Source organism: Massilia yuzhufengensis (genome assembly GCF_900112225.1).
In the GTDB taxonomy this organism is placed as follows: Bacteria; Pseudomonadota; Gammaproteobacteria; order Burkholderiales; family Burkholderiaceae_D; genus Telluria; species Telluria yuzhufengensis.
Genome location: NZ_FOLD01000005.1, coordinates 1 through 56,151, shown reverse-complemented (window position 1 = coordinate 56,151; position 56,151 = coordinate 1). Strand labels below are relative to the sequence as shown.

The following is a 56,151-nucleotide window of genomic DNA, read 5'->3' as shown; positions in this document are numbered from 1 at the left end:
CAGCGGTGCGGATGAGTTGTACTGCGACAGGCTGGGAAGGGTTCGCATCCGGTTTCATTGGCAAGAGAGCGGGAATGCGACCTGCTGGGTACGCGTTGCACAGCGCTCGGCGGGTGGTGGGATGGGACAGCAGTTCCTGCCGCGTATTGGCCAGGAGGTGCTGGTGCAATTCCTGGAGAACGATATCGACCGGCCAGTTGTGGTTGGCGCGTTCTACAACGGCCAGGGGGAGGGCGGTGTCGTTGCGACGCCCGGCGGGCGGCGCGATAGCGATGCGGATCTTTCGTGCTTTGAAGCAGCGCACGATCATTCGGCTTCAGGGCAGGGAAATCTGAGCGGGGGGAATAGTCCGGTGTGGCATGGCGCGTCGGCGGATAGTGCCGGGCATCGGAATCCGACGGTGCAGTGGGGGATTCGGAGCAAGGAGTTTGGTGGGTATGGGTATTCGCAGCTGGTATTTGATGATACGGATGGGCAGGGGAGGGTGCAGCTCAGGAGTACGCATGCGGGGAGCGAGCTGAATTTCGGACATTTGGTTCACTCGTCGGACAACTATCGGGGCAGCTTCCGCGGCCTTGGAGCGGAGGTCCGTACAGATGCTTCCGGCGTTCTACGTGCTGCAGCGGGACTGCTCGTATCGAGCTCCAAGGTCGATCACAGCGCCTTGAAGCGCGACCCGCTTGGGGAAAGTAGGCTGGCTATTGAATTGCTGACAAAGCTGAATGCGCTGGGCGATGCATTTAGCTCAGCCGCAAAAACGCATGAGACGGTAGTCTTGGCTGCGCATGTCGGCGCAGCGAAACCAGACGAGAGCAAGCTGGACAGTACAGCGGCTCCACTAAAGGCGATGCTAACCGGGATGTCCGGACAAGGAAACTCACACGATTTTCAGCGAGCGCTTGCGGAGGCCGCCGCAAAAAGCACTAAAGCTGATGATAAAGGGATCCCGTATCTGACGGACCCCATTATTGAGCTCGCCGGACAGGTAGTATTCGGTTTAATTGCGGCACAGAGTGTGCAGTTGTCTTCCGGTGAAGTAGTGATTCTGACAAGTGGACAGGACACTCAGGTGGCCACGGCTAAGCAGATACGGGTCCAGTCAAAACAGGCTTTGGGAGTCTTAGGCGGGGCCAAAAAGCCGCCGGCCGCCGAAATGGGATTGCAACTTATCGCTAGTAAAGATGGTGTCGATATCCAGTCGCAGGGCGATGATTTGAAAGCGAACGCTAGAGACGAGCTTGTAATTGTCAGCGTCGTTTCCTACGTTGACTTCGCGGCTTCAAAGAAAATCAGTTTGACAACAGCTGGTGGGGCAAACGTTACAATCGATGGCGGAAATATATCATTGAGTTGCCCTCGGAAGCTCATTATCCAGGCAGGAAAGAAAAGCTTTACACAGCCGGAAAAATTATCCTATCCACTTCCAGTCTTACCCTCCAATGTATGCGTCGAATGTTTGATGAAAGCGCGCAACGCAGGATCGCCTTTCGTTGTGAGATTCACATGAGCAATCCCATGAATTTTCGCGAAATTAAAAAAGAATATTTTATGAGTGACGCAAATGAGAACACTTACTTGCTACTAGATCACGGTGGGTTGCCAGGGTTGATTAACCAACTGTCGAGATGTAATGCGCAATGGACGAGTCTGCTTCATTCCACGGCGGAGCAGAGCGCGCTAACTGCTGCGCCGATTCTTGTTTTGGCATCTGAAGAAGGGCGTTCTTTAGTGACCCAACGCTTCGTGGATTGGTTGGTGCTAAACGGTGCCTACACGTCGACTGTCATCATTTTATCCTCACCGCTCGAACTAGGCTGTATGAGAGAGAGCTTGGTAGCGCGCCTTGATGCGAAGCTCTCTGAAGACGTGGATGCAATGCTTCGATTTTTTGATCCAAGAATTCTAGAAAATTTAACGAAAGTCTTGACCGTCGAACAAGCAGACTACTTCTTTTGCCCGGCTGCACGCTGGCGATACGTTAATAGAGATGGAGAAATACGGGAGATAAGAAGTAATTTTAGTTCTCAGGAACGAATTGCCCTGCCATTGATACTTAATCAAGCACAAGAGATAGCTTTGCTTGAGGCTTCTGAGGTAGACCAAATTTTGGATTTGCTTCGGTCAAATTATCCACGAATTACGGCGACCTTATCGCTGCCTATGCAGCATGATTTGGTGAAGCAGAAAATATCCATGGCAAGACAGGATGGTTTGAATTCGGTTTTGAAAATCGCGATATACATTGCGATTCCTTTGATTGAAGGAGAAAAATTCACCGAAGGTTCTAATTGGCACTGCTTCCTCGAAAAATTAAGACAGGAAAATTTTGATTCCTCAGAACTCTTTACGCTTGATGAAGAGGAGTAGAAATAAGGTGAAAAGGATGACTAGCTCATTGAGAAATGGGTTCGGCTATCGAATCATAAAGACTGCATTATTTGTATGCGTGTCTCTAGGGGGGGCTGCTATCAGTTTTGCTCAGCAGTTCCAAGGCGATTCCTTATCTACTCTCGGGTTGGTAGGGTTTAACTACACGGACCGCCATATTTCCGATTACAGTGTAAATAATGCAAGTGGCGGCCATATCAATTTAAGTTCACCCTCTAGCGGGGGAAGCGGGATCGCTTGTTGTTTTAGGGTAGCAAAACACGCCCTTTATCCAATTCAACTGAGAATTCGCTGGCAGGTTGATGGTTGTAAAATTTTGGAAACTAGCATGCAAACTGGTGCGACGGTCGAAACGAAAAGATTCGCCTACAAAGAAATTGAATTAGAAGTAAAACGTGTTCCTGGGCTGAATCCTAACTTTATCGAAACGCACTTTTATCCGGACGGGACGGTGCAGGTCGATTTAACGGAGCGAATATCCGATCCGCGTTTGAGTTTGCAAGCCAGGCGGCCCGATAAATCCAATTTTTCAGATTGCAAAAATGGGAAAAGACTTCACTAGCAAAGGCCTTGGCGATGCAAAATCCCCGGCATTGCAGCCGAGTGCGTCGGCGCTTCGTTTAGGGCCAGATCAAGCTAAATATATTTTGGCAAATCAAGCGCCGTGCGTGCAGAAGCCTTCTTCGATTGGTCATTGCATCGCTGCTTTAAAAAGCTCAAATGCTCAAAGAGGATCTGTGACTACGTGTAAGCAATTCCTTTGGCTATCATTCTTTTTTGATGGAACTGGTAATAATCGAGAATTTGATCTGGAGTTGTTCAAGCATAGCAATGTCGCGCGGCTTTACCGGGCTCACAAGCCTACTAGTCAGATTGATGGAATACTTTCCGTTTACATTCCGGGTGTCGGTACTTATTTCCCCGAGGTCGGTGACAATGGTGGGAGTGCGTTAGGACTCGGTTGCGGGTCAATGGGAGAAGAGCGCCTAAACTTCGCGCTCAAGCAGCTTGATGAATTTTTGAAAGCTCCGATTGCAAAAGCAAGGGTGCCCGCTAATGCAATCCAAGAGATCAATGTTGCCATTTTTGGATTTAGTCGCGGTGCGGCTTTGGCGCGTGCATTTCTTAATATGATTATGGAAGAAAGATGCGAGAAGCGCGGCCAAAAGTGGTACTTGAAGAATAGTTCATGGCTAGTGCGCTTCCGTTTTCTGGGCTTGTTCGATACTGTTGCTTCAGTAGGTTTGCCAATGAGCGCGAACATTACCGGGCTATACGAATCGTACAATCATGACATAGCTGGAAACATTGACAACCGCTTGAGGAACTACAGACTTTCGCGCCCCGAAAGATTAGCTTTCGCCGCTGACGGAAGGCCCGGCGCTGACCCGGCGCCTGGCCCTGCAGATGGGCACAAGGATTGGGGAGGACGGCTGCGGGTGGATGAAACAGTAGAGGAGGTAAGACACTTTGTCGCCGCTCACGAGGTAAGAAATTCCTTCCCAGTGGACAGCGTAAGTACGCTCGCCAACGGCAGGGTTTCGACACCCACGCACTTCTATGAATCAGTCTTTCCGGGAGCGCATTCCGACGTCGGTGGGGGCTATGCGCCTGGCGAAGGGGCCAAAAGTCTGGTATCGGTTGATAGCTTGAGTTTGATGCCGTTACGCCTCATGTATGAACATTCCATACGGAGTGGGGTGCCTATGTTGGCAGAGTGGACCGCAGATAATCAGGCAGATTTCAGGTTCAATGAAAAGTTACGTGAAATATATAATTATTACATAAAAAAGGTTGGAGCCGCCTCCACCTTGGGGGATGGTATTAATAGGCATATGGCACTCTATTATGGCTGGCGGTTTAGATCAATAAGGAAAAAAGCTGAAGGAGACAAAACGGAAGCTGCCATCGTGGCGTCTCAGGATGCTAAATTTTCGGAAAAAGACTTAGCGTTTGATAGAGAGGTTCGAACACTTGAATTAAAGGAATCAATAGCAAAAATTTCTCTGGATGGCCTGACTGTAGCGCGGGACATGCAAGCTAATACAACTGGAAGTGGTGACGCACGCGATGCAATTACGGCAAACAATGTGAACGTCGAGAGGGCGCGCCAGAAGTACGAGCTTGCTCGGAGCGACCGTTTGCTTACCAAGGCGCGAAAAGACTCACTTCCTAACATGAGGAAGTTTCACGCTATGCTTACGTTGTATGACCAGCAACTACTTTCTGACGTGCGCGCTATTCGCATTGCAATTAACAACGGAGCGAGTGATGGATTGGTTAAAAAAAATCGCAGGAATCTCCGGCCGCATTATAAATCGCTGTTAGATGCCTACGAGAACGAGTTCGAGAAGAATAGCGGATTGAAGGATGAGAAAATTATTGCATTTTTTGATAACTATGTGCACGATTCTTTGGCCGGGTTCGCTAAAGATGCAACGCTCCCTTCCGACCCGCGCGTTGTATATTTAGGTGGCGACGAGAAATATGAATATGCAAGTTTGGAAGGCGATAGTCAGTTTTCCGCTGATCAAGAAAAACGAATGACCTGACTGTTCAGTGTGATCGACAGAGTTACAGGCTAGTTTTGTCGATGACATCGCCTTAGATTCGAGAATGTGACGTTTTCTGAACCAAATACAAAAAGGGCGCTACGATTTCTCGTAACGCCCTTCTTACTACAACAAATTCGTGGTAGGCCGTGCGGGATTCGAACCTGCGACCAACGGATTAAAAGTCCGCTGCTCTACCAGCTGAGCTAACGACCCGAAAGAGGCAGCATTATAGCCGGCTGTTCCGGTTTGCGCCAGTGTTAATTGTGCAACGCCGCAATCACACCAGCGCCGCCGTCACCTTCAGCACCTCATCCGCCGTGGTCACGCCCTCGACCACCTTCATCGCCCCGGCAATCCGCAAGGGCTTCATCCCATCCGCGATGCTTTGCTGGCGCAGGCGCTGGATGTCGCCCGATTCGCGCACGATATGCGCGAAGCCTTCGCTCACGGTCAGCAGTTCATAGATGCCGGTCCGCCCCCGATACCCGGTCTGGCGGCACTCTGGACAACCAATCGGCCGATACACGGTCGCCGGCTTCGGGATGTTCCAGGCCCCGCCGATACCTTGCCACACTTCGTCGCTCAGTTCTCCCCCCGGCGCCTTGCATTCAGAGCACAGCGTACGCACCAGCCGCTGCGCCATCACGCCGATCAGCGTCGCTTCCAGCAGATAATCGGGCACGCCCAGCTCCAGCAAACGCACCACCGCCGCCGGCGCGTCGTTCGTGTGCAAGGTCGAGAACACCAGGTGCCCGGTCAGCGCCGCCTGGATTGCCATCTCGGCCGTCTGCAAATCGCGGATCTCGCCGACCATGATGATGTCCGGATCCTGCCGCATCAGCGCGCGCACGCCGTCGGCGAAGGACAGGTCGATCCCTGGCTGCACCTGCATCTGGTTGAAGGCCGCCTCCACCATCTCGATCGGGTCTTCCACCGTGCAGACGTTGACTTCGCTGGTCGCCAGCGCCTTGAGCGTGGTGTACAAGGTGGTCGTCTTGCCCGACCCGGTCGGCCCGGTGACCAGGATAATCCCGTGCGGCCGATTGGTCAGCGCATCCCAGCGCTGCGCATCGTCCGGCGGGAAGCCCAGTTCCGGCAGCGTCTTGACCACCACTTCCGGGTCAAAGATACGCATCACCAGTTTTTCGCCGAACGCAGTGGGCAGCGTCGAGAGCCGCAATTCAACTTCCTGCCCGCCCGCGGTACGTGTCTTGATGCGTCCATCCTGCGGCCGCCGCTTTTCGATCACGTCCATCCGCCCCAGCAGCTTGATGCGCGCGGTCATGGCGATCATCACCACCGCCGGCACCTGGTAGACCTGATGCAGCACGCCGTCGATGCGAAAGCGCACCACCGCGTATTCGCGCTTCGGCTCCAGGTGAATATCGGACGCGCGCTGCTCGAACGCATAACTCCACAGCCAGTCGACGATATTCACGATGTGCTGGTCGTTCGCATCGAACTGTTTGTTCGATTTGCCGAGTTCAACCAGCTGCTCGAAGTTGTTCCGCATCGCCAGGTCTTGCCCGGTGTTGCGGTTGGCGTCGCGGATCGATTTGGCCAGGCTGAAGAACTGTGAAATGTATTGGCCGATGTCGAGCGGATTGGCCAGCACCAGTTCGATCTTGCGGCGCGAGACCTTGGCGATCTCCGCTTCCCATTCAGTATTCGCCGGATCCGCCGTCGCCACCACCAAGGTGGAAGCCGTCATTTCCACCGGCAGAATATTGAAGCGCGCCGCATAGCTGGCCGACATCACGTCCGCCACCTTGGTGAAATCGATCTTCAGCGGGTCGATGCGGATAAAGGGCAGGCCGACCTTGGTCGCGCACCATTCGGTGAGCACGTCGAGCGTGAGCAGCCGGTGCGGCGGCAGGCTGGAGACCAGTTTGCACTGGGCCACGGCGGTCAGCGGATGCATCGATCCGGCCGCATTCTTCAGGATGCCCTGGGACTGGGCGAAGTGGGCCTTGACGTGGTCCTTGGTGACGATGCCGTCGGCCAGCAGCCACGAAAAAATGGATTGCAGGTCGAGTGCGCGCAGGCGGGGCGGCTTGGCTGCGGAGGGGAAGGCATTCGTATTCACGTTCGGCTCCCGTAAGGGTGAATCAGTCGGTGCTGAAGATGCCCTTGACCCAGGACTTGGCCGGCAGCTTGGTCGATGCCACGATCTGCGCGGCGCGCGCGGCCAGCGCTTCTTTGTCCAGCTGCGGCCGGTCGCGGAAGCACAGCGCCACGACATTGCCGTCGTGGACTTCCGGCAGGCAGATCACATCGGCAAATGCGAGTTTCATGGCCTTGAGGTTCTTGGCGAAGCTCGGGTGGTCGCCGAACAGGTTCACTGTCATGATGCCACCCTCGGCCAGGCAGTCGTTGCAGGCCTGGTAGAACTCGGGCGTGTCCAGCACGGGGCCGCGCGCGGTCGCGTCGTACAGGTCGCACTGCAGCACGTCGAAGGCGCCGTGGTGGGCGCGGTCGGTGACGAAGTCCATCGCGTCCATCACGAGCACGTCCATGCGTTCGTCGTTGGGCGGCAGCTTGAACATCGAGGCGCAGATGCCGACCACGGACTCATTGAGCTCGACGGCAGTAATGCGCGCCTGCGGGAACTGGCGATAGCAGAATTTGCTCAAGGTGCCAGCGCCGAGCCCCAGCTGGGCAATGGCCTGCGGGGCATCGATGAACAGCATCCACGCCATCATCTGCTGGGCGTACTCCAGTTCTGGCCAGTCCGGCTTGCGGATGCGCATGGCGCCCTGCACCCATTCGGTGCCGAAGTGCAGGTAGCGGATACCGTCCTGCTCGGACAGGGTGACGGGCGCGAACTTGGGCTTGCGCGTGGGGCGGCGCGAGGATTCGGCCTGTTCGATGGATTTACGTTTGATGAGCATAGGGCAGCCTGGTTGAATCGCCCTATTATCAGTGGAGGCGTTCCCGTAGCGCAAGCACGCGCCACGGGAAGCTGAGGCAAACGCCGGCGGCAGGCGCCGGCGCGTCAATCAATACGCGTCGAGCGGCTGCACCGACACGCGCAGGCGCACGCGGTTGCCCGGGTCACGGCTCATCGTGGAAGTATAGGTCTGGCCGCGGTATTCGTAGGTCACGTCGTAGCCGTTGGTGCGCGATTCGAACGCATCGACGGTGCGGCACTGGCGCACGGCCTGTTCCTGCACGCCGCCTTGCGGGCGGTTGGCGTTTTCGGCACGGTCGCCGACCATGGCGCCGGCGATGGCGCCGGCGGCGGTGGCTGCAACGCGGCCGCTACCGCTGCCGACCTGGTTGCCGAGCAGGCCGCCCACGATACCGCCGACGATGCCGCCGCCTGCGCCGCGTTCTTGCTGGACCGGCACCTGCACGTATTCGGTGCGGCATTCCTGGCGCGGCATGCGGATCTGTTCGACGCGGGGCTGCACGCGCACCACGCGGCCGAAGTCTTCGAAATCGTTCGCCTGGGCCAGCGGCAGTGCGGCAAGGCCCATGGCGGCGATGATCAGTTTGGCTTGAATGTTCATGTTCTACCTCGTAGTGGGAGCGTTCGTTTAGTCCAGGTAAATCGGCCGGACTTTCATGCCTTGTATGGTAATCCTTGCCACCGGCCTCGACAGATCCCCATGGCAACAAAATGTAACAGGAGAATGAGCATCGGGCGGTCGCGCCCAGAATGACAGGGTGGGAATTGGGGGCGCGGGGCGTGCATATGTGGCATACCAATTTTTACAAATGAGATTCCTGAGATCACATTTGGGTTGCTTCCAATACCACAAAACGTTACCCTTACACAAATAAGGGTCTTATTGGCGCGTGGAAACGACAGCGAGGGAGGGCATGCACACACAGCAATTGCCGCGACACGTGGCGCTTCAGGCCTTGACACCGTACCAAGCTGGTCAACTTGAGGAAAAAATGAGTTTGTTGATGAGAGTGCCGCCTAATCTTGTCCAGTCGATCCGCGCGTTCCGCGTCGCCGAACTGCAACAGGAAGCTGCGCGCCTGGGTCAGCACTTCCTGTATGCGCATTGTGCCAACACCTTGACCAAGCAACAGGTGTGCGCCCGCATCGGCGAAAACTTTTATTTCCCCAAACCTTGCAGCAAAAACTTCGACGCACTGCGCAAATGCCTGACTGAAACTGTTAATGAAGCCGGCCCACAGCCGGGCTTCCTGGTCGTGCTCGAGCAACTGCCGAGCGCGCAGAAATTCGACAAGGAAGCGCGCGAGAACCTGCTCGACGTGTTCCGCGATGCGGCCGAATTCTGGGCCGAAAAGAAAGTCCCGTTCCGCGTATTCTACTCCTTCGCGATTCCTGCATAAGCAGGCAAGACGCGCCTGGCATGGCCTCGGCCGCTGCGGTTGCCCGCTGGCGATACGGTACAATGCGGGGTATGAAAAATATCGTGATCCTCATTTCCGGCCGTGGCAGCAACATGGAAGCCGTCGTGCGCGCCGCCGAAATGGATGCCTGGCCGGCACGTATTGCAGCTGTCATCAGCAATAAACCGGAAGCAAAAGGCCTGGAGTTCGCCCAGGCCCGCGGCATCCCGACGGCGGTGGTGGCCAACAAGCAGTATGCCACCCGCGCCGAGTTTGATGCTGCACTGCAGGAAACGATCGACCGTTTTGCCCCCGACCTGGTCGTGCTCGCCGGCTTCATGCGCATCCTCACTGCGCCGTTCGTCGAGCATTACGCAGGGCGCATGCTGAACATCCACCCTTCGCTGCTGCCGCTGTTCCCGGGACTGGGTACGCACCAGGGGGCGCTGGATGCCGGCGCAACCGAACATGGCGCGACCGTGCATTTTGTCACGGCCGAACTGGACCACGGCCCGATCGTGGCGCAGGCCCGCGTGCCGGTGCTGCCGGGCGATACCGAAGACACGCTGTCGGCCCGCGTCCTCGTCGAAGAACACAAGCTGTATCCGCATGCTGTGCGCCTCTTCATCGAAGACCGGCTCAGTATTGAACATGGCGAAGTGCGCATCCTTCACGGTGCGCCCGCCGAAACCACAAGCATTTAACCAAGGAATTTCATGAGATTGCCACCAGCAATCCTCGGCAATACGGAAGAGGTATTGCGCGAGGTACTGCGCTTTATGTCGCCGGCCGACGTTACCCTGTCGCGCTACTTCAAGGACCACCCGCGTTTCGGTGGCCGCGAGCGCGGCGTCATCGCCGAAGCCGTGTACGCCGTCTTGCGCAACAAATCCTTCTACACCGATTTCGCCGGCGCCGGTAATACGCCATCGATGCGCAAGCTGGCCCTGCTGGGACTTTCCGAAACCGCCGGCATCGACGCCCTTGGCGGCCTGAGCGAAGACGAGACCCACTTCCTTACCCGCATCAAGGAAGTCGACCGTACCCTGCTGCCGCCGCAAATGCAGGCCAACCTGCCGGCCTGGCTGTACGAAAAGCTGGTGGGACAGTTCGGCCAGGAAGAAGCCCTTGAGCTGGCGGCGGTGCTGAACACCCCGGCGCCGCTCGACCTGCGCGTGAACTCCATCAAGGCCAACCGCGACGACGTCATGGCCGAGCTGGCCAAGGCGCCGATTGCCGCCGAGCCGATGCCCTACGCCCCGCTGGGCCTGCGCGTGCTGAAGAAGCCTGCGCTGCAGAACCTGCCGCTGTTCAAGGATGGCGCCATCGAAGTGCAGGACGAGGGCAGCCAGGTGCTGGCCCAGATCGTTGGCGCGCGCCGTGGCGAGATGGTGGTCGACTTCTGCGCCGGCGCCGGCGGCAAGACGCTGGCCCTGGGCGCGACCATGCGCAATACCGGCCGCCTGTACGCCTTCGATGTGTCCGAGAAACGCCTGGCCAAGCTCAAGCCGCGCATGGCCCGCAGCGGCCTGTCGAACGTGCATCCGGTGCTGATCGCGCATGAGCGCGACGCCAAGATCAAGCGCCTGGCCGGCAAGATCGACCGCGTGCTGGTCGACGCGCCGTGCAGCGGCCTGGGCACCCTGCGCCGCAACCCGGACGTCAAGTGGCGCCAGAAGCCGGAAGCCATCGGCGAGATGCAGGAAAAGCAGGCCGCGATCCTGGCCGGCGCGGCGCGCCTGGTCAAGGGCGGCGGCCGCCTGGTGTACGCCACCTGCAGCCTGCTGAACGAAGAGAACGACTTCATCGTCGAACAGTTCCTTGCCGGCCATCCGGACTTTACCCTGGTGCCCATGAGCGCGGTGCTGGCCGAGCAGAAGATTCCGCTCGAGATGGGCGACTACCTCAAGATGCTGCCGCACAAGCACCAGACCGACGGCTTCTTTGCCGCAGTGCTCGAGCGCAAGGCGAAGGCCAAGGCCGAGCCGGCGGACAAGCCGGCGCGCGAGGCTGCCGACGAGGCTGCTGAAGGCAACGAGGAATAACACCGGGACATGCCGCTCCAGCAACTGCTGGCCGACCTGCTCGGCGACATCCACAAGCCTGCCATCCTGTGGCAGGCACTTGCCATTGTCCTGTGCGTCGCCGTCGGCTGGGGCCTGGCGCGGTTGATGCACCGGTCCTGGCTCGACAACCACCAGCATACCGGCCTGATCGGCCTGGGCATGGGCAGCTTCGCCCGGGTGCTGCCGCCGCTGCTCATCCTCGGGCTGCTGGCGGTCACGCGCGTGGCGATGGCCAATTACCAGAGCGTGCACCTGCTCGACATCGCGGTGCCGCTGGCCTCGTCGATGGCGGTGATCCGCACCTTCTTCTACCTGCTGCGGCGCGTGTTCGCACGGCGCGGGCAGCTGGGCGAAGCGCTCCAGACCTTCGAGAAAATCTTCGCGCTGGTCGTATGGCTGGGCGTGGCGCTGCACATCACGGGCGTGCTGCCCGATGTGATGCGCTTCTTCGACCGTACCTTCCTGCCTGTCGGCAAGCACAAGATCACCCTGTCCGACCTGGTCGAGGGCATCGTGTCGATCGTGGTGCTGATGATGCTGGCCTTGTGGGCCGGGGCGGCGCTGGAAGAGCGCCTGATGCGGGTCGAGCGCATGCACAGCTCGCTCAAGGTGGTACTGGCCCGCATGAGCCGGGCGCTGCTGATCCTGGTGGCGGTGCTGTTCAGCTTGTCGCTGGCCGGTCTCGACCTGACCGTGCTGTCCGTGTTCGGTGGTGCGCTGGGCGTCGGCCTTGGCCTGGGCATGCAGCGGATCGCCAGCAATTACGTGTCCGGCTTCATCATCTTGCTCGAACGCAGCCTGACCATCGGCGACCCGATTACCATCGACAAGTATTCAGGCAAGGTGGCGCGCATCAATACGCGCTATACGGTGCTGCGCAGCACTGACGGCACCCAAACCCTGTTGCCAAACGAAATGCTGATCACCGGCGTGGTGCTGAACCAGTCCGCGAGCAACCGCAACGTGCGCGCGGTGACCAAGCTGGTCGTGTCCTACGACAGCGACCTGTCCACCGTCATGCCGCTGCTCGAAGCGCAGCCGCGCGGCGTCGCCCGGGTACTGGAAGCGCCGGCCCCGAACGTGCTGCTCAACGCCTTCGCGGCCGACGGCTATGAACTGGAAGTGGGTTTTTGGCTGGCCGATCCGGAAAACGGGCAGGGTGGGCCGATTTCGGATGTGAACAAGAAAATCTATGCGCTGGTTCAGTCTGGCGCGATAAAACTTGGCCATCCGTCTATTGATACGCGCTTACTCGATGCACACATAACATCGGTTGTGGCCCGAACCCCCACCGAAACGTAAATAAGTGCATGAAATTAGACACTTAGGCGTGCCGTGCGTCACTAGAACCGCGTAAAATGTTTGGTTGCTAGTCGCCGCGCATGAATTGGTGCGCTGATGCAATACACATTGGAGACTGAATGGAATTCTTTAGTAGCGATGCCGTGCAAGCCGTGCTGCAGTTCTTGTCCACCGGACTGCTCGATTTCACCGGCTGGGAAGTGTTCTTCGCCACGCTGGGGCTCACGCATATCACGATCGCCGCCGTGACGATCTACCTGCACCGTCACCAGGCGCACCGCGCGCTGGACCTGCACGCGATCCCGAGCCATTTCTTCCGCTTCTGGCTGTGGCTGACCACCGGCCAGGTCACCAAGGAATGGGCTTCGATCCACCGCAAGCACCACGCCAAGTGCGATACCGAAGAAGATCCGCACAGCCCGCAGACCCGCGGCATCCGCAAGGTGCTGTTCGAAGGCGCCGAGCTGTACCGCGCCGAGAGCAAGGTCAAGGAAACCATGGAGAAGTATGGCCACGGTACGCCGGACGACTGGATCGAACGCAATGTGTACACCAAGCACAGCGCCATGGGCGTCGTGCTGATGCTGTTCATTAACGTCGCACTGTTCGGCATCGTCGGTATCTCGGTGTGGGCCGTGCAGATGATGTGGATCCCGATCACCGCTGCCGGCATCATCAACGGCATCGGCCACTACTGGGGCTACCGCAACTATGACTGCAGCGATGCGGCGACCAACATCATCCCGTTCGGCATCCTGATCGGTGGCGAAGAACTGCACAACAACCACCACACCTTTGCCACTTCGGCCAAGCTGTCGAGCAAGTGGTACGAGTTCGACCTGGGCTGGGGCTATATCCGTATCCTGGAAACCCTGCGCCTGGCCAAGGTGAAGAAGGTGGCGCCGGAGCCGAAGTTCGCCAAGGACAAGCTGGTGGCCGACCTCGACACCCTGCAGTCTGTCATCGCCAACCGCTACGACGTGATGGCGAAGTACGCCAAGTCGGTGCGGGTCGCCTTCCACGAAGAATTCGAACACCTGAAGCACAAGGCCGAGCTGGAAGCGCGCTTCCTGAAGAGCTCGCGCAAGCTGATGCAGCGCGAGCCGGGCAAGCTGGAATCGTCGCAGAAGCAGCAGCTGGTCGAACTGTTCGAACACAGCAAGGCGCTGGAAACCATGCACCAGATGCGCGTGGAACTGGGCGCGATCTGGGAACGTTCGCATTCGACCCGCGACCAGCTGCTGCAGCAGCTGCAGGACTGGTGCGCACGGGCCGAAGCCTCGAAGATCAAGGCGCTGCAGGACTTTTCGCTGCGCCTGCGCAGCTACGCATAAGCAGCCTGGCTGCACAAGAGAACGGCTCCCTCGGGAGCCGTTTTTTATTCAGATCAGCAACACCTGCGCGTCTTCCGGCAGCACCAGCCGCGCGCGCGGATCGAAGTCTTCGTTGCCGGTGAAGCGGTGGCAGAACACCGGTGCATTCGCGTGGTTGCGCGCCGGTTCGCTGGTGGGATAGCGCGCCAATACGCGCTCGCCGTCCACCACGTCGACCTGCGCGCCAGGGGACAGGCTGCACACCGACACGCCGAGCCGGCGAGTGAACGCCCACATCAGGAAACGGTGGTGCCAGGGCACCAGCGGATCGAGCGTCGCATGCACGTCGTGCAGCAGGCGCCGCACTTCGCCGATGGTCCAGGCATCGGGGGGCAGGGTAGGGACCAGCACCAGGTTGGTCCGCAGCTCGCCTGGGTGCTTGTTGATGGAAAAACTGCCGTCGCGCTCGGCGATGCGGTCTTCGACCGGCACGATGTACAGGCCGTGCTCGCCAGGGCGCACCGGCAGCGATTCGCCGCCCCCTTCCAGCCACAGCGCCAGGTCGTCGGTCCGCACGCCGGCCTTGGCGGCGCGCAGCTGCACCGCCAGCGCGACGCGGCCGGCCAGGCTCTTTTGTACCGCCTTGGCCATGGGGTAGAACAATTCCTTGTAGGGCAGCAGGCGGGTGCGGGCGGCCTTGATTTCCACGGTCTGCAAGCGCTCAGGCGCCTGGGCGCGCGCCGGCAAGCCGCCCAGCGCGCAGGCGGCGGCGATGGCGGTGACGGCGAGGGGGCGCAAGGGGGTGGACATGCGGTTCGTGGCAAGGGCGACAGGCCCATGCTTTCACGGTCTAGCGCAAATTGCAATCGTTGCGTTGGCTGCGCGGTGAGCGAGGTCAAGCACAAATAAAAAAGCCGCCAGTCGAAACGGGCGGCTTTTTCGGGAACAGCAAGATCGATTACTTGATCTTGGTTTCCTTGTAGATCACGTGCTTACGTGCTTTTGGGTCGAATTTGGTGATTTCCATTTTCGCCGGCATCGTGCGCTTGTTCTTGGTGGTGGTGTAGAAGTGACCGGTACCTGCGGTCGATTCCAGCTTGATTTTGTCGCGGCCAGTTTTTGCCATGATAGCTCCCTAATTAAACTTTTTCGCCACGGGCACGCATGTCGGTCAGCACGGCGTCGATGCCGAGCTTGTCGATCACGCGCAGACCGGCGTTGGACAGGCGCAGGGAGACCCAGCGATTTTCCGATTCCACGTAGATGCGACGATTCTGCAGGTTAGGCAGGAAGCGACGCTTGGTTTTGTTGTTAGCGTGGGAGACGTTGTTGCCAACCATCACACCCTTGCCGGTAACTTGGCAGACACGTGCCATAGTGCACTCCTTAAATAGTATTCCGAACTGGAAAAACGAGAGTATAGCGTGAAAAGCGACGCCAAATCAATCACTTGCGAAAAACAAATGTGTCTTATATCAATCGACACATTTAACATTTGCTGTTGAGTGAGCTAACACCCTGTTTTCACGCTGTTATTCGTTCACAACTGTCCGTGTTCGGCGAAGGAATGCACCTGTGTCCCGGCAACCACAAAGTGGTCCAGTATCCGGATATCGACCAGCGCCAGCGCCTGCACCAGCGCCGAGGTAAGCCGCAGGTCGGCTTCGCTCGGCTCGGCCACGCCGGAGGGGTGGTTGTGCGCCAGGATCAGGGCCGCGGCATTGCGCCGCAGTGCTGCCTTGACGACTTCGCGCGGGTAGACGCTGGTATGGGTCAGCGTGCCGCGGAACATCTCCTCATAATTAATCAGGCGGTTCTTCACGTCCAGGAAGAGCACGACGAAGGATTCATGCGCCTGCAGCGCGAACTGGTGGCGCAGGTAGTCGCGCACGGCTTGCGGCGAGCACAGCGCCTCGCGCTCGAATTCTTCCGCTACCGCGCGCCGGGTCAGCTCGACCGCCGCCTGCAGCTGCGCATATTTCGCCGGGCCGAGCCCGTGCAGCTGGCCGAATTCGCCAGACGTGGCGTGCAGCAGCCGGTGCAGCGAGCCGAAATGGTCGAGCATGTCGCGCGCCAGCGACACCGCGCTCTTGCCGGCCACGCCGACGCGCAGGAAGATGGCCAGCAGTTCGCTGTCCGACAGTGCGCCAGCGCCGGCGCGCAGCAGCCGTTCGCGCGGACGTTGTTCCAGCGGCCATTCGCTGATTTTCATGCCTGGGTCTCCGTGATTGAATAGTGGGTGGGCGGCGGCGCAGGCCGCGGCCGCGGCCTAGTAGCTGTAAAATAGCGGTTTGCCTGCAACAGGCCTGCCTGTCACCACAACGAACATGTCCAACGCTGCCCCTGTCGTCAACGAATCGTCCTACCTGACCCTGCATTATCGGCTGGCTACCGCCGACGGTACTGATCTGATCACTACCTTCGCCGGTACGCCGGCCACCTTGCTGCTCGGCCAGGGCCAGCTGGCGCCCTTCCTCGAGCAGCGCCTGCTCGGCCTGCCGGAGGGCGCGCACGATACCTTCCGCCTCAGTGCCGCGGAAGCCTTTGGCGCGCGCAACCCGGAGCTGGTGCAGTCGGTGTCGAAAGCCACGCTGGCGGAAAATTCAGTGCCGGACGCCGACTACAAGGTGGGCGAGCTGATCGAATTCAACGCGCCCAAGGGCGGCCGCTTCGCCGGCGTGCTGCTCGAGCTGCGCGAGAGTTCGGCCCTGTTCGACTTCAACCACCCGCTGGCCGGCCAGGACTTGCTGTTCGAAGTGAAACTGATCTCGGTGCTGTAACCCGACCCCCAGGAAACCTCATGCAAAATGAAATTCTGCTTGCCCAGCCACGCGGCTTCTGCGCCGGCGTCGACCGCGCCATCGAGATCGTCGAGCGCGCCCTGACCCAGTTCGGTGCGCCGATCTATGTGCGCCACGAAATCGTGCACAACGCCTACGTGGTCGAAGACCTGCGCAACAAGGGCGCGATCTTCATCGAGGAACTGGACGACGTCCCGGCCGGCAACACGCTGGTGTTCTCGGCCCACGGCGTCTCGAAAGCCGTGCGCCAGGAAGCCGAAGCGCGCGGCCTGACCATTTTCGACGCCACCTGCCCGCTGGTGACCAAGGTCCACGTGGAAGTGGCCAAGATGCGCAAGCAGGGCTGCGAGATCGTCATGATCGGCCACGACGGCCATCCGGAAGTCGAAGGCACGATGGGACAGGCCGAAGAGGGCATGCACCTGGTCGAAACCGTGGCCGACGTCGCCACCCTGCAGGTCAATAACCCCGAGCTGCTGGCCTATGTGTCGCAGACCACGCTGTCGGTGGACGACACCGCCGAGATCATTGCCGCGCTCAAGGCCCGCTTCCCGAACATCATCGAGCCGAAGAAGGGCGACATCTGCTACGCCACCACCAACCGCCAGGAGGCCGTCAAGTTCATGGCGCCGCAGGTCGAAGTGGTGGTGGTGGTCGGCAGCCCGAACAGCTCGAACTCGAACCGCCTGCGCGAGGTGGCCGACAAGATGGGCACGCCAGCGTATATGGTCGACAATGCCGCCGCCATCGATCCCGCATGGATCGCCGGCAAGAAACGCATCGGCGTGACCGCCGGCGCCTCGGCGCCTGAAGTATTGGTGCAGGCCGTGATCGACCGCCTGAAGGAACTGGGCGCGGCCAGCGTGCGCGCGCTCGAGGGCGTGGAAGAGCACGTCGTGTTCCCGCTGCCGAAGGGCCTGGACGGGACACGCGCGGCCTGAGCGCCGCGCTGTACGTACGCGAAACAAATTTTTTGAAGCTGCGCGTTTTCCAGTGTAAGTTTTCTAAATGCCATTTATGATGACGACGCTCTGAAACGCTGTCATCGACCAGGAGCGGCACTGCGGGTTTTCCCGGAGTGCCGTTTTTGTTGGTTCGGCTCAGTTCTTGCTTTGATATTTTGCTCAGTTCTTAGAATAAGGCAGCAGAACGATGGAAACTTTCATCCAGCAGATCCTCAACGGACTGGTACTGGGCAGCATGTACGCCCTGGTCGCCCTCGGCTACACGATGGTGTACGGGGTGCTCAACCTGATCAATTTCGCCCACGGCGACGTCCTGATGATCGGGGCCATGATCGGCCTGACCATCCTGAAACTGCTTGAAGCCTACGTCCCTGGCCTGCCCGGCTACGTGCAGCTGGCCATCGCCATCGTCGGCGCCATCCCCGTGGCCATGCTGCTCAACATCCTGATCGAACGCATCGCCTACCGGCGCCTCCGCAATGCGCCGCGCCTGGCGCCGCTGATCACGGCGATCGGCGTGTCGATCCTGCTGCAGACCTTCGCCATGATGATCTGGGGCCGCAGTCCGCTGCCTTTCCCGCAGCTGCTCTCGCCCGAACCGATCAACATCGGCGGCGCGCTGATCTCGCATACCCAGGTGCTGCTGCTGGTGCTGGCGGCGCTGGCGATGGTCGCCCTGGTGCTGCTGGTCGAGCGCACCAGGATGGGCCGCGCGATGCGCGCCGTGGCCGAGAACCCGCGCGTGGCCGGCCTGATGGGCGTGGACGCGAACCGCGTCATCGTCGCCACCTTCGCCATCGGCGCCGCACTGGCGGCGGTGGCCGGCGTGATGTGGGGCGCCAACTATGCGTCGATCACCTTCACCATGGGCGTGCTGCCGGGCCTGAAGGCCTTCTGCGCCGCAGTGCTTGGCGGGATCGGCAACATCTACGGCGCCATGATCGGCGGCATCCTGCTGGGCATCATCGAGGCGCTCGGCGCCGGCTACATCGGCGACGTCACCGGCGGCTTCCTGGGCAGCCACTACCAGGATATCTTCGCCTTCGTCGTGCTGATCCTCGTGCTGACCCTGCGCCCGTCCGGCATCATGGGCGAGCGCGTGGCGGACCGCGCCTGATACCACAAGGACCCACACCATGGCACTCCTGACTTTCGACGTCCACCACAAGCCGCGCCAGGCCTACGCCTCGATGGCGGCGGTGCTGGCGCTGATGCTGGTCTTCCCCTTCTTCGCAGCCCAATTCGGTAATTCCTGGGTGCGCATCATCGACATCGCGCTGCTCTACATCATGCTGGCGCTGGGCCTGAACATCGTGGTCGGCTTCGCCGGCCTGCTCGACCTGGGCTACATCGCCTTCTTCGCGGTGGGCGCCTACATGGTCGGGCTGTTTTCGTCCCCTCAGTTCGCGGCCCTGCTCGAATCGGTCATTTATTATTCGCCGGCGCTGGGCGAAGCCCTGGTAAGCTTCTTCGGCCCCGAGATCCAGCAGAACGGCATCCACCTGTCGGTGTGGGCGATCGTGCCGCTGGCCGGCATCGTCGCGGGCCTGTGCGGCGCCATCCTCGGTGCACCGACCCTCAAGCTGCGCGGCGACTACCTGGCCATCGTCACGCTGGGATTCGGGGAGATCATCCGCATCTTCATGAACAACCTGAACGACCCGATCAACTTCACCAACGGGCCGCAGGGGATCAACATGATCGACCCGATCCGCGTGTTCGGGGTGTCGCTGGCAGGCGAGGCGGGCTCCCAGGCCACGGTGCACATCGGCAGCTTCTCGATGCCCTCGGTGAACGCCTATTATTTCCTGTTCCTGGGCCTAGCCATCGCCACCATCTTCATCACCTCGCGCCTGCAGCACTCGCGCCTGGGCCGGGCCTGGGTGGCGATCCGCGAAGACGAGATCGCGGCCAAGGCCATGGGCATCAATACCCGCAACGTCAAGCTGCTGGCCTTCGCCATGGGCGCCTCGTTCGGCGGCGTGGCCGGCGCCATGTTCGGCGCCTTCCAGGGCTTCGTGTCGCCGGAATCGTTCTCGCTGACCGAATCGATCGCCGTGCTGGCCATGGTGGTGCTGGGCGGGATCGGCCACATCCCCGGCGTGGTGCTGGGCGGCGTGCTGCTGGCGGCGCTGCCCGAAGTGCTGCGCCACGTGGTCGAACCGGCGCAAATGGCGATGTTCGGCACCGTGGTCATCGAAGCCGAGGTGCTGCGCCAGCTGCTGTATGGCCTGGCGCTGGTGCTGATCATGCTGGTCAATCCGGCTGGCCTGTGGCCGTCGCCGAACCGGGAAGAACGCCCCAACGCCGCGCTGGCGCGCGACGAAGAGGACGGGGTGAAGGCATGAGCGGCTACCTCCTGAATATCGCGGGCGTCAACAAGCGCTTCGGCGGCCTGCAGGCGCTGACCGACGTCGGGATCCGCATCGAGAAGGGCCAGATCTATGGCCTGATCGGCCCCAACGGCGCCGGCAAGACCACCTTCTTCAACGTGATCACCGGCCTGTACCAGCCGGACAGCGGTACGTTCGAGCTGGCCGGCAAGCCGTATTCGCCATCGGCCCCGCACGAGGTGGCGAAAGCGGGCATCGCGCGCACCTTCCAGAACATCCGCCTGTTCGGCGAGATGAGCGCGCTGGAAAACGTGATGGTGGGCCGCCACGTGCGCACCCGCCAGGGCGTGTTCGGCGCGATCTTCCGCCACGGCGCGGCGCGCCGGGAAGAGGAGGAGATCCGCGCGCGGGCGCAGGAACTGCTGGACTTCGTCGGCATCGGCCAGTTTGCCGGCCGCACCGCCAAGTACCTGTCCTACGGCGACCAGCGCCGCCTCGAGATCGCGCGCGCGCTCGCGACCGACCCGCAGCTGCTGGCGCTGGACGAGCCGGCGGCCGGCATGAACGCCACCGAGAAGCTGGGCCTGCGCGAGCTGCTGGTGAAGATTAAAAATGAAGGCAAGACCGTGCTGCTGATCGAACACGACGTCAAGCTGATGATGGGCCTGTGCGACCGCATCACGGTGCTGGAGTACGGCAAGCAGATCGCGGAGGGACTCCCGGCCGAGATCCAGAAGAACGAGGCCGTGATCAAGGCCTACCTGGGAGGCGCGCACCAATGACGGAAACGATCCTGAAAATCTCCGGCCTGAAAGTCGCCTACGGCGGCATCAAGGCGGTCAAGGGCCTCGACCTGGAAGTGAACAAGGGCGAGCTGGTGACCCTGATCGGCGCCAACGGCGCCGGCAAGACCACCACGCTCAAGGCCATCACCGGCACCCTCCCGCCGTGCAAGGTCGAAGGCGAGATCAGCTACCTGGGCCAGCCCCTGCGCGGCACCCAGTCCTTCCGCATGGTGCAGAAGAAGCTGGCCATGGTGCCGGAAGGGCGGGGCGTGTTCACCCGCATGACGATCCACGAAAACCTGCTGATGGGCGCGTATACGCGCAACGACCCGGCCGGCATCGCGGCGGACATCGATAAATGGTATGCGGTGTTCCCGCGCCTGAAGGAACGCTCCGGCCAGCTGGCCGGCACGCTGTCGGGCGGCGAGCAGCAGATGCTGGCCATGGCGCGCGCGCTGATGTGCCACCCGACCCTGCTGCTGCTGGACGAACCGTCGATGGGGCTGTCGCCGATCATGGTCGAGAAGATCTTCGAGGTGATCCGCGACGTGTCGGCGCAGGGCATCACGGTGCTGCTGGTGGAGCAGAACGCCAAGCTCGCGCTGCAGGCGGCGCACCGGGGGTATGTGATGGAATCGGGGGCGCTGACGATGACGGGGAATGCGGCGGATATGCTCAATGATTCCCGGGTGCAGGCGGCGTATTTGGGGGAGTAGCCGCGCGAACTGCGCACGGTCAGGTAGGCCCGCGCCCTTCGCACGTCGTTCCGGCGAAGGCCGGAACCCAATTTTGCGTGCAGGCCATGAGAGGTTGACGCTGAAGGTACGCTACGAACTTGGGTTCCGGCCTGCGCTGGAAGTCGTAGGCGCCAGTGGCGCGTACGACGGTTCAACGGTTGACAATTAAAGCGATTGAGCAGCCGGGCAGGCCCCCCCCAAAAACAAAAGGCCGGGACATCGTCCCGGCCTTTCACTTACTTCACGAGTCGCAGCTTAGGCGGCGGCGGTCGCGGTGCCGGTGGCGGCAGCGGTAGCCTTGCGAGCAGTCGCCGAAAATTGGTTCACCGCGGCGGTGACGTTGGTTTCGATGGTTTCTGCAGCTTGCTTGCTGGTCTTGCTGAACTGCTCGTAGCCTGCGTTGGCGTTGCTGATCGCGGTCTTGACGGCGGCGACGAAGGTCTCCGAACCGGCTGGGGCGTTCTTGCTCACTTCGTCGACCAGCGCGATGACTTTGCGGTTGGTTTCGACGATCTGGCCTTCGGCGACTTTCGAGAATTCGGCGCCGGCGCCGCTGGCGATCGATGCCAGCTGGCGGCTGTACGAGGTGGCTTTCTCTGCCGACGGCTGGGCTTGCGAAGCGGCGACCGAGAAGAATTCCTGTGGGTCTTTTGCGCTCAGCAGCTTGCGGGTGACGTTCGACGATTCTTCCAGCGAAGCGCGGGCGGTGCTGATATTCAGTTCGACCAGCTTCTCGACGCTTTCGAAGGTCTTGGCGGTCAGCGACGAAAACAGTGCGAACTGCGATTCGAGGTTGGCTTTGGTGGCATTCGAGAACTGCTCAGGGATTGCAAACATATGGATCTCCAGATTTCAAAAAGTTCAGTGGATAAGATGTTGCTTGGACCGGTGAGGCTAGTTTTATTCGTTAAGTTTCGACGAAACTCTTTTTTGTGCACCGCAACAGAGCGAATTTTCAACCATGTTGGAAACCGAGTCAAGCTATTTTGACGCGCTGCACCATGAACTGTGCATAAATTTCTGGAATGCATTGTTTGCAAGAAATTTCAAGCTAGTTCGTTTGAGTTATCGCAAGAAAAGCGAAGTTGGCCGGGTGGCAAGTTCCCCCGCCGCTGCGTGCTAGACTAGACCTTACCGTCACGCTCATCCATTCCAGCTACGCTGCCATGCAGCACCCGCCCATGTCGCCCGGCACCCGATCCAGCGCCCCCTCCGTCACCCGCGATTCCTGGCTCTCGCCAGTGCCGCTGCTGTTTGTCTTGCTCTGGAGTACCGGCTTCATCGTCGCCAAGCTGGGGCTGCCCTATGCGCCGCCCTTGACCTTCCTGATCCTGCGCTGCCTGGGCGTGCTGGCGGTGCTGCTGCCGATCGTCTTCCTCTGGCGCGCGCCCTGGCCGCGGGGGCAACTCCTGCATGTCGCCGTGGCCGGGCTATTGCTGCAGGCCGGTTACCTGGGCGGCGTGTGGGCCGCCATCAAGCTGGGCATGCCGGCGGGCCTCACGGCGCTGATCGTCGGCATGCAGCCGATCCTGACGGCGGCGCTGGCCCCCCTGATCGGAGAACGGGTGCGGCCGCGCCAGTGGCTCGGCTTCCTGCTCGGGCTGTGCGGGGTGGCGCTGGTGGTCCACGCCAAGCTGCACCTGGGCGGCTTGAGCGCGGCCGGCATCGGCCTGTGCCTGTTCGCGCTGCTGTGCATCACGGCCGGCACCATGTACCAGAAGCGCTGGTGCCCGGGCTTCGACCTGCGCACCGGCACCGTCATCCAGTTCGCCGCCACGGTCGCCGCCCTGGTGCCGCTGGCGATCTGGCTGGAAGGACTGGACCCGCGGCTTTCGCAGGTGAGCTGGAGCCTGGATTTCATCCTGGCCTGGCTGTGGTCGATCTTCGCGCTGTCGATCGGCGCCATCTTTTTACTGTTTACCCTGATCCGGCGCAGCCGCGCCACCGAAGTGACCAGCCTGCTGTACCTGACGCCGCCCACCACCGCCGTCATGGCCTGGCTGCTGTTCGGCGAGGCCTTCAGCCCCCTCGCACTGGCCGGCATGGCGGTGGCCGTGACCGGTGTCGCATTCGTCGTCAAGCAAGCCCATAACAAGGAGACCCCATGATTACCAGCCCCCAGCAGGAAGCCGTCGACGCGGCCATCACCTCGCGCCGCTCGATCCGCGCTTTCCTGGACACCCCGGTGGAGCGCGCCGATATCGAGCGCATCCTCGAAGTGGCGGCGCGCGCGCCTTCCGGCACCAACACCCAGCCGTGGAAGGTCTACGTGCTGACGGGCCAGGCACGCACGGCGCTGAGCGCGGCGATCCTGGCCGTGAACGCCGACCCGCAACAGGCGCAGGCCCACACCGAGGAATACGCCTACTATCCGCGCGAATGGGTGTCGCCCTTCGTGGACCGGCGCCGCAAGGTGGGCTGGGACCTGTACGCGCTGCTGGGCCTCACGCGCGACAACAAGGCCGGGATGGCGGCCCAGCACGCGCGCAATTACCAGTTCTTCGATGCGCCGGTTGGCCTGATCTTTACCATCGACCGCGTCATGGAGCAGGGCTCCTGGCTCGACTATGGCATGTTCTTGCAGAACATCATGGTCGCCGCGCGCGGACGCGGCCTCGACACCTGCCCGCAGGCCGCGTTCACACAATATCATCGGGTGATTGCGCAGCAGCTCGCGTTGCCGGACAATGAAATGGTGGTGTGCGGGATGGCGCTCGGCTGGGCCGATCCGGAACGCATCGAGAATTCGCTCGTGACGGAACGCGAGGCGCCGCACAGCTTCGCCCGCTTCGTCGAATAAATGGGACGCTAATTCACCATCAACAGACACAAGCGTAAATACATTTGTCGCAACACCGGATTATATTTCGTGGTGTTGCTGCACGGAATTTATATTTCGCTTGCGCAGGGGTGTTGTTCGGCTAAACTGCATCTCGTACCTCATCAGTTTGCGTCGAAGGGTGTCAGATGTTTAAACTTGCATTGGCTGCGCTCGTTTCGCTGCTGTTCGCGTTCCAGCCAGTCCACGCTGCGGGCGCGGGGGCCGGCGCCGGCGCCACGGCCAACAAGGGCCAGGTCGTCAAGAAGAAACAGAAGGCCCGCGCCGCGAAGCGCAAGGCCGTACCGCGCAAGGCGGTGCGCGGCAAGCGCCAGGACCTGGCGCAGGCCATCGCCAACGACAACCGCCAGCGCATGGTGCGCCGCGTGGAAATGGTGCGCGGCAAGCGCAAAGTCACTTACCACGTCGTGCGCCGTGCCGGCGCCGCCGCGGTCGCCGCGGGCGCCGTGGCCTACGATCCCCGCACCGCCGGCGACGCCGCCGGCCTGCGCGGCACCAGTGACCCGCTGTCGCTGCGCTCCAGCGTCGCCCTCGTGCTCGACCAGGCCAGCTCGGAAGTGCTGTTCGAGAAAAACGCCAATATCGCCCTGCCGATCGCCTCGATCACCAAGCTCATGACCGGGCTGGTGGTGGTGCAAGCCAAGCTCGACCTCGACGAAACCCTGCGCATCAGCGACGCCGACGTCGACCGCCAGAAATATTCCAGCTCGCGCCTGCCGGTCGGATCGCGCATGACGCGGCGTGAACTGCTGCACATCGCCCTGATGAGTTCCGAAAACCGCGCCGCCTCGGCGCTCGGCCGTAACTATCCTGGCGGCATCGACGCTTTCGTGGCCGCCATGAACGCCAAGGCGCGCGAACTGGGCATGAAGGACACGCATTACGTCGACGCCAGCGGCCTGTCGAGCCGCAATGTATCGAGCGCGCGCGACCTGGCGCGGCTGGTGTCCACCGCCCACCAGGAGCCGCTGCTGCGCGAATTTTCCACGACGCCCAATTCCATCGTGAAAGCCAGCGGCCGCCCGATGCGCTACGCCAATACCAATTACCTGGTGGCGCTGCCCGACTGGAATATCGGCCTGCAGAAAACCGGCTTCATCAACGAAGCGGGCCGCTGCCTCGTCATGCAGGCGGCAATCCACGGACGTAACGTGATCATGGTGTTCCTGGATTCGAAGGGCAAGATGTCGCGCACTGCCGACGCCGGCCGGGTGCGCCGCTTCCTCGAGGCGCTGGCGCCGGTGGAAGTACTGGCGCCCGGTACCCTGGGCAATACCGGCATCACGCCGGTCATGAGCGCCGCGGCGCCCGGCCTGCGGTAATCAGATGGCCGGGACGGAGCGGTAGCCGAGCGTCGCCGAGATGCTGGTGGCCGTCTGCACCAGGTCTTCCAGCCATTCTTCCTGCAGGCGGTCGGCCGGGGCCGAGATCGACAGGCCGGCGACCAGCTTGCCGCTGTCGTCGAAGATGCCGGCAGCCATGCAGCGCACGCCCAGTTCCAGCTCTTCGTTGTCGCGCGCATAGCCGCGCGCGCGCACCAAGCTCAGTTCGCGCTCGAAGCGCGCCAGGTCGGTGATCGAATTCTTGTTGTGGCCCGCCAGGCCGGTGCGCGTGGCGTAGGCGCGGATGGTCTTGGCGTCGTCGATCGACAGGAACAGCTTGCCGGTGGAGGTCAGGTGCAGCGGCGCCCGGCCGCCGATCGCGCGCACCACCTGCATGCCGGAACGTTCGGAATAGGCGCGGTCGATGTAGACGATCTCGTCGCCCTGGCGCACCGACAGGTTCACGGTCTGCTGGGTTTTCTTGTGCAGGGCGCGCATGAAGTCGAGCGCCGCTTCGCGCACCGAGAGGCGGCTTTTCACCACATTGCCCAGTTCCAGCAGGCGCATGCCGAGCCGGTAGGTGCCCGGCTCGACCCGGTCGACAAAGCGCGTGACGACCATGTCGTTGAGGATGCGGTGCGCGGTCGACGGGTGCAGGCCCGAGACCCTGGACAGCTCCTTCAGGCTCACCGGATCGGAATACGTGGCCAGCGCGTCGAGCAGAGCCACCATCCGTTCGATGACCTGGATCGAGGTCTTGGCAGGCAGGGCGGCCGGTTCTGGGTTTTCCATTTTCATGATGTGCTTGGTGCAGTGCAGTATTCCTTCTTTATACCATGATGTGAAACGCAGATGCAAACCGATGGGCCGCGGTGTGCAAGCTGTTGCAGGCCGGGCATAATGACAATCCTGCATTTACTTTGACCACCTCCATGGAACACCCGATCAGCGAGTTCAAGACCAAGCGCGGTATCGCCCGCCTCCTCGCGGCCTGCCGCAATACCGCCGACGGCCTGGCCTGGGCCTGGCGCAGCGAAGCGGCGTTCCGGCAAGAGGTCGTGGTGATCGCCATCGCCGCCGTGGTGGCCCTGCTGCTGCCGGTCTCCGGTTTCCAGAAACTGGTGCTGGTCGGCGTCATGATCCTGGTGCTGGTGGTGGAGATCATCAACTCGGCCATCGAGGCCATCGTCGACCGCATCTCGCTCGAGCGCCATCCGCTGTCGAAGGTGGCCAAGGACATGGGCAGCGCGGCCGTGGCGCTGACCCTGCTTTTGGCGCTTGCGACCTGGGCGGTTGTGTTGTACAACCGCTATCTGTAGGCCCGTCTGCCGGCCGCATATCCTTGCGCGCCGGCGCTGCACAAGCAAATAAGAAACTTGTCGTTTGCATCGGCGCTGCCTGCCCGTAGACTCGTTGCATTGCTTAGCCGCTATTGCTAGCCCCGCAGTTCAATTACATGGAGAGTTGATAATGACCTTACGCCTTGGCGATACCGCCCCCGACTTCGAGCAGGACTCCAGCATCGGCAAGATCCGCTTCCACGAATGGGCGGGCGATTCCTGGGTGGTCCTGTTCTCGCATCCGGCCGACTTCACCCCGGTCTGCACGACCGAACTGGGCCTGACCGCCAAGCTGCAGCCCGAATTCGAGAAGCGCAACGTGAAGGCGATCGCGCTGTCGGTCGACCCGGCCGACAAGCACCGCGACTGGATCCGCGATATCGAGGAAACCCAGCAGACCGTGGTCGGCTTCCCGATCATCGCCGACGCCGACCGCTCGGTGTCCACGCTGTACGACATGATCCACCCGGAAGCCTCGCTGACGGCCACCGTACGTTCACTGTTCGTGATCGATCCGGCCAAGAAAGTGCGCCTGACCATCACCTACCCGATGAGCACTGGCCGCAACTTCGACGAAGTGCTGCGCGTGATCGACGCCCTGCAACTGACCGACGGCTACACCGTAGCCACGCCGGGCAACTGGAAGGATGGCGACGACGTGATCATCCCGCTGACGGTGCAGGATCCGGCCGTCATCGAGCAAAAATATCCGAAGGGCTTCACCTCGCCACGGCCTTACCTGCGCCTGACGCCGCAACCGAATAAATAAGTCGCGCTTTGTAGGGTGGTCGGGTCCTCCCGACCGCGCGTTCGCACTGTGCGTGCGTTGACTGAACGCGTGGTCGGCCGAGCCGACCACCCTACGCATCGCCGCTGCATAAGCAAATAAGAAACCTGTTGTTTGCTAAACCGCTGAGTCCCCTTACCCTGAGCCTTAAATAGGGGTAAAGGCATGTCGACGACATACGTGGTTGCAGGTTTCGCAGTAGGGCTGCTGGTCGGCATGACCGGCGTGGGCGGCGGTTCGCTCATGACGCCCCTGCTGACCCTGATGTTCGGCGTGTCGCCCTCGGTGGCCGTCGGCACCGACCTGGCCTTCGCCGCGATCACCAAGGGCGTCGGCACCATCACCCACCGCTTCAACCGCACCGTCCAATGGCCGGTCGTGCGCCGCCTGTGCCTGGGCGCCTTGCCGGCCGCGCTGCTGTCGACCCTGGCCTTGGGCTACTTCGGCAACCTTGACCAGCACATCGGCCAGGTCATCCGCTATTCGATCGCCGGTTCCGTGATGCTGACCGTGGTGGCGCTGCTGCTGCGCGCCCGCATGCTGGCCTGGATTACCAAGCACCCCGAACGCCAGCTGCAGGGCAGGGCGCTGGCCGCCGCTACCATCGTCTCCGGCGCGGTGCTGGGCGTGCTGGTCACTGTGTCCTCGATCGGTGCGGGCGCCATCGGCGCCACGCTGCTGGTCATGCTGTACCCGCGCATGACGCCGGCGGAAGTGGCCGGCACCGACATCGCCTACGCCGTGCCGCTGACCGCGATTGCCGCGATCGGCCACTGGTGGCTGGGCTCGATCAACTGGATGCTGCTGCTGACCCTGCTCATTGGTTCGGTACCGGGCATTACGCTGGGCGCCATGATGGCGCGCAAGGTGCCGGAACGCTTCCTGCGCGCGCTGCTGGCGATGACCCTGACCGGCGTTGCCGCCAAGCTGGTGTTCTGAGGCCTCATACCAGGAACTGTCTATGCAAATGAGGAAAGTTTCGTTTGTAATATGAGGACTGCGTGCGAGCATGGCAGTCCGTTAGAAGAATTTGTAATAAGGACTCATCCATGACATCGCTCGCGCCTCCGCTAGCAGCGCGCAAACCTTCCGGCCGGGTCATCCCCGGTTTCGGCATCTCGCTCGGCTTCACGATTTTCTACCTGGCGCTGATCGTCCTGATCCCACTGTCGGCCGTCTTCCTCAAGACCTTCACCATGACCTGGGAAGCCTTCTGGAGCGCCGTGACCTCGGACCGCGTGATGGCGTCCTACCGCCTCAGCTTTGGCGCCTCCCTGATCGCGGCCTTCATCAACGTGATCTTCGGCGGGATCGTGGCCTGGGTGCTGGTGCGCTATACCTTCCCCGGCAAGCGCATCATCGACGCCCTGGTCGACCTGCCGTTCGCCTTGCCCACCGCGGTGGCCGGCATCACGCTCACGGCGCTGTACTCGCACAATGGCCTGATCGGCGAGCAGCTCGCCAAGATCGGCATCAAGGTGGCCTTCACCCCGCTCGGCGTGCTCATTGCGCTGACCTTCATCGGTCTGCCCTTCGTGGTGCGCACGGTGCAGCCGGTGCTGGAAGAGGCCGAGCGCGAACTGGAAGAAGCCGCCGCCAGCCTGGGCGCCTCGCCACTGCAGACTTTCTGGCGCGTGGTGCTGCCGACGGTCACGCCGGCCCTGCTGACCGGCTTCGCGCTGGCCTTTGCGCGCGCCACCGGCGAGTACGGCTCGGTGATCTTCATCGCCGGCAACCTGCCAATGGTGTCCGAGATCACGCCGCTGTTCATCATCACCAAGCTCGAACAGTACGACTACGCGGGCGCCACGGCGATCGCGGTGGTCATGCTGATCATTTCCTTCATCCTGCTGCTGACGATTAACCTGCTGCAGGCCTGGACACGCAAACGGGCGGGGAAAAAATGAGCGCCGTCCTCGACAACCTCAACGCCGCGCCCAAGGCCGCCGCACCGGTGCGCCGCTCGAAGAACAACGTGCTCGAACCGGACTGGGTGCGCTACCTGCTGATCGGCATCGCACTGGCCTTCCTGACGCTGTTCCTGTTCGTTCCCTTGGCCGCCGTGTTCACGGAAGCACTCAAGAAGGGCTGGGACACCTACGTCGAATCGATCACAGACCCGGACGCGCTGTCGGCCATCAAGCTCACGCTGATTGCCGCCGGCATCTCGGTGCCGCTGAACCTCGTGTTCGGCGTGGCCGCCGCCTGGTGCATCGCCAAGTTCGAGTTCCGCGGTAAAAGCATCCTGCTTACCCTGATCGACCTGCCGTTCTCGGTCTCGCCCGTGATCGCGGGCCTGATCTACGTGCTGCTGTTCGGCGCCCAGGGCTGGTTCGGCGCGTGGCTGATGGAACACGACATCAAGATCCTGTTCGCGGTGCCGGGCATTGTGCTGGCCACCATCTTCATCACCTTCCCCTTCGTTGCACGCGAACTGATCCCGCTGATGCAGCAGCAGGGCACCGAGGAAGAAGAAGCGGCGCTGGTGCTGGGCGCCTCCGGCTGGTCGACCTTCTGGCGCGTGACGATCCCGAACATCAAGTGGGGCCTGCTGTACGGCGTGATCCTGTGCAATGCCCGCGCGATGGGCGAGTTCGGCGCGGTGTCGGTGGTGTCGGGCCATATCCGCGGCGAGACCAACACCATGCCGCTGCACGTCGAGATCCTCTACAACGAATACAACTTCACGGCCGCCTTCGCAGTGGCCTCGCTGCTGGCGCTGCTCGCGCTGGTAACCCTGGCGGTGAAGAGCATTATCGAATGGCGCCTGCACGAAGCCCGCAAGGCCAGTACCAACGAACGAATGATGGAGCACGCAGCATGACGATCGAAGTCCAACATATCCGCAAGCAGTTCGGCCAGTTCACCGCGCTCGACGACGTGTCGCTCCAGTTCCCGGATGGCGAACTGACCGCCTTGCTGGGGCCTTCGGGCTGCGGCAAGACGACCCTGCTGCGCGTCATCGCCGGCCTCGAACATCCCGATTCGGGCGCCGTGCTGCTCGACGGCCAGGATTCCTCGCACCGCCACGTGCGCGAGCGCCAGGTCGGCTTCGTGTTCCAGCACTACGCGCTGTTCAAGCACATGACGGTGTTCGAGAATGTCGCTTTTGGTTTACGCGTCAAGCCGCGCAATGACCGTCCGTCCGAACAGCAGATCCGCGACAAGGTGCGCCAGCTGCTCGAGCTGGTGCAGCTCGACTGGATCGCCGACCGCTATCCGCCCCAGCTCTCCGGCGGCCAGCGCCAGCGCATCGCCCTGGCGCGCGCGCTGGCCGTGGAGCCGCGCGTGCTGCTGCTCGACGAGCCCTTCGGCGCGCTCGACGCCAAGGTGCGCAAGGAACTGCGGCGCTGGCTGCGCCGCCTGCACGACGACCTGCACGTGACCTCGATTTTCGTGACCCACGACCAGGAAGAAGCGCTGGAAGTGGCCGACCAGGTGGTCTTGATGAACAAGGGCCGGGTCGAGCAGCTCGGCACGCCCAGCGAGGTGTACAACAAGCCGGCCTCGCCCTTCGTCTACGGCTTCCTGGGCAACGTCAACCTGTTCCACGGCCGCGTGCACGAGGGCGTGCTGGCCAGCGGCGGGGTGCGCTTCCAGGCGCCGGAACACGCGGGCGTGCAGAACGGCGAAGGCATTGGCTATGTGCGCCCGCACGAACTCGACGTCACGCGCTACACGCCGGGCGAAGGCGACCAGGGCGGCGTCGTCGCGCGGCTGCGCCGCGCCCATGCGATCGGCCCGCTGGCCCAGCTCGACCTGGAACGTGCCGACAACCAGCAGCTGATCGAAGCGGTAATGCCGAACGAACTGTTCTCGCGCCACGGGTTCAAGGAGGGCGACACCCTGGTGGTCAAGCCGCGCCGCATCGAGGTCTTCGTCGACGCAGGAGAAGGCATATGAATTTCCAGCAGCTGCGCTCCGTGCGCGAAGCGGCTCGCCGCGACTTCAACCTGACCGACGTGGCCAATGCGCTGTTTACCTCGCAGCCGGGGGTGTCGCGCCAGATCCGCGAGCTCGAGGACGAACTCGGGGTGGTGATCTTCGAACGCAACGGCAAGCGCCTGACCGGCCTGACCCCGCCCGGCAAGGGCATCCTCAAGATCGTCGAGCGCCTGCTGGTGGAAGCCGAGAACCTGCAGCAGGCCAGCGCCGAATTCGCCGGCCAGGACAGCGGCACGCTCACGGTCGCCGTCACCCACACCCAGGCCCGCTACGCGCTGCCGCAGGTGGTGCAATCCTTCCGCAACGCTTTCCCCGGCGTGCGCATCGCCCTGCAACAAAGCGCGCCGGAGCACATCGCTGAATGGGTCCTGTCGGGCAAGGCCGATATCGGCATCGCCACCGAAGGCCTGTCGGCCTTCCCGGACCTGGTGTCCTTCCCGTGCTACCGCTGGAGCCACCTGGTGGTGGCGCCCGAAGGGCATCCGATCTTTTCCTCGCCCCAGCCGCTGCGCCTGGAAGACCTGGCCGAGTATTCGCTGATCACCTACGACCAGGGTTTCACCGGCCGCAGCCACATCGACGCCGCCTTCCGCGAAGCGGGGCTGGCGCCGGACATCGTGCTCACCGCGATGGATTCGGACGTGATCAAGCAGTACGTGTCGCTGGGGATGGGGGTGGGGATCGTCGCGTCGATGGCCTTCGATCACGGGCGCGACAAAGGCATGCGGGCGATCGAGGCGTCGCACCTGTTTGCGCCCAACGTGACGCGGCTGGCGGTGCGCAGGGGTTCGTATTTGCGGGCGTATGCCTTCCACTTCATCGAGCGCTTTGCGCAGGGGTATACCCGGGCGGACATCGAGAAGGCGCTGCAAGCGGAGTGAAGTTAAAGCTTAAGGCTGCGCAACTGAAATTGGGTCCCGGCGTGCGCCGGGACGACGTGCTGAGGGTGCGTGTCACGCAAATGTCCGTGAGCCGCTACTCTTAAAACCGTCGTCCCGGCGAAGGCCGGGACCCAATTTTTCATGCAACCCGCTCACTGCCCCACATTCGTATACCGCGCATGAATCTCATCAATCCCGCGCCGCACCTCCGCTGACAGCACCAGTTCCGCTGCATCGATGTTCTCTTCCAGCTGTGCCAGTGACGTCGCCCCAATGATGGTCGCCCCCACGAACCAGCGCGAATACACCCATGCCAGCGCCATCTGCGACGGCAGCAAGCCATGCGCCCGCGCCAGCGCCGCGTATTCCGCGCACGCCGCCAGCACGGCTGGCCGCACGTAGCGCGGGCTCCAGCCGGCCGGGAACACCGTCAGCCGCCCCACCGCCTGCGGATCATCGAGGTACTTTGCCGTCAGCTGCCCGAACGCGAGCGGGCTGTAGGCCAGCAGGCTCACCCCTTCGCGGAAGCACGCCTCGTCCATCAGGCTGGTTTCAAACGCCCGCGCCGTCAGGTTGTACAGGTTCTGCACGGTGGCGATGCGCGGCAGGCCGCGCGCTTCGGCGTGCTTGATGTATTCGCACACGCCCCAGGCGCTCTCGTTGGACACGCCGATGTGGCGGATCATCCCGGCTTGCACCATCTCGCCCAGCGCGCCGAGGGTGTCCTCGATCGGCACCGCCGGCCGCTCGGCCTGGGGATTGAAACTGCTGGCCCCGAAGATCGGCAGGTTGCGGCTCGGCCAGTGGACCTGGTAGAGGTCGATGTAGTCGGTGTGCAGGCGGCGCAGGCTGTCTTCGACCGCGCTGCGGATATTGGTGGCGTCCAGGTTGTGGCTGGCGCCGCGGATCCACGGCATCATCTTGTTCGGGCCGGCGATCTTGGTGGCCAGCACCACCTCGCTGCGGCGTCCGGTTTTTTTCAGCCAGCTGCCGATGAAGCGCTCGGTCGATCCCTGCGTGTCGCGGCTTGCCATGACCGGGTACATCTCGGCGGTATCGATGAAGTTGATGCCGCGCCCGAGTGCATAGTCGAGCTGGGCGTGCGCATCGGTCTCCGTGTTCTGCTCGCCGAAAGTCATGCTGCCGAGGCAGAGCTTCGACACCATCAAATCGGTCTGCCCCAGCTGCCTGCGTTCCATGGGCCTTCCTTTCAGCGGCGCAGCGCGGCGGCGCAATCGCGCACCAGTGCCGGGCCGGCGTAGATCAGGCCGCTGTAGAGCTGCACCAGCTGGGCGCCGGCCTCGATCTTGGCGCGCGCGTCCTCGCCGCGCATGATGCCGCCCACGCCGATGATCGGGAGCGCGTTGCCCAGTTCGGCTTTCAGCAGGCGGATCACGGTGTTGGATAGCTCGAACACCGGCGCGCCCGACAGGCCGCCGGTTTCCTCGCCGTGCTGCATGCCGGCAACCGCTGTGCGGCTGAGCGTCGTGTTGGTGGCGATCACGCCGTCGATCTTGTGGCGCAGCAGGGCGCCGGCGATATTGCGCACCTGGTCGCCGTCGATGTCCGGGGCGATCTTCAGGGTCACCGGCACATAGCGCTTGTGCTGGTCGGCCAGGCGCAGCTGCTCTTGCTTGAGTTGCGAAAGCAGGGAATCCAGTTCGGACTCGCCCTGGAGCTGGCGCAGGTTTTTCGTATTCGGCGATGAGATGTTCACCGTGACGTAGCTGGCATACGGGTAGACCTTGCGCAGGCAATGCAGGTAGTCGTCGGCGGCGCGCTCGATCGGCGTGTCGGCGTTCTTGCCGATGTTCAGGCCCAGCACGCCCTGCTTGTCCTGGTAGAAGCGAGACGCCTGCACGTTGGCCACGAACGCATCGACGCCGCCATTATTGAACCCCATGCGGTTGATGATGCCCTGCGCCTTGGGCAGGCGGAAGATGCGCGGCTTCGGGTTGCCGGCCTGGGGCCGTGGCGTGACGGTGCCGATCTCGATCGAGCCGAAGCCCAGCGCCGCCAGGCCGTCGATGTAGGCGCCATCCTTGTCCAGGCCCGCGGCCAGGCCGACCGGATTGGGGAAGCGGATGCCCATGACGGTGCGCGGGTCCGGCGCCGGCTTGGCCGAGAGCCCGGTCAGGCCGAGCGCGGCGGCGCGGCGCAGGAAGGGCAGGGTCAGGTGGTGGGCGCGCTCGGCGTCGAGCGAGAACAGGAGCGGGCGGGCGAGCTGGTACAGGAACTTGTCTGGCATGGGGGACTCGGGAGCGGGATTCCCGCTATTTTACCCGGCCCGGGGGCGGGCGTCGCTCAGCGCTCCAGCACGCTCCAGACGCCCTTGATACGCGCTTCCAGCGGGCGGAAGTTGATCTTGTAGGCCATCTTGGGGCTCTGCTCGATCCAGTAGCCGAGATAGACATATTGCAGACTGAGCTCGCGTGCCTGGTTCACCTGCCACATCACGTTGTAGGTGCCGAAGGAGGCGCCCGCCACGTCCGGGTCGAAGAAGGTGTACACCGACGACAGGCCGTCGGACAGCACGTCGATGATGGAGACCATGCGCAGGGTGCCGTCGGGCTCGCGGAACTCGACCAGGCGGGTGTTGACGCGGCTTTGCAGCAGGAACTGGGCGTACTGGTCGCGGCTGTCCTGGTCCATGCCGCCGCCGACGTGGCGGGTGGTCTGGTAGCGCAGGTAGAGCGCGTAGTGCTCGTCCGAGAAGGCCAGGTTGGCCACCATGGCCACCAGCTCGCCGTGGCGCTTCCAGGCACGGCGCTGGGTACGGCTGGGCACGAAATCGGCGCACTTCACGCGCACCGGGATGCAGGCCTGGCAGCCGTCGCAGTAGGGACGGTAGGTGAAGATGCCGCTGCGGCGAAAGCCGTTGCGCACCAGCTCGGAATACACGTCGGCGTTGATCAGGTGCGAGGGCGTGGCGACCTGCGAGCGGGCCTGGCGCGCGTCGAGGTAGCTGCACGGGTAGGGCGCCGTCGTGTAGAACTGCAGCGTGGCGAAGGGCAGGTCATTTAAGTGCGTCATGCAAAAGCTCTCGAGACGACGGGTTGCACCTATTTTAGCGAAATCGCGGCGGCGTCACCGTTAGCCAGCCAACGGTGCCACCGCGGCGGGCGCGCCGCCCAGCGGCGGCACTACTTCCCAGCGCGCGATGGCCGGCTCGCGGATGGCGCGGGCGAGGTGGGCCAGGAAGGCGCTGCGCGGGATCGGCGCAGCCCCAAGCGAAGCCAGGTGGCCGGTCTCCTGCTGGCAGTCGATCATCTGCACGCCGTGGCTGCGCAGGAAGGCGACCAGGTAGGCCAGCGCCACCTTGGATGCGTCCGGCACGCGCGCGAACATCGATTCGCCATAGAACATGCGGCCGATGCACACGCCGTAGGCCCCGCCCACCAGTTCGCCGTCGAGCCAGGCTTCGGCCGAATGGGCGTAGCCCATCGCATGCAGGCCGGTGTAGCCGTCGATGATGTCTTCCGAGATCCAGGTGCCGGGCCCGTCGCGGCGCGGGGCGGCGCAGGCCCGCATCACCTGTTCGAAGGCGCTGTCGAAGCGGATGTCCCAGGTGCCGTCGCCGGTGCGGCTGCGCTCGACGCGGCGCAGGGTTTTCCTGAGGCTGTCGCTCACCTTGAAGCGCTCGGTATGCAGCACCATGCGCGGGTCGGTGCTCCACCACAGGATCGGCTGGCCTTCGGAGAACCAGGGGAAGATGCCGTTCTGGTAGGCCAGCAGCAGGCGCTGCGGCGACAGGTCGGCGCCGGCCGCGAGCAGGCCGGGCGCATCCATCGTCAACGCCTCGGACACGTCGGGAAACGGCGAAGTCGGCTCGAGCCAGGGAATCATGCGGCCCTCGCTGGGTCAGTCGGGCTCGCGCGGAGCCAGCATGGGGCGCACGATGTCGCGGCTATGGAAACCGAAGCTGGCGCCCTCGCGCACTTTGACGCGGTCGGCGAAAAACAGTTCCAGCGTCGTGCGCACCGTGGGGAAGGCCAGGTCGTCCCAGGGGATCTGGTCTTGCGTGAACAGTTCCACTTCCAGGCTTTCCTCGCCCGGCGCGAAATGCAGGTTGCGCAGGCGCGCCAGGTAGAACAGGTGGACCTGGTGGACGTGGGCAACATTGAGCAGGGTGAACAGCTTGCCGAGCTCGACATCGGCCCCGGCTTCTTCCTCGGTCTCGCGCACCGCGGCCTGCTCGGTGGTTTCCTCGTTTTCCATGAAGCCTGCCGGCAGTGTCCAGTAGCCATGGCGCGGTTCGATCGCGCGCTTGCACAGCAGCACCTGCACCTTGCCCTCATGTTCCCAGACGGGAATGGAGCCGATTACCAGTTTTGGATTCTGGTAATGGATGGTGTGGCACTGCGGGCAGACGTAGCGCGGCCGGTTGTCGCCTTCGGGAATCGCCAGGGCGACGGGATGGGCGCACTCGGAACAGAATTTCATAGGGGGTCGAGAGGTTGAGAGTGTGCTTACTTTACACGGTTTTTCCCGCGCCATGCCGTGATCGGCGGTGGCCGGCGCGGCTTTTCCGGCGGCGGCTCCCGGCACGCATGAGGCATATCGTTCTGCAATTGCACACTATCGAAGGATTGGATTTGCCTATTACGCGCGTTGGGCGTATAATTCGTTTCACAGACGCGGGGTGGAGCAGTCTGGCAGCTCGTCGGGCTCATAACCCGAAGGTCACAGGTTCAAATCCTGTCCCCGCAACCAGATTCAGGAAAAGCCGTTGATTCGCAAGAATCAGCGGTTTTTTCATTTCCGCTCCGGTTTCCTGCGTCCACACGACGCAGCGCAAACCGGGCGCGTCCACCCGGAATGTTGCCGACCCCGCTTGGTCCAACTTGCGACGGCCATGCAGGCGCGCCTGCGCCGGCCCCCGACGCTAACGGACAGAGCACATGATCAACGTAGACGACATCAACGACGCCTGGGGCTGGGTCGGCTTGACCGCTGTCGAAGTCCTTGGGTCCAATGCATTCGGCAACCTCATCATCCGCGACGACGAAGGCCGCTACTGGCGGCTGCGTCCGCAAGACCTGTGCTGCGAGCCCGTCGCCGACAGCCGCGCGGCGCTCGACGCCCTGGCCTACAACCAGGATTTCCTGAACGACTGGTACATGCCGGAAGTCGTGCACCTGGCCGAATCCACGCTGGGCCCGCTGACGGAAGACCGCAAGTACTGCCTGCGCATCCCCAGCGCCCTGGGCGGCCACTACGGGCGCGACAACCTGGCCACCGTACCCTTGCCCGAGCTGATACGTTTTTCCGGCGAGGGCGCCCAGCAATTCGAAGGCATGCAGCTGTGGAACTAATACAGGCCTAGTCCGCTTCTTCGCCCAGGCTGGCCCACAGGTAGGCCGCAGCCATGGTCCGGTGCGGCGCGTAGCGCTCCAGCAGGCGCTGCGCCGCCGCGATGCCGGGCCGTTCGTCGCCGCCCAGCAATCGGTGCAGGGCGGTGCGGATCGCCACGTCGCCTTCCAGCGAGCAATCCGGGTAGCCATAGCCGCGCAGTAGCGCGTAATTCACGGTCCAGGGGCCGATGCCTTTGACCGCCAGCAATTCCGGCACTACCTCGGCCACCGGGCGCTCGCGGTCCAGCACCACGCCGCCGTCCATGACCAGCTGCGCCAGGCGCAGCAGGGTTTCCGCTTTGGCGCGCGAGAATTTCTTGCTGGTCAGGTCGTCCAGCGCCAGGCGCGCCACATCCGCCGCTTCCGGGTAGCACCACAGGCCGCTGGAATGCGGACGGCCGGCCAGCTCGATGAACGTGCGGCGCAGGGAAATCGCGAAGGGCAGGTTGATCTGCTGGCCGATGATGGCCCAGGTCAGGGCTTCGAAGATGGTGGCGGACTGCACGATGCGCAGGCCGGGCCGGCGCGCCACGATGGCGCCCAGCGCGGCATCGTCGCGTGCGAATGCGGCGAACGCGGCCGGGTCGATGCGCAGGCCCAGGATATTCAGCAGCGCCTCGCGGGCCCGTTGCAGCAGGGCCGGCGGTAGCGGCCCATCGGCATCCACCGTGCAGCTTGCCGCCTCGGCGGCGAAGTCCACCTCCAGCAGCACCGCGCTGCCGTCCAGCAGCACGCCCTTGCGCAGCCCCCCGGGCGTGAGCTGTTCGGCCAGTCCCTGCGTATCGCGCGCATGGAAGGACAGCACGTCCCCGGTGCGGTAGCCGGCCGGCAGGGCGATCGCGAACTGCGCCTGCATGGCGCTTACTTGCCCTGCGCGGTGGAGGGCGCGCGCAGGAAGGCGGGCAGGAAGCCGGTGACCAGCGCGGTGCCGGCCAGCACGATGGCCGAGCCCAGCAGGGTGTGCCAGCCGATCACTTCATGCAGGAAGAGCGCGCCCCACAGGATGCCGAACATCGGGTTCAGGAAAGTAACCGTGAGTGCCGAAGTGGTGCCGACTTCCTCGATCAGCTTGAAGTAGAGGATGTAGGCGATGCCGCTGCAGACCACGCCCAGCGCTAGCACCGCGGCCATGATGCCGAGGGTCGGCGTGCCCGGCGCCGGGAAGAAAGGCAGGGCCGGGATCACGAACAGGGTCGCGGCCCACATCGAGCCGTGCGCATTGGCGAACGGCGCCACCGCTTTCGCCGACTTGGCGTACTGGCTGGCGAGGCTGTAGCAAAAGGCCGCCACCAGCGCGGCGCCGATCGCGACGAATGCGCCCGGGCGCTCCGACACGTGGTCGAAGCCGACCAGCAGGCTCACCCCCACCGTGCCGAGCACCAGGCCGAGCGCCGCGCGCCCCGAGACAGCCTGGCGCGCCCACACGGCGCCCACCAGCGCGCCGAACATCGGCGCGGTGGCGTTGAGCACCGACAGCACCGAGGCCGACAGGGTGCGCGCGGCGTAGGCGAACAGCAGGAAGGGCAGGGCCGAGTTGAAGAAGCCCAGGATCAGGTAGTGCTTCCAGTGCCGGCGCAGGTCGAGCGGCACGCCCTTGCCGCGCAGGCGCATGAACCCGGCGACACCGGCCAGGAACAGGGCTGCGAACATCACCCGGTATTCGATCAGCACGGCCGGTCCGAGCACGGGCGCGGCGATGCGCATGAACAGGAAGGAGCCGCCCCAGATGGCGGCCAGCGCCACCAGGCGCAGCATGTTTGCGGTATTCATCGAGAGGTGGCCCGGGACAAAATGCTTATTGTGGCGGCCTGGCGCGCCTGGCGCCATCCGTTTCTTGCGTTGGAATCCGGCCGCTCACGCGGCAACGCGCGCGCAGGCTTGCGTACTGGCGGCGGCGGGCGCCGCCGCATGTGGCACCAGCAGCGCAGCCGGCACGCCGTTCTTCACCGCAGTCATCTCGGCCATGATGGAAATCGCGATCTCGCCAGGGGTCTTGCTGCCGATGTAGATGCCGACCGGGCCGTGCAGGCGCGCCAGCTGGGCCTCGTCGAGGTCGAACATTTTAAGGCGTTCGCGCCGCTTTTCATTGTTCAGGCGCGAGCCGATCGCGCCCACGTAGAAGGCCTCGGACTTCAATGCCTCCATCAGCGCCAGGTCGTCCAGCTTGGGGTCGTGGGTGAGCGCCACCACCGCGCAGCGCGCATCCAGCCGGGCCTCGATCACCAGGTCGTCCGGCATGGCGTGCACCAGTTCCACGCCGGGCAGGTTCCAGCCACTGCGGTATTCCTCGCGCGGGTCGCACACGGTGACGCGGTAATCCAGGCCGCTGGCCACCTGCGCCAGGAAGCGCGACAGCGGGCCGGCGCCGATGATGAACAGGCGCCAGCGCGGGCCGTGGATGGTGGCCAGCACGCCGTCCTCGACGCGCTGGATGGCGCTGGCGGCGGCCCGTTCCAGGGTCACCACGCCGCTGGCCAGTTGCACCCGGCGCTCGACCAGCTCGCCCGCAGCCAGGCGCGCCAGCAGTTCGCCAATGCGGCTGCTTGGCGCGAGCGGCTCGATCGCCAGTTCGATGGTGCCGCCGCAGGGCAGGCCGAAGCGGTGCGCCTCGTCGGCGCTGATGCCGTAGCTGACGATTTCCGGGCGCGCCAGCTCGATGCCGTTGGCGCGCACCCGTGCGATCAGGTCGTCCTCGATGCAGCCGCCCGAGACCGAGCCGACCACGCTGCCGTCTTCGCAGATGGCGAGCGTCGCTCCGATCGGGCGCGGGCTCGAGCCCCAGGTCTTGATGACCGTGACCAGCTGGCAGCGCTGGCCGCCGGCGAGCCAGGCGTCGCAGGTCTTGAGTACGTCGAGGTCGATGCTGTCCATGTGTTGCCCCGCCGTGTGCGCGGCGCCGGTAGTAGAGATGGACAATGATACAAAAAATGCGGGGGACGTGCCGGACGCGACCACCGCTGGAGCGGTGGCCGGCCGTCGTGGGGGAGGGGCGGGACCCCGGCACCTTGGCGGTGCGGGGCCCCGGGCGCTCAGGGCAGGAAGCGGTCGTGGTATTCCGGTGTGGCCAGGAAGGCGCCGATGACGATCGTCTCCGGTACGTCGGCATCGAGCTTGCCGGTCCAGAAATCGACTTCCTGCGGCGCCGGATCGCGTTCCAGCAGCCCCAGGTAGCCCATCGCCGCCGTCACTGCATGGTCGCTCGCGACCGTGAACTCGGCCGATTGCGCAAAGCCCAGCAGCACGTCGCCGCGTTCCAGTGACCCGCCCAGCTGCGCGGTCCAGAAGGCGACGCCGCCAATGTCGCCCTGGCGCCCCAGCACATTCTGGTACAGCTGGCGCACGAAGCCGGCGTCGTCCAGCTGGCCATGGGTGGCCGTGAACTCGGCGCTGGAAGACAGCGCCTGCGCCAGTGCCGCCAGTGGCTGCCCGGCGCCGACCTGGCCGGTCCAGAACGCCAGTCCCGCGCCGTCCGGCAGGCGGTCGAAAGCGGCCAGGTAGAGCCGCACCAGCGCGCCGGCGCCGCCCTGGAACTCGACCGAGTCGAGGAAGGTCGACACCAGGCCGGCCTTGCCCATCGCGCCGCTGTCGAGCACACCCTGCCAGTGGGTCCACTCGGGGGCTGCGGCTTCGCGGAACAGCAGGTCGCGGTACAGCTCCATCACGAACAGCTTGTTGCTGCCGAAGACGTCGTTGTCCTTGGGGCCGACCACCAGGCCATGGCCCGCCTCAAGCGCATCGGGGAACTGGTCGTCGTCGCTGTCCGGTCCCGCCGCCGGCGCCCGGTAGCCAGGTGCGCCGGGGTCGGTGATCATGCCGTCGGCCTTGCCGTCGTCGTCGAACTCGCCGCCGTCGACCAGGGTGAAGTCCAGGCGTACGCGCCCGCCTTCGAGCACGACCTTGCCGCCGTGGGCGGCGTCGGCCAGGTTGACCCAGGTGCCTGCGGCGTTCTGTTTCCAGTAGCCGTTGATCGGGATCGCACCATCGACGTAGATGCTGAAGTTCTCGGACGCACCGGCGGTCGCGACCTCGGCAGCGAAACTGATCTGGCCCAACGGCAGCGCCAGGTCGGCCGGTTTATCGGCCGGCGCGTCGAGCTGCTTGACATCCTTCAGCACGGTGGCGGCGCCCGCCCCCGTGGCTACCTTGCCGTCGACCGAGTTGGCGACCAGGGTGAGGTACACGGGTGGCGCACTGCCGGGGTTGCTTTGCGCACGGTCGGTATGCAGGAAGGGCAGCGACGTGACATTGGCCTGCTTGCTGTCGGCCAGCCCATCGCCATTGCCGTCGCCGGCAACGCCCGGTGCGCCGTTCGCGCCCGGCAGGGACGGTACCGCCTGTTCGGTGCTGGCCGGGATCGAGTCGCCGTCGTCCACCGGCGGCGTGGATTCGTCCACGTCCTGCACCCGCACCGTCAGCACCTGGGTATCGCTGCCGGCCGCGCCCAGGGCCGTTACCTCGACCACGTAGGTATTGTTGGCGGCGCCGTCGCCCGCGTCCTGCGGATACTCGAAGTCGGGTGCGCTGGCAAAGGCCAGGGCGCCGCTCGCGGCATCGAGCGTGAAGCGGGCCGCGTCGGCGCCGCCCGTGATCGCGTACACGACCGGGCCCAGGGCTTCCGCCTGCACCGTGGTGACGGCCAGCAGGTTCTCGCGCACCAGCACGGTGCCGCTTGGTTCGCCGCCGGCGCTGACGATGCGCGGCGCGATCACCGCTGCACCGCCCGGATCGACGATGACGCCGTTGGCGATGCCGTCGGCGTCGTACGCCCCGCCATCGGTCAGGCTGAAACTCAGCTTGGTCTTGCCGCCGACGGTGCTTACGGTGGCCAGGTTGACCCAGCCGCTTGCGGTCTGCTTGTAGTAGCCGTTGGCGCTGAGGGTCTTGTCGACGTACATGTCGATATCGACCGTGGCGCCCACCGCCAGCCCACGCACTTCGAAGTCGAACTGGCCGAGCGGCATCTTGGCGTTGCGCGGCAGGCCCGCAGGCGCCGCGCTATTGCTCACGCCGACCAGGGTCAGGCCGTCGGCGACCGCGATGGTGGCGAAACGCTTGTCCGCCGCCACCGAGCCGACGGTTGCCAGCGAGGCGACGTTGGCCTGGGTGCTGTCGGCGATGCCGTCGCCATTGCCGTCGCCGGTGGCGCCGCCGTGCGCGCTTGGCACCGGGTCCTCGGCCGAGTTCAGGCGGCCATCGCCGTCCAGGTCGGGGTCGAGGATGTCGGCCACGCCGTCGCGGTCGGTATCGCGCAGCACCGTGATGGTGAGCGCCTGGGTGTCGCTGGCGCCGGCGCCGTCGGTGGCGGTCACGTTGACCAGGTAGCTCCCGTTTGCGTCGCTGTCGGCCGGGCTGGCAGCAGCCTGCGCGCTGCGCAGGCGCAGGACGCCGCTGGCCGCATCGATCTCGAACAGGGCGGCATCGAGGCCGCCGCTGATGCTGTAGGCCAGCGTGTCGCCGGCGTCGCTCGCCTGCACGGTGGTGACCGCCCGCAGGCCTTCGACGACGTCGATCGCGGCGCTGGCGCCGCCGCCATTGGTGGTGATCATCGGCGCGGTATTGAAGCTGACCGCGAACTGGTGGGCGACGCCGCCGGCCAGCGCATTGCCGGCCAGGTCGAGCACGGCGCCGGCTGCCATGGCGATGCTCCAGTTGCCGGCATGGACGGCATTCCAGCCGCCGGCCGGCGCGTCCAGCGTGTACTGGGCGATCCCGGTGGCGGCGTTCCAGCTCGCTGCCGACACGGCCAGCCCGGCGCCCGCGCCCGGACCGCTCACCGTGATGTCGGCCGTGTCGACGGTGGCCGCGTCGATCCCGGCGCCGGCGTCGTCGTAGCGCACCGCGACCACGATGGCCTGGTTGGCCGACGGGCTGGCCACGGTGGCGCGGGTGACCGCGCCCACCACAGGCGCGGCGCCGTCGACCACAAGGGCGGCGCCGTTGGTGGCGACCGCACTCGTATTGCCGGCGTTGTCGACCTGGCGCACCTGGACCGCGCCGGCCGCATAGGCGCCGGGGGCCAGGGTGAAGCTCGTGCCGCTGCCTGCGCTCCAGGCGCCGGAGGCGCTGCTGCGGTATTCCCATGCCACGGCGCCTGCTGCCAGCGTCACCGCCACGGTCCCGTCGGCGGTGATGCCATCGGCCGCGCTGGCGCCGGTATCGGATGCCAGCGCCATGCCCGGCGCCGCCGGCGGCGCGACGATCTCCAGAGCCGCAGCGTTGCTGGCCGCGCTACTGGTGTTGCCGGCGCTGTCGAGCTGGCGCACCTGCACTTCGCCCGGCGCATAGCTGCCTGCGGCCAGCACGAAGCTGGTGCCGCTGCCGGTGGTCCACGCGCCGGTGCTGGCGCTGCGATATTCCCAGGCACTCACGCCGTTGGCCAGCACGACGTCCACGGTGCCATCGTTGCTCACGCCGTCGACGGGATTGGCGCCGGTGTCGTTGGCCAGCGCCAGGCCAGGGGCCGCGGGCGCGGTCTGGTCGATCAGGATGGCCGTGCCGTTGACGCCGGCGCTGCTGGTATTGCCGGCGGTGTCGACCTGGCGTACCTGTACCTCGCCCTGCGCATAGCTGCCCTCGGCCAGCACGAAACTGGTGCCGCTGCCGGCGCTCCAGGCGCCCACGCTGCTGCTGCGGTACTCCCAAGAGGCGACGTCCGGAGCCAGGCTCACGCTGACCGTGCCGGCACTGCTCACGCCATCGGCGGCGCTGGACCCGGTGTCGCTGGCCAGGGCCAGGCCCGGCGCGGCCACCGTCAGGTCAATCACGATCGCGGCGCCGTTGGTGGCCGCGCTGCTGGTGTTGCCGGCCGTGTCGGTCTGGCGTACCTGCACCTCACCCTGAGCATAGCTGCCTTCGGCCAGCACGAAACTGGTGCCGCTGCCAACGTTCCATGCGCCGTTGCTGCTGCTGCGGTATTCCCAGCCGGCGACGTCCGCGGCCAGGGTGACGTTCACCGTGGCGGCGCTGCTGATGCCGTCGGCGGCGCTGGCGCCGGTGTCGGCGGCCAGGGCCAGTGCGGGTGCGGCCAGCGTGTGGTCGATCACGATGGCGGCGCCATTCGTGGCCACTGCACTGGTGTTGCCGGCCATGTCGGTCTGGCGCAGCCGCAGCACGCCGGCGGCATAGCTGCCCTCGGCCAGCACGAAGCCGGCGCCGCTGCCGGCGGTCCAGGAAATGCCGCTGTCGGTGCTGTATTCCCAGCTCGCCACGTCGGCGGCCAGTCCGGCGTCGATGCGGCCGTCGTTGCTGCGGCCGTCGCCGGCCGCGCTGCCGGTGTCGGCGTGCAGGGCCAAGGTCGGCAGGGCCACGCTGGTGTCGATGATCACCGCCAGGCCGCTGGACGCGAGCCCGGTATTGCCGGCAGCGTCGCTGGCGCGCGCGCTGATCGTGTGGTTGCCCTCTCCCAGGGCCGATACGGTAATGCTCCAGGCACCAGCGGTGGCGATGCCGCTGCCCAGTACCGTGCCGTTCGCATCCACCAGTTCCACCAGTGCGCCCGCTTCGGCGCTGCCGGTAAAGGTCGGGGTCGCGATGCGGGTCCGGTTGTCGATGGTCGAGGAACCGCTGTCGCTGGCGCTGGCCAGGTCGGGCTGGCTCGGCGCGGCCGGCGCGCTGTTGTCGATCAGGTAGCTGCGCTGGTCGGTGCCGCTCGGCGCCAGGCTGGCCAGCGCCATGCCGGCACCGTTGACGATGTCCTGGCCGGCCGCCAGCGCCAGGGTGGCGCTGCCGTTGAGGCTGGCCAGGCCGCCGCCGCTGGCGGTGACGGTGTAGGTGTTGGCGCCGGCGGCGGCGACCGTGATCGTCTCGCCGCTGAGGCCAGCCACGTCGAAATCGGCGGCGTCGATGGACGACACGGCTTCGCTGAAGCGCACGGTCCAGCTCAGGCTGTCGGCATTGGTCGGGCTGGCCGCGGGCGTCGCGTAGTCGACGCTGGTCACGCCCGGACCGGCCACCACCACGATGCCGCTGCCGGTGGTCACGGGGGACTGGCCGTTCGCCATCTGCGAGCTCATGCCGTTGGCCAGCGTCACGCCGCTGTCGCCGTCGAGCGAGAGCAGGTAGGTGGCGCCGGCAGTCACGCCCGACGTCGTGTTGAAGTAGGCCTTGACGGTGTAGACGGCGGCAGCGCCGTCGGCGACCGCGATGGCGGAGGCGAAATCGAGGGTGCCGCTGCCTGCGTGGTAGACCCCTTGCACCGGCGCCCCGAGGCCGGGGCCGGTCAGCAGCCAGGTTACCTTGGTGAAGTCGCCGCTGCCCGCTACCTGCAGGCTCAGGGCGTCGATGCGGGTGGCCAGGCCGTCGGCGTCGCCGGCGTCGGTGACGGTGAAGTCGAACACGCCGACCGCGCCAGCCTGGTTCAGGACGTTAGTAGGCAGCGTCACCGGTTCGGTCACGCCGGCGGCCGGCGCGATGGTCGAACTCTGGTCCGAGGTGCCGGTCATGTCGAAGCTGGCCGGCAGCGAGACGGCGCCGTCGCCGTCGGCGATCCTGAGCTCGAAGCTGCGGGCGCCAAGGGTCGGGGCCGTATACATCAAGAACGTGATCATCGCGGCGGCGAAACTTGCATGGTCGAGCAGCGCCGACGGCACCGCCAGTGCCGGATTATTGAAGGTAATTTTCAGGCTGGCGCCATCCTGGCCGTCGCTGGTCACGGTCCCGGCCAGGATCCAGTCGGCAGGATCGAGGCTGCTGTCGGGGTTGTACCAGACCTTGTCGCCGGCCACCATCGGGCCCGGTGCGATGAAGCTGGTGCCGTCGTTGGCGGTATCCGGCTGCGCGCCGCTGCCCCACAGGAACTGGGACGATGCAAGCAGCAGGTCGAAGCTGAAGTCGCCATCGGCCGCGCCGGCCACCTGCAGCACCTCGAGGTAACCACCGTCGAAGTCGGCCGAATCGGCATCGGCCACATCGGCGAAAACGTTGTTGTCGATGTATTGCGCGGTACCGAGGATGAAATCGGTGGCGTCGCCATCGAGCCCATCGATCTGCGGCGCCAGGTTGGGCGGCGCCCCCAGCCCGATCTGGTAGGTGCTCTGCAGGTAGTAGTTGTCGCCGTTGATGCTCATCACATCGTACGTAAGGTCGTAGCCGCTGCCTTCGGCCAGGATGCGCGGGTTCATCAGGACGGCATCCTGCGGCACCGCGATCCCCATATTGCTCACGGAAAGCACCGTGCCGTCGGCTTTGGACAGGCGCACCAGGTCGAAGCCCTTGCCCGCGTTCGGCACCACGACCACCAGTTCGCCGTTGATCTCGGCGATGTCGATGAACTGGTCGTAGTTCAGGTAGTTCTGGCCGGGCCAGGCCACCACGGGCGTGATATCGGTCGCGTGGTAAGTGCGGGTGTCGTAAACACCGCTGCGATACACCTGTTCGGTTTGCTGCGTGGTGGTGATCAGCGAACCGTCATTGTTGAACATCGTCACCTGCCAGTTGCCGTCCTTGCCGCGGTTGACGCTGGCAAAACCGCCGGCAAAGGCCTTGGTCAGTACGGCGTTGTTGACCTGGCCGTCGTTCCAGTTGACCCGCTGCCAGTAGTTGCCGCTGGCGAAAGCCTGCTGGGCGCCGCCGGCGGCGTAGCGGAACACGAAGTCCCCCAGCGGCGTGTAGTTGGAGTTGACCCAGTCATAGGTCGGCGCACCGACCACGAAGCCGCCGTCGGACAGGCCGCTGATCGAGAACTCGTCGAACATGAACAGCTTGGTGACGTCGGCGTTGGCGCCTGGCGCCGGTGCGTTGGGGTCGCCGACATAGGACTCGGCGGCCTTGACGTAGCTGCCGGCATTCCAGTTGAAGGTATTGACCACGCCCTGCTGGCTATGTGCGGCCGTGTTCGCGGCGAAGACGGTGGCGAAGCCGCCATCGGCCAATGAGGTGATGCGGACGTTAAAGCCCGCGGTGGTCGACAGGACGTCGCGCGAGACCAGGCTGCCGTTGTCGTCGTAGATGGCATAGCGCACGCGCACGTCCTGCCAGTTGATGTCGGCGACGTCGGCATCCGACCAGGCCACCACGAAGCCGCCGTTGGCCAGGCGCTCGACCACCATATCGTTGAGGAAGCGCCCCGCCGGCAGCAGGTCGTCTACCAGCGAAATGCTGCGCAGGACCCGGTTTTGCGGGTCCATCACCTGCAGGATGCCGTCAAAGCCGGGATACGGGGCATAGGTCATCAGGTCGCCGCTGACCTGCTTGAGGTAGCCGAGCACGGTCCCGCCATTGCCCAGGCGCACGGCGTCGGCGTTGATATTCTGGAAGGTCGAGGGCGTATTGCCGCCGGGCGCGAGGAGTTCGCCGGAAATGGTCATGACTGTATCTCTGCTGTTAGGTGGGAACCCATGCTCCCGGAAGTGGGAACAAGACGTCACCCAGCGGAGATTTTAGTGGCGAACGGCGGAAGTATTTCCTAAAAGAATGAAATTATCGGTAGTTGTTGCTTGTTACCGACAAAAGTTGGCATGAATGATTTTGTTTCTCGCAATTTTGAGAAATTGTCATCTTTTGCGGTTTGGGGCGCTGCGCTGCGTGCCGCACCAGGGCGGCGGCACGCAGCGTGCCGCTCAGGGCAGCAGCGGCTTGTCCGCGGATTTCCTGGCCTTGACCTCGGCCACGGCCTTGTCGATACTGGCCACGCGCAGGGCCAGCGAAGGGTGGCTGGCCGTGTGGCTGTTCAGGACCGTCGCCGGGTAGGTGGCGGCAAAGCGCTTCCAGAACGCGCCCACGTTGTCGACCCGGTAGCCGGCGCGCGCCAGCAGGTAGACCGCCAGGCGCTCGGCCGCGGCGTCGAGGGTGGCTGGCATCGCCTTGATGCCGCCGCTGCCGATCAGCATCGAGGTATCGGGCGAGATGTTGGTGAGGTTCTCGATGATGCCGCCGATGGTGGCCGCATTGCGCTGGCTGGCCGCATGGCCCAGCATATTGTGCGCCATCGTGTGCGCCACCACGAAGGCCAGTTCGTCGTCGTCCTGGACGAAGCCCATCATGCCGCGCGTGACCATCACGCGCTGGCCGTCGGCGTAGGCGTTGACGTTGTCGGCGTTGCCCAGTTCGATGCCGAAGGCGCAGGCGCGGGTCACCGGCACCGTGAGCTCGCGCGAACGGCCCTTGCGTTCGATGGTGAGCGGCAGCGAAGCCTGTTTCTTGACGATGGGGCCGAAGATGGCGCCGGCCTGCGACAGCGCGGCGGGGCCGGGCGGCAGCGGCGTGCCGGCGGCGGCCACCAGTTCGTCGCCCTGGCGCAGGCCGGCCTTGGCCGCGCCCGAGCCGACCAGCACATTGGTCACCTGCAGGCGCTCGCCCATGCCGAGCACGGCGTGGGCGGCCTCGTTGTAGCTGCCCGGGTAGGTATGGCGGTTCTTGGCGGTGAAGCCGAGCAGGTTGCGCGCGTGGCGCGTGCACAGTTCGGCGTTGTCGATCAGGAGCGGCGCGGCGACCTTGTACAGGCGTTCCTGCAGCGCGGCCATGCGGGTCAGCGTTTCGGCGGCGGACGTCATTTCGGGCGTCACCGGCGCCGGGGCCTCGGTGGCCGGGCCTTGCGGTCCCGGTTGGGCGCCCGGCTGCACGGTGCCCTGCGTGGCGCAGGCCGACAGCAGGATGGCGGCGGCGGTTCCCAGTGCAGCCTGGCGGATGCGCAGGTACGGGCGCAGGCGTTGGATGCGGTTCATGGTCCTCCTTGAGGGTGTGCTTGTTATTGTTTGCCGGTGCTGCCGAAGCCGCCGGCGCCCCGTTCGCTCGATGCGAACTCGTCTACCACATTGAAGCCTACCTGCAGCACCGGCACGATCACCAGCTGGGCCAGCCGGTCGAGCGGCTGCAGCGTGAACGTCGTGTGGCCGCGGTTCCAGGTCGAGACCATCAGCTGCCCCTGGTAATCGGAGTCGATCAAGCCTACCAGATTGCCGAGCACGATGCCGTTCTTATGGCCGAGCCCACTGCGCGGCAGGATCATGGCCGCATAGCCCGGATCGCCGATGTGGATGGCCAGGCCGGTGGGCACCAGCACGGTCTGGCCGGGCTCGATGACGAGGGGCGCGTCGACGCAGGCGCGCAGGTCCAGGCCGGCGCTGCCGGGGGTGCCGTAGGCCGGCAGCAGGTCCTTCATGCGCGGGTCGAGGATTTTCAGGTCGATACTGTTCATGTTGCTTGTCTTGTCTTGTCAGGTCAGGAGCGAACGCCGTTCCAGGCGCTTCGCGATCTCGGATACCAGCTGGCGTGCCAGCGTTAGCTTGTCGGCGCGCTCGAGCAGGGTGTGGCCGGTCTCGTCGAACAGGATGATGGTGTTCTCATCCTGGCCGAAAGTCTGCGGCCCGATATTGCCCACCAACAGGGGAATGCCTTTTTTCTCGCGCTTGGCCGCGCCGAATTCCACCAGGTTTTCCGACTCGGCGGCAAAGCCCACGCAGTAGGGCCAGCCCGACAGCGAGGTGGTGGCCGCCACCGAGGCCAGGATGTCGGCGTTCTGCACGAATTCCAGCTGGGGCGCGGCGCCGTCTTCCTGCTTCTTGATCTTCTGGCCGCTGGCGTTTGCCACCCGCCAGTCGGCCACCGCTGCCACGCCGATGAAGACATGCTGGCCTTCGACCCCGGCCATTACCGCGTCGTGCATCTGCTGGGCGGTGAGCACGTCGATACGGCGCACGCCGTGCGGCGTGGGCAGCGCCGTGGGGCCGGTGACGAGGGTGACTTCGGCGCCCGCTTCGCGCGCGGCGCGCGCCACCGCATAGCCCATCTTGCCCGACGAGAGGTTGGTGATGCCGCGCACCGGGTCGATCGGCTCAAAAGTAGGCCCGGCCGTGATCAGCACGCGCCGCCCGGCCAACACCTTGTGCTGGAACGAGGCGACCAGTTCTTCCACCAGCTCGTCGGCTTCCAGCATGCGCCCCAGGCCCGTCTCGCCGCAGGCCTGCGAGCCGGCCGCGGGGCCGAACAGGCAGATGCCGTCTTCCAGCAGCTGGGCCACGTTGCGCTGGGTGGCGGGGTTTTCCCACATCTCGACGTTCATCGCCGGCGCTGCCAGGAGCGGCACGCGGCGCGGGCGCGCCACGCACAGGGTCGAGAGCAAATCGTCGCAGGCGCCGTGCGCGAGTTTACGCATGAAGTCGGCCGAGCAGGGCGCGACCAGGATCGCGTCGGCGTGGCGGGTCAGGTCGATGTGGGCCATGTTGTTGCTCATCCGCGGGTCCCACTGGTCGGTGAAGACCGGCTGCCCGGACAGCGCCTGCATGGTGACGGTGCCGATGAAGTGGGTGGCCGCTTCGCTCATCACCACCTGCACGCTGGCGCCGTGCTTGACCAGGGCGCGGCACAGCTCGGCCGCCTTGTAGCAGGCCACGCCGCCGGTCAGGCCGAGGACGATCTTCTTGCCCTTCAGGTCCATGCTCATGATGCCTCCTGCTTGAAACGTTGGACGATTACGATTTGTTCACCCGGCGCAGTTCATCCACGATGAACAGCACGGCGCCGACCGAGATGCCGATGTCGGCGATATTAAACGCCGGGAAGTGGCCCACGCCCTTCCAGTAGAAGTCGAGGAAGTCGATCACGTGGCCGTAGGCCAGGCGGTCGATGACGTTGCCGATGGCGCCGCCCATGATCAGGGCCAGCGCGAAACAGAACAGGCGCTGGCTGGCGTGCTTCTTCATCAGGTACAGTATGAAGCCGACCGCCACGATCGCGATGCCGGTGAAGAAGTAGCGCTGCCAGCCGCCGGCGTCGCCCAGGAAGCTGAAGGCCGCGCCGGGGTTATACACCTTGATCAGGTTGAAGAAGCCCGTGATGGGCCGCGTTTCGCCGTAGAAGAAGCTGCGCTCGACGGTGAGCTTGGTGACCTGGTCGAACAGGATCACCAGCAGGGCGATGCCGAACCACGGCAGCAGGCTGGCGGGGCTCTTGTACACGGGCCGGGCGGCCGGGGAAGCGGTTTTCTTTTTGGTTGCCATGATAGAAGTGATGGTGCCCGCCACGCCCCGTGACAGGGCGTGGCGGTGGGACCCCGTGAGGGGGCGTCAGTGCTTAGGCAAAACGGCGCTGCTCGCCGCTGCCGAACAGGTTGCTCACGCAGCGGCCGCACAGGCCGGGGTGTTCCTGGTGCTGGCCGACGTCGCGGCGGTAGTGCCAGCAGCGCTCGCACTTTTCCGCTTCGGACGGGATCACGCTGACCGCTTCGTTGGCGGCGTCCGCCACCTGTTCCACGCTGGCCTGCGAGGTAATGAAGACGAACTTCAGGTCGTCGTCCAGGCTCGCCAGCAGCGCGTACTTGTCGCCGGCCGCCTTGATCGCCAGCTCCGCCTGCAGCGAGGAGCCGATGGCGCCGGAGGCGCGCACTTCTTCGAGCTGCTTGGTGACGTCGGTCCGCACTTCGCGCAGCGCCGCGTACTTGGCCAGCAGAGCTTCGGCATCGGGCAGCTCCGGGAAGCTCCACAGGGTCTGGGTGAAGATGGTTTCATCGCTGGCGGCGAAGGCTTCGCGGCTGGCGAACACGGCCCAGGCTTCTTCGGCCGTGAAGGACAGGATCGGCGCCATCACGCGCAGCAGCGCATTGGCGATGTGCCACAGCGCGGTCTGGGCCGAGCGGCGCGCCGGCGAATCCAGGCCGGTGGTGTACAGGCGGTCCTTCAGGATGTCGAGGTAGAAGCCGCCCAGGTCTTCCGAGCAGTAGTTCTGCAGGCGAGACACGACCGGGTGGAATTCGTAGCGCTCGAAGTGGGCGTCGATGTCCTTCTGCAGCGCGGCCATCGAGGCGATCGCGTAGCGGTCGATCTCGAACAGCTCGGCCACCGGGACAGCGTGCTGCGCCGGGTCGAAGTCCGAGGTATTGGCCAGCAGGAAGCGCAGGGTGTTGCGGATGCGGCGGTAGGACTCGGTCACGCGTTTCAGGATCTCTTCGCCGATCGACAGCTCGCCCGTGTAGTCGGTCGAGGCCACCCACAGGCGCAGGATGTCGGCGCCGAGGGTGTCCGAGATCTTCTGCGGCGCCATGGTGTTGCCGAGCGACTTCGACATCTTCTTGCCGTGTTCGTCGACCGTGAAGCCGTGGGTCAGCAGCGCCTTGTAGGGCGGGCGGCCGTTGAGCATCGACGAGGTCAGCAGCGACGAGTGGAACCAGCCGCGGTGCTGGTCCGAGCCTTCCAGGTACAGGTCGGCCGGGAAGGCGGATTGTTCCGCATGCGAGCCGCGCAGCACGGTCTGGTGGGTGGCGCCGGAGTCGAACCAGACGTCCAGCGTGTCCTTGTTCTTTTCATAGTGATGGGCGTCCTCGCCCAGCAGGGTAGCCGGATCGAGGCTTTGCCAGGCGTCGATGCCGCCCGCTTCGATCAGCTTGGCCACTTCTTCAACCAGCTCCGGCGTGCGCGGGTGCAGCTCGCCAGTTTCCTTGTGGATGAAGAAGGCCATCGGCACGCCCCACTGCCGCTGGCGCGACAGGGTCCAGTCCGGACGGTTCTCGATCATGCCGTGCAGGCGCGCCTGACCCCACTCGGGGAAAAATTGGGTCTCGGCGATGCCGGCCAGTGCGGTCTCGCGCAGGGTGCGCGCGCCGTCCTTGGGCAGGATGTCCATGCCGGCGAACCACTGGCTGGTGGCGCGGTAGACGATCGGGGTCTTGTGGCGCCAGCAGTGCATGTAGCTGTGGTCGAACATCTTCAGTTCGAACAGGGCGCCGGCCTCGGTCAGGGCCGAGCAGATCGGCTTGGAGGCTTCCCAGATGGTCATGCCGCCGAACAGCGGCAGGGTAGGCGTGAAGCGGCCGTCGCCCATCACGGGTTTCAGGATGTCGTCGTCCTTCATGCCGTGCGCCTTGCACGACTGGAAGTCTTCCAGGCCATAGGCCGGGGCCGAGTGGACCACACCGGTGCCGCTCTCGGTGGTGACGTAATCAGCCAGGTAGACCGGCGAGGCGCGGTCGTAGAACGGGTCGGCCGCGTACAGCGGGTGCTTGAACTGCAGCCCGCCGAGTTTCTCGCCCAGGGTGGTGGCGATGGTGCTGCCTTCGAGTTTGTAGCGCGCCAGCGTCGACTCCACCAGGTCGGTCGCCATGATCAGCAGCAGCGGCAGGCCGTCGCGGGTGGACTGCACCAGCGAGTAGCTCACTTCCGGGTTCACGTTCAGGGCCTGGTTGGACGGGATGGTCCACGGGGTGGTGGTCCAGATCACGATGAAGCCGTTGGCGGTTGGCAGCTCGCTCAAGCCGAAGGCGGCGGCCACTTTTTCCGGCTCCGCGAACGGGAAACCGACGTCGATGCCGGGGTCGCGCTTGTCCTGGTATTCCACTTCCGCCTCGGCCAGGGCCGAGCCGCAGTCGAAGCACCAGTTGACCGGCTTCAGGCCGCGGTAGACGTAGCCTTTTTCCAGCAGCTTGCCGAGGGCGCGCAGCTCGTCGGCCTCGTTACCGTAGGCCATGGTCATGTAGGGGTTTTCCCATTCGCCCAGGACGCCCAGGCGGATGAAGCCGGCGCGCTGGCGGTCGATCTGCTCGAGCGCATAGGCGCGGGCCTTTTGCAGCACTTCGGCGGTCGGCAGGTTCTTGCCGTACAGTTTTTCGATCTGGATCTCGATCGGCATCCCGTGGCAGTCCCAACCCGGCACGTAGGGCGCATCGAAACCGGCCATGGTGCGCGATTTTACGACCATGTCTTTCAGGATCTTGTTGACGGCGTGGCCAAGGTGGATGTCGCCGTTTGCATACGGCGGGCCATCGTGCAGGATGAATTTCGGGCGGCCTGCGGCCGCTTTGCGGATGCGGTGGTAGAGCTTTTTCTCCTGCCATTGCTTGACCCAGCCCGGCTCGCGCTTGGCGAGGTCGCCGCGCATCGGGAACGGGGTGTCGGTCATGTTGACCGGGTATTTGCTCTCAGGCTTCTTGCCCGCCTTCGGGGCGGGGTTGTTCTGGACAGGTTTGGTATCGGACATATGCTTCTTCTCTAGGGGATTCTTGAGGTGCGCGGCGTGGCCGCGCAGGGTATTCGGGAGTGCGCCGCCGGCGTCAAATTCGGTCGGTCGCCGTCAGGGCGCCATTGCGCAGGGCAAAGTAGGCGCGCGCCTGCACGGCGTCGCGCTCGATCGCATCGGTCAGGGTGGGCAGGTCGACGTATTTCTCTTCGTTGCGCAGTTTTTCCAGGAATTCGACCCGCACCAGCTTGCCGTAGGCGCTCTGCTGGTAGTCGAACACGTGGACCTCGAGCAGCATGCGGCCGGCGTCTTCGACGGTGGGGCGCACGCCCAGGCTGGCCACGGCCGGCAGCGGCCCGGCCGCCAGGCCGTGCACCTGCACCACGAAGATGCCATTCAGGGCAGGGCGGTGCGCGACGCGCAGGTTCAGGGTCGGGAAACCGAGCGTGCGGCCCAGCTTCTGGCCGTGGATCACGTGGCCCGACATGGCGTACGGGTGGCCCAGGAGCTGCTGGGTCGCCGGAAAGTCGCCGGCGGCCAGGGCCTCGCGCACGGCCGAGGACGAGATGCGGCGCTCGCCGTGCATGACGGCGCGCAGGGTCTCGACCTGGAAGCCGAATGCGTGCCCGGCTTCCTGCAGCATGGCGATGTCGCCCGCGCGCCTGGCGCCGAAGCGGAAATCGTCGCCTACCATCAGCCATTTCACGTGCAGGCCATCGACCAGCACGTGCTCGATGAAGTCGCGCGGCGACTGGGCGGCGAAGTGTTCGTTGAAGTGTTCCACGATGACGCGGTCGATGCCGGCGTTGGACAGGTCGCCCAGCTTGTCGCGCAGGTTGGCGATGCGGGCCGGGGCCCTCGACAGGTCGCCCATGCGGCGCGCGAAGTATTCGCGCGGATGTGGCTCAAAGGTCATCACGGCCGCTTCGATCCCCAGCTCGGCGGCGGCGCCGCGCACGTGCGCCAGCAATGCCTGGTGGCCGCGGTGGACACCGTCAAAGTTGCCGATCGTGAGGGCGCAGGGTGCGCGCGCCCTGTCGTTGGGAAGTCCGCGAAATACCTTCATCAATGGTTCCAGGTGCGCAGCCGGCCGGTCCGGCGCGAAAACCCTGATTATACGGTAACTGGCATGTTGCACAGCAACGAAGGGCCGGGGCACCGCTGCGTTGGCGCCGGCGAAAAAAAAGGCGCTGTCACCCTTGGCTGTGGATGAGGATTGAACTGTCGAGCTGCGCCACGGTCCAAA

General features: G+C 64.2%; 50 protein-coding genes and 2 tRNA genes (1 of these 52 only partly in view). 27 read left to right on the top strand and 25 right to left on the bottom strand.

The genetic code is table 11. From position 1 onward, the window contains the following. The 4 genes in view from BM031_RS06270 to BM031_RS06255 are tightly spaced (at most 16 nt apart) and all read left to right on the top strand, a layout consistent with a single transcriptional unit that may run on beyond the window. A protein-coding gene (locus BM031_RS06270) for a type VI secretion system Vgr family protein (protein ID WP_091872581.1) crosses the window boundary here: on the top strand, positions 1-1,507 show its 3' portion. The gene continues 1,343 nt to the left of window position 1, outside the view; only the last 1,507 of its 2,850 coding nucleotides appear in the window; its start codon lies off the left edge, out of view; the stop codon is at positions 1,505-1,507. Further along, entirely contained in the window at positions 1,504-2,367 is an 864-nt protein-coding gene (locus BM031_RS06265) for a DUF4123 domain-containing protein (protein WP_177207667.1), read from the top strand. Before BM031_RS06270 ends, BM031_RS06265 begins: the two co-directional genes overlap by 4 nt. Before the next feature lie 16 nt (positions 2,368-2,383). Next, positions 2,384-2,950: a DUF3304 domain-containing protein gene (locus BM031_RS06260; protein ID WP_177207666.1), complete on the top strand. Its 567-nt coding sequence runs from the start codon at positions 2,384-2,386 to the stop codon at positions 2,948-2,950. Continuing rightward, a complete protein-coding gene (locus BM031_RS06255) occupies positions 2,931-4,940 on the top strand; it encodes a T6SS phospholipase effector Tle1-like catalytic domain-containing protein (protein WP_091872573.1) in 2,010 nt (669 codons plus the stop codon). Before BM031_RS06260 ends, BM031_RS06255 begins: the two co-directional genes overlap by 20 nt. Before the next feature lie 140 nt (positions 4,941-5,080). Here the strand turns inward: BM031_RS06255 and BM031_RS06250 are convergent. The 4 genes from BM031_RS06250 to BM031_RS06235 all read right to left on the bottom strand — a co-directional run bounded on the left by BM031_RS06250 (position 5,081) and on the right by BM031_RS06235 (position 8,455). After that, a tRNA-Lys gene (locus BM031_RS06250) sits at positions 5,081-5,156 on the bottom strand. Positions 5,157-5,220: 64 nt separating this feature from the next. Next, entirely contained in the window at positions 5,221-7,029 is a 1,809-nt protein-coding gene (gene tfpB / locus BM031_RS06245; RefSeq protein ID WP_229408661.1) for a type IV pilus assembly ATPase TfpB, read from the bottom strand. Between the two features lie 22 nt (positions 7,030-7,051). Next, positions 7,052-7,834 carry a spermine/spermidine synthase domain-containing protein gene (locus BM031_RS06240; RefSeq protein WP_091872570.1) on the bottom strand — a complete coding sequence of 261 codons (783 nt, stop codon included), beginning with the start codon at positions 7,832-7,834 and terminating at the stop codon, positions 7,052-7,054. A gap of 108 nt (positions 7,835-7,942) precedes the next feature. Beyond that, positions 7,943-8,455: a glycine zipper 2TM domain-containing protein gene (locus BM031_RS06235; RefSeq protein ID WP_091872567.1), complete on the bottom strand. Its 513-nt coding sequence runs from the start codon at positions 8,453-8,455 to the stop codon at positions 7,943-7,945. Positions 8,456-8,846: 391 nt separating this feature from the next. On the opposite strand from BM031_RS06235, the gene BM031_RS06230 reads away from it, so the two are divergent. The 5 genes from BM031_RS06230 to BM031_RS06210 all read left to right on the top strand — a co-directional run bounded on the left by BM031_RS06230 (position 8,847) and on the right by BM031_RS06210 (position 13,956). Then, a complete protein-coding gene (locus BM031_RS06230; RefSeq protein ID WP_091872564.1) occupies positions 8,847-9,254 on the top strand; it encodes a barstar family protein in 408 nt (135 codons plus the stop codon). Positions 9,255-9,325: 71 nt separating this feature from the next. Then, positions 9,326-9,958 carry a phosphoribosylglycinamide formyltransferase gene (purN, locus tag BM031_RS06225; protein WP_091872561.1) on the top strand — a complete coding sequence of 211 codons (633 nt, stop codon included), beginning with the start codon at positions 9,326-9,328 and terminating at the stop codon, positions 9,956-9,958. Between the two features lie 12 nt (positions 9,959-9,970). Further along, on the top strand, positions 9,971-11,299 hold the full coding sequence (locus BM031_RS06220) for an RsmB/NOP family class I SAM-dependent RNA methyltransferase (RefSeq protein WP_091872559.1): 1,329 nt from the start codon (positions 9,971-9,973) through the stop codon (positions 11,297-11,299). 9 nt (positions 11,300-11,308) lie between these two features. Next, complete coding sequence (locus BM031_RS06215) at positions 11,309-12,622, top strand: mechanosensitive ion channel family protein (protein ID WP_091872556.1); 1,314 nt, start codon at positions 11,309-11,311, stop codon at positions 12,620-12,622. Positions 12,623-12,741: 119 nt separating this feature from the next. Further along, positions 12,742-13,956, top strand: a complete 1,215-nt coding sequence (locus BM031_RS06210; RefSeq protein WP_091872553.1) for a DesA family fatty acid desaturase — start codon at positions 12,742-12,744, stop codon at positions 13,954-13,956. A gap of 48 nt (positions 13,957-14,004) precedes the next feature. On the opposite strand, the gene BM031_RS06205 is transcribed toward BM031_RS06210, so the two are convergent. The 4 genes from BM031_RS06205 to radC all read right to left on the bottom strand — a co-directional run bounded on the left by BM031_RS06205 (position 14,005) and on the right by radC (position 16,147). Further along, on the bottom strand, positions 14,005-14,745 hold the full coding sequence (locus BM031_RS06205; RefSeq protein WP_091872550.1) for a hypothetical protein: 741 nt from the start codon (positions 14,743-14,745) through the stop codon (positions 14,005-14,007). A gap of 148 nt (positions 14,746-14,893) precedes the next feature. Continuing rightward, positions 14,894-15,061, bottom strand: a complete 168-nt coding sequence (gene rpmG / locus BM031_RS06200) for a 50S ribosomal protein L33 (protein WP_005665735.1) — start codon at positions 15,059-15,061, stop codon at positions 14,894-14,896. A 13-nt stretch (positions 15,062-15,074) separates the two neighbouring features. Then, entirely contained in the window at positions 15,075-15,311 is a 237-nt protein-coding gene (gene rpmB / locus BM031_RS06195; RefSeq protein WP_091872548.1) for a 50S ribosomal protein L28, read from the bottom strand. Positions 15,312-15,475: 164 nt separating this feature from the next. Beyond that, the gene (radC, locus tag BM031_RS06190; protein ID WP_091872545.1) at positions 15,476-16,147 is read right to left on the bottom strand and encodes a RadC family protein; all 672 of its coding nucleotides are present in this window, start codon (positions 16,145-16,147) and stop codon (positions 15,476-15,478) included. Positions 16,148-16,262: 115 nt separating this feature from the next. On the opposite strand from radC, the gene BM031_RS06185 reads away from it, so the two are divergent. From BM031_RS06185 to BM031_RS06160, 6 genes are all read left to right on the top strand, one after another. Continuing rightward, a complete protein-coding gene (locus tag BM031_RS06185; RefSeq protein ID WP_091872542.1) occupies positions 16,263-16,715 on the top strand; it encodes an FKBP-type peptidyl-prolyl cis-trans isomerase in 453 nt (150 codons plus the stop codon). A 20-nt stretch (positions 16,716-16,735) separates the two neighbouring features. Further along, positions 16,736-17,677 (top strand): 4-hydroxy-3-methylbut-2-enyl diphosphate reductase, encoded by a 942-nt coding sequence (gene ispH, locus BM031_RS06180; protein ID WP_091872540.1) that lies wholly within the window; start codon positions 16,736-16,738, stop codon positions 17,675-17,677. 211 nt (positions 17,678-17,888) lie between these two features. Continuing rightward, positions 17,889-18,818 carry a branched-chain amino acid ABC transporter permease gene (locus BM031_RS06175; protein ID WP_091872537.1) on the top strand — a complete coding sequence of 310 codons (930 nt, stop codon included), beginning with the start codon at positions 17,889-17,891 and terminating at the stop codon, positions 18,816-18,818. 19 nt (positions 18,819-18,837) lie between these two features. Next, positions 18,838-20,049, top strand: coding sequence for an ABC transporter permease subunit (locus tag BM031_RS06170; RefSeq protein ID WP_091872535.1), 1,212 nt, complete (start codon positions 18,838-18,840; stop codon positions 20,047-20,049). Beyond that, a complete protein-coding gene (locus BM031_RS06165; RefSeq protein ID WP_091872532.1) occupies positions 20,046-20,816 on the top strand; it encodes an ABC transporter ATP-binding protein in 771 nt (256 codons plus the stop codon). The genes BM031_RS06170 and BM031_RS06165 overlap by 4 nt, the downstream gene beginning before the upstream one ends. Next, positions 20,813-21,535: an ABC transporter ATP-binding protein gene (locus tag BM031_RS06160; RefSeq protein WP_091872530.1), complete on the top strand. Its 723-nt coding sequence runs from the start codon at positions 20,813-20,815 to the stop codon at positions 21,533-21,535. Before BM031_RS06165 ends, BM031_RS06160 begins: the two co-directional genes overlap by 4 nt. A 276-nt stretch (positions 21,536-21,811) precedes the next feature. Here BM031_RS06160 and phaP read toward each other — a convergent pair whose 3' ends face one another. Then, a complete protein-coding gene (phaP, locus tag BM031_RS06155) occupies positions 21,812-22,393 on the bottom strand; it encodes a phasin family protein (RefSeq protein ID WP_091872527.1) in 582 nt (193 codons plus the stop codon). Between the two features lie 344 nt (positions 22,394-22,737). On the opposite strand from phaP, the gene BM031_RS06150 reads away from it, so the two are divergent. From BM031_RS06150 to BM031_RS06140, 3 genes are all read left to right on the top strand, one after another. Next, complete coding sequence (locus tag BM031_RS06150; protein WP_091872524.1) at positions 22,738-23,664, top strand: DMT family transporter; 927 nt, start codon at positions 22,738-22,740, stop codon at positions 23,662-23,664. Continuing rightward, positions 23,661-24,356 (top strand): nitroreductase, encoded by a 696-nt coding sequence (locus BM031_RS06145; protein ID WP_091872521.1) that lies wholly within the window; start codon positions 23,661-23,663, stop codon positions 24,354-24,356. The genes BM031_RS06150 and BM031_RS06145 overlap by 4 nt, the downstream gene beginning before the upstream one ends. Positions 24,357-24,523: 167 nt before the next feature. After that, entirely contained in the window at positions 24,524-25,717 is a 1,194-nt protein-coding gene (locus BM031_RS06140; protein WP_091872518.1) for a serine hydrolase, read from the top strand. Here the strand turns inward: BM031_RS06140 and BM031_RS06135 are convergent, their stop codons facing one another. Then, on the bottom strand, positions 25,718-26,515 hold the full coding sequence (locus BM031_RS06135; protein WP_091872516.1) for an IclR family transcriptional regulator: 798 nt from the start codon (positions 26,513-26,515) through the stop codon (positions 25,718-25,720). A 134-nt stretch (positions 26,516-26,649) separates the two neighbouring features. Here BM031_RS06135 and BM031_RS06130 point away from each other — a divergent pair, with 134 nt between their 5' ends. From BM031_RS06130 to BM031_RS06100, 7 genes are all read left to right on the top strand, one after another. Beyond that, a complete protein-coding gene (locus BM031_RS06130; RefSeq protein WP_091872513.1) occupies positions 26,650-27,036 on the top strand; it encodes a diacylglycerol kinase in 387 nt (128 codons plus the stop codon). Between the two features lie 151 nt (positions 27,037-27,187). Next, positions 27,188-27,826, top strand: a complete 639-nt coding sequence (locus tag BM031_RS06125; protein ID WP_091872510.1) for a peroxiredoxin — start codon at positions 27,188-27,190, stop codon at positions 27,824-27,826. Between the two features lie 183 nt (positions 27,827-28,009). After that, entirely contained in the window at positions 28,010-28,783 is a 774-nt protein-coding gene (locus BM031_RS06120) for a sulfite exporter TauE/SafE family protein (protein ID WP_091872507.1), read from the top strand. A 110-nt stretch (positions 28,784-28,893) separates the two neighbouring features. Further along, positions 28,894-29,751, top strand: coding sequence for a sulfate ABC transporter permease subunit CysT (gene cysT / locus BM031_RS06115; protein WP_091872504.1), 858 nt, complete (start codon positions 28,894-28,896; stop codon positions 29,749-29,751). Continuing rightward, positions 29,748-30,668, top strand: coding sequence for a sulfate ABC transporter permease subunit CysW (gene cysW / locus BM031_RS06110; protein ID WP_091872501.1), 921 nt, complete (start codon positions 29,748-29,750; stop codon positions 30,666-30,668). Before cysT ends, cysW begins: the two co-directional genes overlap by 4 nt. Continuing rightward, entirely contained in the window at positions 30,665-31,747 is a 1,083-nt protein-coding gene (locus tag BM031_RS06105; RefSeq protein ID WP_091872499.1) for a sulfate/molybdate ABC transporter ATP-binding protein, read from the top strand. The genes cysW and BM031_RS06105 overlap by 4 nt, the downstream gene beginning before the upstream one ends. Then, on the top strand, positions 31,744-32,670 hold the full coding sequence (locus BM031_RS06100) for a CysB family HTH-type transcriptional regulator (protein WP_091872496.1): 927 nt from the start codon (positions 31,744-31,746) through the stop codon (positions 32,668-32,670). The genes BM031_RS06105 and BM031_RS06100 overlap by 4 nt, the downstream gene beginning before the upstream one ends. A gap of 152 nt (positions 32,671-32,822) precedes the next feature. Here the strand turns inward: BM031_RS06100 and BM031_RS06095 are convergent, their stop codons facing one another. The 5 genes from BM031_RS06095 to BM031_RS06075 are packed head-to-tail and all read right to left on the bottom strand — an operon-like array spanning position 32,823 to position 37,113. Then, complete coding sequence (locus BM031_RS06095) at positions 32,823-33,869, bottom strand: aldo/keto reductase (RefSeq protein WP_091872494.1); 1,047 nt, start codon at positions 33,867-33,869, stop codon at positions 32,823-32,825. Positions 33,870-33,880: 11 nt separating this feature from the next. Continuing rightward, entirely contained in the window at positions 33,881-34,918 is a 1,038-nt protein-coding gene (locus tag BM031_RS06090) for a quinone-dependent dihydroorotate dehydrogenase (protein WP_091872491.1), read from the bottom strand. A gap of 56 nt (positions 34,919-34,974) precedes the next feature. Then, positions 34,975-35,703, bottom strand: a complete 729-nt coding sequence (locus tag BM031_RS06085; protein ID WP_091872489.1) for an arginyltransferase — start codon at positions 35,701-35,703, stop codon at positions 34,975-34,977. A gap of 60 nt (positions 35,704-35,763) precedes the next feature. Further along, positions 35,764-36,516, bottom strand: a complete 753-nt coding sequence (aat, locus tag BM031_RS06080; protein ID WP_091872486.1) for a leucyl/phenylalanyl-tRNA--protein transferase — start codon at positions 36,514-36,516, stop codon at positions 35,764-35,766. A gap of 15 nt (positions 36,517-36,531) precedes the next feature. After that, positions 36,532-37,113, bottom strand: coding sequence for an NUDIX hydrolase (locus BM031_RS06075; RefSeq protein ID WP_091872484.1), 582 nt, complete (start codon positions 37,111-37,113; stop codon positions 36,532-36,534). A 193-nt stretch (positions 37,114-37,306) separates the two neighbouring features. On the opposite strand from BM031_RS06075, the gene BM031_RS06070 reads away from it, so the two are divergent. Both BM031_RS06070 and BM031_RS06065 read left to right on the top strand, forming a co-directional pair. Continuing rightward, a tRNA-Met gene (locus BM031_RS06070) sits at positions 37,307-37,383 on the top strand. 188 nt (positions 37,384-37,571) lie between these two features. Then, on the top strand, positions 37,572-37,985 hold the full coding sequence (locus tag BM031_RS06065) for a T6SS immunity protein Tdi1 domain-containing protein (protein WP_091872482.1): 414 nt from the start codon (positions 37,572-37,574) through the stop codon (positions 37,983-37,985). A gap of 7 nt (positions 37,986-37,992) precedes the next feature. On the opposite strand, the gene BM031_RS06060 is transcribed toward BM031_RS06065, so the two are convergent. The 10 genes from BM031_RS06060 to BM031_RS06015 all read right to left on the bottom strand — a co-directional run bounded on the left by BM031_RS06060 (position 37,993) and on the right by BM031_RS06015 (position 55,971). Continuing rightward, on the bottom strand, positions 37,993-38,880 hold the full coding sequence (locus BM031_RS06060) for a DNA-3-methyladenine glycosylase family protein (RefSeq protein WP_091872479.1): 888 nt from the start codon (positions 38,878-38,880) through the stop codon (positions 37,993-37,995). 5 nt (positions 38,881-38,885) lie between these two features. Next, positions 38,886-39,794, bottom strand: coding sequence for a DMT family transporter (locus BM031_RS06055; RefSeq protein ID WP_229408647.1), 909 nt, complete (start codon positions 39,792-39,794; stop codon positions 38,886-38,888). A gap of 84 nt (positions 39,795-39,878) precedes the next feature. Next, positions 39,879-40,895: an XdhC family protein gene (locus BM031_RS06050; RefSeq protein WP_091872476.1), complete on the bottom strand. Its 1,017-nt coding sequence runs from the start codon at positions 40,893-40,895 to the stop codon at positions 39,879-39,881. Between the two features lie 158 nt (positions 40,896-41,053). Then, positions 41,054-48,328 carry a choice-of-anchor U domain-containing protein gene (locus BM031_RS06045; RefSeq protein ID WP_091872473.1) on the bottom strand — a complete coding sequence of 2,425 codons (7,275 nt, stop codon included), beginning with the start codon at positions 48,326-48,328 and terminating at the stop codon, positions 41,054-41,056. Positions 48,329-48,580: 252 nt separating this feature from the next. Further along, positions 48,581-49,684 carry a M48 family metallopeptidase gene (locus tag BM031_RS06040; RefSeq protein ID WP_091872471.1) on the bottom strand — a complete coding sequence of 368 codons (1,104 nt, stop codon included), beginning with the start codon at positions 49,682-49,684 and terminating at the stop codon, positions 48,581-48,583. Positions 49,685-49,707: 23 nt separating this feature from the next. Beyond that, positions 49,708-50,157, bottom strand: coding sequence for a dUTP diphosphatase (gene dut / locus BM031_RS06035; RefSeq protein ID WP_091872468.1), 450 nt, complete (start codon positions 50,155-50,157; stop codon positions 49,708-49,710). An 18-nt stretch (positions 50,158-50,175) separates the two neighbouring features. After that, entirely contained in the window at positions 50,176-51,396 is a 1,221-nt protein-coding gene (coaBC, locus tag BM031_RS06030; RefSeq protein ID WP_091872981.1) for a bifunctional phosphopantothenoylcysteine decarboxylase/phosphopantothenate--cysteine ligase CoaBC, read from the bottom strand. 34 nt (positions 51,397-51,430) lie between these two features. After that, positions 51,431-51,958, bottom strand: a complete 528-nt coding sequence (gene lspA / locus BM031_RS06025; protein ID WP_091872466.1) for a signal peptidase II — start codon at positions 51,956-51,958, stop codon at positions 51,431-51,433. Positions 51,959-52,031: 73 nt separating this feature from the next. Beyond that, positions 52,032-54,926 (bottom strand): isoleucine--tRNA ligase, encoded by a 2,895-nt coding sequence (ileS, locus tag BM031_RS06020; protein WP_091872463.1) that lies wholly within the window; start codon positions 54,924-54,926, stop codon positions 52,032-52,034. A 73-nt stretch (positions 54,927-54,999) separates the two neighbouring features. Then, entirely contained in the window at positions 55,000-55,971 is a 972-nt protein-coding gene (locus BM031_RS06015) for a bifunctional riboflavin kinase/FAD synthetase (protein WP_091872461.1), read from the bottom strand. Positions 55,972-56,151 lie beyond the last annotated feature (180 nt).

What these genes read in the sequence shown, in the direction of transcription:
- BM031_RS06050 (WP_091872476.1), bottom strand. Translation starts at nt 40,895, where the DNA reads ATGGACAGCATCGACCTCGACGTACTCAAGACCTGCGACGCCTGGCTC.
- BM031_RS06125 (WP_091872510.1), top strand. Translation starts at nt 27,188, where the DNA reads ATGACCTTACGCCTTGGCGATACCGCCCCCGACTTCGAGCAGGACTCC.
- radC (WP_091872545.1), bottom strand. Translation starts at nt 16,147, where the DNA reads ATGAAAATCAGCGAATGGCCGCTGGAACAACGTCCGCGCGAACGGCTG.
- BM031_RS06075 (WP_091872484.1), bottom strand. Translation starts at nt 37,113, where the DNA reads ATGAAATTCTGTTCCGAGTGCGCCCATCCCGTCGCCCTGGCGATTCCC.
- BM031_RS06255 (WP_091872573.1), top strand. Translation starts at nt 2,931, where the DNA reads ATGGGAAAAGACTTCACTAGCAAAGGCCTTGGCGATGCAAAATCCCCG.
- BM031_RS06090 (WP_091872491.1), bottom strand. Translation starts at nt 34,918, where the DNA reads ATGCCAGACAAGTTCCTGTACCAGCTCGCCCGCCCGCTCCTGTTCTCG.
- rpmB (WP_091872548.1), bottom strand. Translation starts at nt 15,311, where the DNA reads ATGGCACGTGTCTGCCAAGTTACCGGCAAGGGTGTGATGGTTGGCAAC.
- BM031_RS06175 (WP_091872537.1), top strand. Translation starts at nt 17,889, where the DNA reads ATGGAAACTTTCATCCAGCAGATCCTCAACGGACTGGTACTGGGCAGC.
- BM031_RS06230 (WP_091872564.1), top strand. Translation starts at nt 8,847, where the DNA reads ATGAGTTTGTTGATGAGAGTGCCGCCTAATCTTGTCCAGTCGATCCGC.
- BM031_RS06215 (WP_091872556.1), top strand. Translation starts at nt 11,309, where the DNA reads ATGCCGCTCCAGCAACTGCTGGCCGACCTGCTCGGCGACATCCACAAG.
- BM031_RS06260 (WP_177207666.1), top strand. Translation starts at nt 2,384, where the DNA reads ATGACTAGCTCATTGAGAAATGGGTTCGGCTATCGAATCATAAAGACT.
- BM031_RS06095 (WP_091872494.1), bottom strand. Translation starts at nt 33,869, where the DNA reads ATGGAACGCAGGCAGCTGGGGCAGACCGATTTGATGGTGTCGAAGCTC.
- BM031_RS06165 (WP_091872532.1), top strand. Translation starts at nt 20,046, where the DNA reads ATGAGCGGCTACCTCCTGAATATCGCGGGCGTCAACAAGCGCTTCGGC.
- BM031_RS06240 (WP_091872570.1), bottom strand. Translation starts at nt 7,834, where the DNA reads ATGCTCATCAAACGTAAATCCATCGAACAGGCCGAATCCTCGCGCCGC.
- BM031_RS06085 (WP_091872489.1), bottom strand. Translation starts at nt 35,703, where the DNA reads ATGACGCACTTAAATGACCTGCCCTTCGCCACGCTGCAGTTCTACACG.
- BM031_RS06065 (WP_091872482.1), top strand. Translation starts at nt 37,572, where the DNA reads ATGATCAACGTAGACGACATCAACGACGCCTGGGGCTGGGTCGGCTTG.
- BM031_RS06140 (WP_091872518.1), top strand. Translation starts at nt 24,524, where the DNA reads ATGTTTAAACTTGCATTGGCTGCGCTCGTTTCGCTGCTGTTCGCGTTC.
- cysW (WP_091872501.1), top strand. Translation starts at nt 29,748, where the DNA reads ATGAGCGCCGTCCTCGACAACCTCAACGCCGCGCCCAAGGCCGCCGCA.
- phaP (WP_091872527.1), bottom strand. Translation starts at nt 22,393, where the DNA reads ATGTTTGCAATCCCTGAGCAGTTCTCGAATGCCACCAAAGCCAACCTC.
- coaBC (WP_091872981.1), bottom strand. Translation starts at nt 51,396, where the DNA reads ATGGACCTGAAGGGCAAGAAGATCGTCCTCGGCCTGACCGGCGGCGTG.
- BM031_RS06265 (WP_177207667.1), top strand. Translation starts at nt 1,504, where the DNA reads ATGAGCAATCCCATGAATTTTCGCGAAATTAAAAAAGAATATTTTATG.
- lspA (WP_091872466.1), bottom strand. Translation starts at nt 51,958, where the DNA reads ATGGCAACCAAAAAGAAAACCGCTTCCCCGGCCGCCCGGCCCGTGTAC.
- BM031_RS06045 (WP_091872473.1), bottom strand. Translation starts at nt 48,328, where the DNA reads ATGACCATTTCCGGCGAACTCCTCGCGCCCGGCGGCAATACGCCCTCG.
- BM031_RS06040 (WP_091872471.1), bottom strand. Translation starts at nt 49,684, where the DNA reads ATGAACCGCATCCAACGCCTGCGCCCGTACCTGCGCATCCGCCAGGCT.
- BM031_RS06135 (WP_091872516.1), bottom strand. Translation starts at nt 26,515, where the DNA reads ATGAAAATGGAAAACCCAGAACCGGCCGCCCTGCCTGCCAAGACCTCG.
- BM031_RS06120 (WP_091872507.1), top strand. Translation starts at nt 28,010, where the DNA reads ATGTCGACGACATACGTGGTTGCAGGTTTCGCAGTAGGGCTGCTGGTC.
- aat (WP_091872486.1), bottom strand. Translation starts at nt 36,516, where the DNA reads ATGATTCCCTGGCTCGAGCCGACTTCGCCGTTTCCCGACGTGTCCGAG.
- BM031_RS06015 (WP_091872461.1), bottom strand. Translation starts at nt 55,971, where the DNA reads ATGAAGGTATTTCGCGGACTTCCCAACGACAGGGCGCGCGCACCCTGC.
- BM031_RS06060 (WP_091872479.1), bottom strand. Translation starts at nt 38,880, where the DNA reads ATGCAGGCGCAGTTCGCGATCGCCCTGCCGGCCGGCTACCGCACCGGG.
- BM031_RS06185 (WP_091872542.1), top strand. Translation starts at nt 16,263, where the DNA reads ATGTCCAACGCTGCCCCTGTCGTCAACGAATCGTCCTACCTGACCCTG.
- rpmG (WP_005665735.1), bottom strand. Translation starts at nt 15,061, where the DNA reads ATGGCAAAAACTGGCCGCGACAAAATCAAGCTGGAATCGACCGCAGGT.
- BM031_RS06105 (WP_091872499.1), top strand. Translation starts at nt 30,665, where the DNA reads ATGACGATCGAAGTCCAACATATCCGCAAGCAGTTCGGCCAGTTCACC.
- ispH (WP_091872540.1), top strand. Translation starts at nt 16,736, where the DNA reads ATGCAAAATGAAATTCTGCTTGCCCAGCCACGCGGCTTCTGCGCCGGC.
- BM031_RS06220 (WP_091872559.1), top strand. Translation starts at nt 9,971, where the DNA reads ATGAGATTGCCACCAGCAATCCTCGGCAATACGGAAGAGGTATTGCGC.
- BM031_RS06205 (WP_091872550.1), bottom strand. Translation starts at nt 14,745, where the DNA reads ATGTCCACCCCCTTGCGCCCCCTCGCCGTCACCGCCATCGCCGCCGCC.
- dut (WP_091872468.1), bottom strand. Translation starts at nt 50,157, where the DNA reads ATGAACAGTATCGACCTGAAAATCCTCGACCCGCGCATGAAGGACCTG.
- BM031_RS06130 (WP_091872513.1), top strand. Translation starts at nt 26,650, where the DNA reads ATGGAACACCCGATCAGCGAGTTCAAGACCAAGCGCGGTATCGCCCGC.
- BM031_RS06235 (WP_091872567.1), bottom strand. Translation starts at nt 8,455, where the DNA reads ATGAACATTCAAGCCAAACTGATCATCGCCGCCATGGGCCTTGCCGCA.
- cysT (WP_091872504.1), top strand. Translation starts at nt 28,894, where the DNA reads ATGACATCGCTCGCGCCTCCGCTAGCAGCGCGCAAACCTTCCGGCCGG.
- BM031_RS06150 (WP_091872524.1), top strand. Translation starts at nt 22,738, where the DNA reads ATGTCGCCCGGCACCCGATCCAGCGCCCCCTCCGTCACCCGCGATTCC.
- BM031_RS06160 (WP_091872530.1), top strand. Translation starts at nt 20,813, where the DNA reads ATGACGGAAACGATCCTGAAAATCTCCGGCCTGAAAGTCGCCTACGGC.
- BM031_RS06145 (WP_091872521.1), top strand. Translation starts at nt 23,661, where the DNA reads ATGATTACCAGCCCCCAGCAGGAAGCCGTCGACGCGGCCATCACCTCG.
- BM031_RS06210 (WP_091872553.1), top strand. Translation starts at nt 12,742, where the DNA reads ATGGAATTCTTTAGTAGCGATGCCGTGCAAGCCGTGCTGCAGTTCTTG.
- purN (WP_091872561.1), top strand. Translation starts at nt 9,326, where the DNA reads ATGAAAAATATCGTGATCCTCATTTCCGGCCGTGGCAGCAACATGGAA.
- BM031_RS06170 (WP_091872535.1), top strand. Translation starts at nt 18,838, where the DNA reads ATGGCACTCCTGACTTTCGACGTCCACCACAAGCCGCGCCAGGCCTAC.
- BM031_RS06055 (WP_229408647.1), bottom strand. Translation starts at nt 39,794, where the DNA reads ATGAATACCGCAAACATGCTGCGCCTGGTGGCGCTGGCCGCCATCTGG.
- BM031_RS06100 (WP_091872496.1), top strand. Translation starts at nt 31,744, where the DNA reads ATGAATTTCCAGCAGCTGCGCTCCGTGCGCGAAGCGGCTCGCCGCGAC.
- ileS (WP_091872463.1), bottom strand. Translation starts at nt 54,926, where the DNA reads ATGTCCGATACCAAACCTGTCCAGAACAACCCCGCCCCGAAGGCGGGC.